Consider the following 42,243-nt stretch of genomic DNA (forward strand, 5'->3'; position numbering starts at 1 on the left):
GCCCAGGGCGCGGAGACGGGGGCCACGGCCCTGAAGGTGGCACAGGGCGGCAAGGGGGTGGTGACGCCGACGGCTGGCGCGAAGGGCGGTTCGGGGGTGGTGACGCCGACGGTCGGGGCGAAGGGCGGTTCGGGGGTGGTGACGCCGACGGCCGGGGCGAAGGGCGGTGGCGGGACGGTGACGCCGACGGTCGCCGGGAAGGCGGGACAGACGGGGGAGGGGACCGAGGCGGGGGTCACGGAAGAGGCCGGGGAGGCGGCGGCCACGGGCCCGGACGCGGACGAGGCCACCGGTGAAGTCACGCGGAGCGACGGCGGGCCGGCCATGGCCGACGGGGGCACTGGGGGCGGGGACGCCGTGGGCGGGGCCGCGGCGGACGACGGTGGTGGGGGCACAGCCGGTGGGGGCGCGGGCAAACTCAAGGGGTGGGGCCGCGGCAAGGACACGGACAAGGGGGGTACGGCCGCCCGGTCGGGGTCGGGGTCGGGGTCGGGCTCTGCGGCCGGGGCGGGGGTCGGTAGGGCCGGAGCGGAGGAGGGGGACCTGTACGAGGTCCTTCCCGCCGACGACGCGTTCCCGACCTCGTACCCGACTCCGTTCCCGGCGCCGGTCGCCGAGCCGTTGCCCAAGGGCTGGCACGACGACGTCGCCCGCGCCTCCCGCTGGGCGGCCCTGAAGCAGGCGGCGGGCACCCCGGAGAACGCCCCCGTGGACGCCGCCCCCGACACGGCGCCCTGGCACCCCACGGAGGCACACCCAGCGGCACACGCCGAGCCACACCCCGGCACACACGCCGAGCCTCACCCGGAGCCCGGCGCCGACCGGCGCGCTGAACCCCGCCCCGACCTCGGCGCCGATTCCCGCCCCGATCCCCGCGCGGGCTCCTCCGAGTGAGAACCCTCAGCCGCTGTCGGTGCCCAGCACGCCCCGCAGCTCACGGGGCAGCAGGGTGTCGCAGGACTGCTTGGCCTCGTGGGTGAGGGCGTCGTTGACGCAGGTGTAGTAGTCGCGGTAGACGAGCTGGACGGTGAAGGTGGAGGCCACCAGGACCAGCGCCAGGGCCGCCGTGACCAGGCCACCGACGGCCGCCGTCGTCTGCGGCCGGCCGGTCTGGGCGGCGGGGGCCGTCGGTGTCGCCGGGGTCGCCGGTGTCGCCGGAGCGTCCGGGGACGGTCGGCGCGGCTTGGCCCGCAGCGCGCTGGTGCCCCAGTACAGGGAGAGCGCGCCCAGCAGCAGGGCTACGTAGGGCCAGCTGAACAGGGCGAAGAAGACCGCCCACATGCCGGAGAGCAGGGCGTAGCGCGCGCGGCGCTGGGCCGGGTCCGTCGGGTCCCAGCGCATGCCGGGGCCGGCCGGTCCGCCGGGGCCCTGCGGGCCACCGCCCGGGCGTTCGCCGAAGCCGCCGGGGGAGCGGCCCGGCTGCCGGTCACTCCACTGACTGCCCCAAGGAGCGTGGCCACCGGGCCCCTGACCGCCACCGGGACCCTGCCCCTGCCCAGGACCGTGTCCATGTCCCTGCCCCTGCTCCGGATCGTGGCCGTGTCCCTGCCCCTGACCGGCGCCGGGCTGACCACCGTGCCCGGACCCCGGACCACCCGAGCCCGGACCCTGACCAGTCCCATGCCCATGCCCGTGACCCGCACCGGACGGACCCCCGTGATGACGAGGCCGCCACGGCTGGTCCGGAGCCCCTTCCGGCGGCGGCGCGAACGGATTGTCGTCCTGCCGCTCACCACCCGCCCCGGAACCACCGTTCCCGGAGCCGCCCTGCCCAGAGCCGCCCTGCCCAGGGCCGCCGTGACCGGAACCACCGTTCCCGGAGCCGCCCCACCCGGAGCCGCCGTGTCCCGAGCCGCCCTGCCCCGTGCCTCCTTGGCCGGAACCGCCCCGAGGTGACTCGGTCGGCGGCGAGGTCGGGCGCTCCCGCAGCAGTGCGGCGCCACCGTCGCCTCCCTGGGCCGGGCGCGACGGGAACGTGAGGAGTCGCAGGCTGCGATCGGGCATCAAAAGAGCGTCTTCCCCTAGGTGACTACGGCAGTCCGAGATGAGCTTCCACCCCGTGAACGCACCGCACGACGACCGCGTTCCCGAGGCTGCTCCTTCGTGACTCCTTGCGAACGCTACCGTCCGGCCGTCCACCCGTCCCGAGGGCCCCTTCCCGAGTGCCGGTATCGTTGCTGACGGTCGGCCGCTTCGTAGACTTCCCCGTATCCGGGGGCGCGAAGCATTCGTACGACCGTACAAACCGGCCGTACGAAACCGTCCGTACACGTCGCAACCCCAGAAAGGGCCCCATCGTGGCCGCCACCTCCGCCGGCCCGGCAGTCAAGCGCCTCGTCGTGCTGGTCTCCGGCTCCGGCACCAATCTCCAGGCGCTGCTGGACGAGATCGCCGCCGTCGGCACCGAGGCGTACGGCGCCCGGGTCGTGGCCGTCGGCGCGGACCGCACCGGCATCGAGGGGCTGGCCCGCGCCGAACGCGCCGGTATCCCCACCTTCGTGTGCAGGGTCAAGGACCACGGCTCCCGCGAGGAGTGGGACGCCGCCCTCGCCGAGGCCGTGGCCGCCCACCGGCCCGACCTCGTCGTCTCCGCCGGCTTCATGAAGATCGTGGGCAAGGAGTTCCTCGCGCGGTTCGGCGGGCGGTTCGTGAACACCCACCCGGCCCTGCTGCCCAGTTTTCCGGGGGCCCACGGAGTCCGTGACGCGCTCGCGTACGGCGCCAAGGTCACCGGCTGCACCGTCCACTTCGTCGACGACGGCGTCGACACCGGCCCGATCATCGCCCAGGGCGCGGTCGAGGTGCGGGACGAGGACGACGAGAGCGCGCTGCACGAGCGCATCAAGGAAGTCGAGCGAAGGCTGCTCGTCGAGGTCGTGGGGCGGCTCGCCCGCAACGGCTATCGCATCGAGGGACGAAAGGTAGTTATCCAGTGACCGCCGAGAGCAACAAGCGGGCCATCCGTCGCGCGCTCGTCAGCGTCTATGACAAGACCGGCCTGGAGGAGCTGGCCCGCGGGCTGCACGAGGCCGGTGTGGAGCTGGTCTCCACCGGGTCGACGGCCGGGCGGATCGCCGCCGCCGGTGTCCCCGTCACCAAGGTCGAGGAGCTGACCGGCTTCCCCGAGTGCCTGGACGGCCGGGTGAAGACCCTGCACCCGAAGGTGCACGCCGGCATCCTCGCCGACCTGCGTCTGGACAGCCACCGCGAGCAGCTCGCCGAGCTGGGCGTGGAGCCGTTCGACCTGGTCGTCGTCAACCTCTACCCGTTCCGCGAGACGGTCGCCTCCGGTGCCTCGCCCGACGAGTGCGTGGAGCAGATCGACATCGGCGGCCCGTCCATGGTCCGCGCCGCCGCCAAGAACCACCCGTCGGTGGCCGTGGTCACCAGCCCGGAGCGGTACGCCGACGTCCTCACCGCGGTGAAGGACGGCGGCTTCGACCTCGCCGCCCGCAAGCGGCTGGCCGCCGAGGCCTTCCGGCACACCGCCGAGTACGACATCGCCGTCTCCACCTGGTTCGCCTCCTCCTACGCCCCGGCGGACGACTCCCGGTTCCCGGACTTCGTCGCCTCCAGCCTGGAGCGCGCGCACACCCTGCGCTACGGCGAGAACCCGCACCAGCCCGCCGCCCTCTACACCTCCGGCGAGGGCGGGCTCGCGGCGGCCGAGCAGCTGCACGGCAAGGAGATGTCGTACAACAACTACACGGACACGGACGCCGCCCGCCGTGCCGCGTACGACCACGCCGAGCCCTGCGTCGCGATCATCAAGCACGCCAACCCGTGCGGCATCGCGATCGGCGTGGACGTCGCCGAGGCGCACCGCAAGGCGCACGCCTGCGACCCGCTGTCCGCGTTCGGCGGGGTCATCGCCGTGAACCGGCCGGTCAGCAAGGAGATGGCCGAGCAGGTCGCGGAGATCTTCACCGAGGTCATCGTGGCGCCGGACTACGAGGAGGGCGCGCTGGAGGCCCTCACCAAGAAGAAGAACATCCGCGTGCTGCGCTGCCCCGACGGCCCGGCCCACCCGGTCGAGGTCAAGCCGATCGACGGCGGCGCCCTGCTCCAGGTCGCCGACCGGCTCCAGGCCGAGGGCGACGACCCGGCGCACTGGACGCTGGCCTCCGGCGAGGCCCTGGACGCGGACGAGCTGGCCCAGCTCGCCTTCGCCTGGAAGGCGTGCCGTGCCGTGAAGTCCAACGCGATCCTGCTGGCGAAGGACGGCGCCTCGGTCGGCGTCGGCATGGGCCAGGTCAACCGCGTCGACTCCTGCAAGCTGGCCGTCGAGCGGGCCGGCGAGGAGCGGGCCCGGGGCGCCTACGCGGCCTCCGACGCCTTCTTCCCCTTCCCGGACGGCCCGCAGATCCTCATCGACGCCGGTGTCCGGGCGATCGTCCAGCCGGGCGGTTCGATCCGGGACGAGCAGGTCGTGGAGGCCGCCAAGAAGGCGGGCGTGACGATGTACTTCACGGGGACGCGCCACTTCTTCCACTGAGCCGCACCCGCGCCCCCCGCTGAGTCCCGCCCGTCCCGACGGGCGGGACTCAGCCGTGTCCGGACGCCACCCCTCCGAAACGACCTCGGCCGACCGCCCGCGACAACGGTCAGCAATGTTTCAGTCCATCGTCAGCGGTGGACGCGAGGGTGGTGGGCATGACGTCGATCGTGGCAGTCTCCAGCTGCCTTCCCGACACCATCCCGATCGCCCGGTTCCACCGCGAACTCGGGCTGACGGACGTCCAGTTGCGGCGCTACCAGCGCTTCTACGGGCTGTCGGACGTGTGCCGCGACCCGGAGGCCGACGAGACGCGGCTGCTGCTGCGCGCCGTGGCCAAACTCGCGGAGCTGCGCGGGCAGGAGGAGCGGGTCAAGTACGTGCTCCAGGCGCGCACCATGCCCGCCCCGCTGCCGTACCCGCTGACCTCGCTCGGCCCGGTCCAGGACGAGCTGGGGCTGCGCCACGCCACCGCGTTCGTCGTCTCCCAGCACGCCTGCGCCTCGGGCCTGCTCGCCGTCGACCTGGCCGGCACCCTGCTCGCCGCCGACCCCGACCCGGACGCCCTCGCCCTCGTCCTGACCGGAGAGAAGGCCGGCACCGGCCACAACCAGTCCATCCCGGACGTCACCGTCATGGGCGAGGGCACCGCCGCGCTGCTGGTGAGCGCCGACCGCACCGGGCGCAACCGGATGCTCGGCTACGCCGCCCGCACCCACAGCCGGTTCGGCACCGAGTTCATCATGGGCGCCGAGGCCGCCGCGGACTTCCAGGACCGGTACGGACCCGGTCTGTGCGAGGTCGTCACCGCGGCCCTGGAGGAGGCCGGCTGCACCCTCGACGAGCTGGCCCTCGTCCTGCCGCACAACGTCAACCGGCTCTCCTGGATCGGCGTGTGCCGCACCCTCGGGCTGCCCCTGGAGCGGGTCTTCCTCGACCTGGTGCCGCACACCGGGCACTGCTTCTGCGCCGATCCCTTCATCAACCTCCAGAAAGCCACCGAGGTGGGCCGGCTGCGCCCCGGCGACCGCTATCTGATGACCAGTGTCGGCCTGGGCGCGACCTTCGCCGCCATGGTCTTCGAGCACTGAGCCCGCGAGCCCGCGCCGAACCCGGTGCGCCCGCGCGGCCCGCCGGCCGGTGCGCACCCGAGAGATCAAGAGGTCGATATGCAATCACCGCCCTCCGGCTTCACCGGCCGGCTCAAGCGCGCCGTCACCGGTGACGCGGGCACGCCGCTGGTGTTCCTCGGCAACTTCGAGGTGGAGAACCAGTGGGCCCTCGGTGAGCCCGCCCTGCCCCGGGTGGCCGCGCACGCGGGCAGCGCCGTCGTCAACCGCATGGACGAGTTCGCGCTGCTGCTCGGCGGCAAGGACGACCACGTGGTGCTGAAGACCGCCGTGGACGACGGCTACCGCGCCTACCTGGAGGGGCTCGGCCTGGCCCTGCCCACCGTGCACGTGGTGGCCGGGCAGGAACCCCGCCGCACGGTCAGCGAGGACGCCCTCGCCGACCCGGACCTGCTGCGCGCCCTCACCGCGCTCGCCGCCGACGGCGCCCGGCTGACCGCCCACGGCGTCTCCACGGTGGAGGAGGAGCTGGCCGAGCGGACCGGGCTGCGGCTCGCGGCCCCGCCCGCCGACCGCTGCAAGCACGTCAACAGCAAGGTCTACAGCCGCCGGCTCGCCGACGAGCTGGGCATCCGGCAGGCACGCGGCTGGGCCTGCGAGACCCTGGAGGAGCTGGCGGCGGCGGTCGCCGCGGCCGGTGAGCTGCTCGCCGCCGGGCACCGGGTCGTCGTCAAGGATGCGTTCGGGGTGTCCGGCAAGGGCATCGTCGTGGTGGACAACGAGCGGACGCTGGCCCGGCTGCACCGCATGGCCGCCGCCCAGGCCGGGCGCACCGCACAGGCCGCCGGGACCGCCGTACGCACCGCGCTGGTCATCGAGGAGTGGGTGGCCAAGCGGGCCGACCTCAACTACCAGTTCACCGTGGGCCGCGACGGCGGCGTGCACTTCGACTTCGTCAAGGAACTGCTCACCGAGGGCGGGGTCCACAAGGGCCACCGCATGCCCGCGCGGCTCACCGAGCGGCAGGTGGCCGAGATCCGCGAGACCGCGCACCGGCTCGGCGAACGCCTCGCCGGGGACGGCTACTTCGGGGTCGTCGGCGTCGACGCGATGGTCGACCCGGACGAGGGCCTCTACCCCGTGGTGGAGATCAACGCCCGGAACAACATGTCCACCTACCAGGCCGTGGTGCACGAGGTCCTGGCCGGGCCGGACGACGTCGCCGTCGCCCGCCACTTCACCGTACGCCCGCGCCGCCCGCTGCCCTTCGCCGACCTGCGCGAGCTGCTCGGACCGACGCTGCTCACCCAGCCCGGCGGGCGCCCGCACGGCCTGTTCGTCAACAACTACGCCACGGTCAACGCCGCCGCCGCCGACGTCGGCGGACACGGCTTCGAGGGACGGCTGTACGGCGTGCTCCTCGCGTCCTCCGACGCCGAGATCGAGGCCCTCGACACGGACATCACCCGCCGCCTCGCGGCCCTGACGGAACGGAGCTGAACATGAGCGACGCCTTCGAGGTGCAGGGCCTGAGCGTCAGCCGGCTCGCCGAGGAGTTCGGCACCCCGCTGTACGTGTACGACGGCGCGGAGATCACCGGCCGCTTCCGGGACCTGCGGACGCGTCTGCACCCCGCCCTGGAGGTCTTCTACTCCCTGAAGGCCAACCCCAACGTCTCCGTGTGCGCCCTGCTGCACCGCGGCGGCGCCCGCGCCGAGGTGTCCTCGCTCACCGAGCTGGTCACCGCCCGGCGCGCCGGGGTCGCCCCGCACGACATCATCTTCCTCGGCCCCGGCAAGAGCGCCGCCGAGCTGGCCGCCTGCCTGGACGCGGACATCCACGCCATCGTCTGCGAGAACCTGGACGAACTCGCCCTCATCGACCGGGCGGCCCGGGAGCGGGGCGTCACCGCGCGGGTGATGCTGCGCGTCAACCCGGCCTTCTCCGTGAAGGGTTCGGGCCTGACGATGGGCGGCAAGCCCCGCCAGTTCGGCATGGACGAGGAACAGCTGCTCGCCGCCGGACCCGGCCTCGCCGCCCGGTACGACGCCGTACGCCTCATGGGCGTCCAGGTGTACCTGGGCACGCGCATCCTCGGCGAGGACATCGTCGTGGACAACACCCGGCGCATCCTCGACCTCGCCGAGCGGCTCGCCGAGCGGATCGGCTTCCCGCTGGAGACCGTCGACGTCGGCGGCGGCCTCGGCATCGCCTACTTCGACAACGAGAAGGACCTGGACGTCGCCGAACTGACCACCCGGCTCAACCCGGTCGTGGAGGCCTTCCACTTCCGGCACCCCGACACCCGCATGATCATGGAGCTGGGCCGGTTCCTGGTCGCAGCGTCCGGCACCTACGTCACCCGGGTCCGCTACACGAAGACCTCGATGGGCGAGAACTTCGCGGTCACCGACGGCGGCACCAACCACCACATGGCGGCGGTCGGCATCGGCTCGTACGTCAAGCGCAACTTCCCGATGGCCGCGCTGGAACGGCTGGACGAGCAGCCCACCGAGCCCTGGAACATCACCGGGCCGCTGTGCACCCCGAACGACGTCATCGGCAAGAAGGTGCCCATGCCGCCGCTGCGCGCCGGCGACCTGATCGGGGTTCAGCGCTCCGGCGCCTACGGCCCGACCGCCTCGCCGGTGCACTTCCTCAGCCACGGCTACCCGGCCGAGGTCCTCGTCCTGGACGGCACCGCCCATCTGATCCGGGAACGCGACGACAGCGAAACGATGCTCGCCCGCCAGCGGCTCTACGACGCCGGTGCCGACGCCCACTGAACTCCCCACCACCACAAGGAGAACGACATGACCGAGAACACCCTCACCGAGCGCGGCCGCTGCCTGGACGCCGTCCGCCAGGGCCTGACCGAGGTGCTGAACAAGGACGTCACCGGCGCCGAGGAGGGCGTCCGGCTCTTCGACGAGCTGGGCCTGGACTCCAGCAGCGCGCTGGAACTGCTCATCACCATCGAGGAGATCCTCGACGTCCAGTTCGACGCCGAGGAACTGGAGATGACGCACTTCGAGACGGTCGGTTCGCTCGCCGACTTCGTGGCGGCGGAAGCGGGCGCCTGAGCATGTTCCGCGCGACCGCGCCGGTACGGCCCACGGCCCCGGCGACCGGCGCCACGGGCGGTGTACCGCGGCTGCTGCGGGCCGGCCGGTACGCGCCGGCCGGGCCCGGCACGCCGTACGTGCCGGCCGCCGACCGGGAGGAGTTCTTCCGGCAGCTCGGCGCCCCGCACGGGGTGCCGTTCGACCGGGCCGGATTCGCCGCCGCGCCCCGCCGCACCTCCGTGGAGCTGGCCCGGGGCGCGCTCGCCGAACTGGGGCCGCTGCCCGCCGAGGAGGCGCCCGAGATCGCCGTGGTGGCCTACGCCGGCCCCGACTTCGAGCACGCCGAGCTGATCGGGTCCTGTGTGCAGGGCATGCTGCCCGGCGACCCCCTGGCGTTCGGCGTGTCCGACCAGGGCGTGCTGGCGCCGTTCAGCGCGCTGCGGGTGGCGCTGGAGTACGCCCGGCGCCGCGCCTTCCGCCAGTTGCTGGTGCTGGCCGTCGACCAGAGCAGCCAGCCGTTCGCCGTGCCGGCGGACCATCCGGGTGCCGTCCGCGCGGACGTGGCGGTGGCGCTGCTGTTCGCGTGGGGCGGCGGCGCGGACCCGCTGCACGGCATGGGACAGCGGCCCTGGCCGGCGCCCGGGCCCGCGGTGCCGTGGGACCCGGAGCTGCCCCTGGTGGCGGGCGCCGGGGTGCGCGCCGCCGTGTCCGGGGTCTGGCCCTGGGCGACCTGGGCCGGGACCGGACAGCCGGCCACGGCGGTGTGGTCGGCGCTGGCCGGCCTCGCGGGCGGCGGACCGGCCCGGGTGGTCGTGGCCGACCACGATCCGGAACGCGCGGTGCTGGCGCACTGCACGCTCGACCTCGGGATGCCGGGGCGGACGACGACGGGGGAGTGAGACGACGATGACGGTTCCGCCCGAGGTACGCGAGCACGGCGAGCAGGCGCGGACGAGCGCGCGCACGGACGGCCTGGTGCCCGCGCTGACCCTGCTGGTCCGCGCCCTGTCCCCGAAAGTGCCGCCCCGGGGCCCGCGCGGCCACGCGGTGCTGCCGAAGGAACTCCTGGACGAGTTCGCGGCGGAGGAGGCGGCCACGCGGGAGGCGGCGCGGCCGAAGGCGCCACGTGCCGCCCACGCGGCGGGCGGCGAGGACACCGGGACGCTCCCGGGGCTCGCCGTGCTGCGCCCGGTGCCGGGAGAGACGGCCGAGCCCGCCCCGCCCGCGTGGGGATGGGCCCTGGCCTGGCTGCGGCTCGGCATGTCCGAGCGGCTCCGGGACGCCTGCCTGGCCCATCTGGCGGCCCGGCAGAGCGAGGGCACCTCGCTGCTGATGCAGCAGATGGTGAAGGGCACGCTCGCCGACGTCCTGCTGGAGCACCTGGAGATCGAGGGCGTCCTCGACGACCTCACCACCGGCCGGACCGGACCCCTCGGCCCGCTGCGGCCCGCCGCCGCCGACCGGCACCTCGCCGGGCTCCAGGAGCAGATCACCCGCGTCGACCGCGCGCTGCTGCGACTGCTCGGCGCCCACGGCTTCACCGCGGAGGGCCCGGGCGCCGCCGCCCACGCCTCCGAACTGCTCGCCGACGCCTACGGCGCGGCCGGCCCCGGCACCGCACGGGAGGACGCGTGATCAGCCTGCCCGCCTCGCTGGCCACGGCACACCGGGAGGTGAGCCGCTGGGCCGACGACCTCCGGCAGGGCGCCCTGGAGCTGGACCGGGACCCGGACGCCATCCACCGCTACCTGGACCTGCCCGCCGTACGGTTCCTCGCCGGCCACCAGGTGCCGGTCGGCTGGGACCGGGAGAGCGCGGCCCCCGGCAGCGGGCCCGCGCACGGGCTGACCACCCTGGAACGGGTGCTGGTGAGCGAGGAACTCGCCCGCGGCGACGCCGGGATGATGCTGGCCTCGCCGGGTGCGTCGATGTGCGGCGTGCTGCTCGGCGTCCTGGGCTCCCCCGAGCAGCGCGCGTGGGTCCACGGCCGGCTCGCCGAGCGGCCCCGCTGGACCTGCTTCGCCCTGACCGAGCCCGAACGGGGTTCGGCCATCGGCGAGATGACGAGCACCCTCACTCCGGTGGGCGACGGCTCGTACGTCCTGGACGGCGAGAAGCGCTACGTCGGCAACGCCGCCCGCGCCGACCTGGGCGCCGTCTTCGCCCGCGTCGCGGGCACCGAGCGGCTGGGCGTGCTCGCGGTGCTGGTCGACACCTCCGACCCCGGCTTCCAGGCCGAGCCGCTGCCCACGGTCGGGCTGCGCGGCGCCCAGCTCACCCGGATCAGGCTCGACGGGGTGCGGGTGCCGGCCGAGCGGGTGCTGGGCACGCATCTGCCACCGACCCGGCGCGGCATGTGGGGCATCGTGAACGTCTTCAACCGGCTCCGGCCGAGCGTCGCCGCCATCGCCCTGGGCATCGCCCGGGCCGCCCACGACTACGTCGGCGAGCACCGGCCGCTGCTCCGCGGTCCGGAGCGGGAGGCGTACGAGGAAATGGGCCGGCGGATCGACGCGGCCCGGTCGCTGACCTACCGGGCGGCCCTCGCGGTGGACCGCAGGCCCTCCGCCGGCCATCTGGCGTCGGCGGCGAAGGCCAGGGCCTGCGAGGTCGCCGAGGAGGTGACGCTGCGCGCCCTGGGCTTCTTCGGCCCCGGTGCCCGCATCGACCATCCGCTGCTCGACAAGTGGGCCCGGGACGCCCGGGGCGTGGAGTTCATGGAAGGCACCCGGAACATCCAGAAACTCAACCTGTTCCAGGGGCTCCACACCGGAAAGGTGGGCCGGAACCGACCATGCCGGAACTGATGCCGGAACTGTCCGGGGCCACGCCCGCACCGGCACGCGCGTCCGATGCCGACGAGGTGGAGATCTGGCGGATTCCGCTGGATTCCCGGCCCGATCCGGAAGGATATCCGCCGGAACTCGAAGACATCCTGGACGACGAGGAGAAGGAACGCGCGCGACGGGGCACGGAACCGGGAATGCGGCGGCGTTTCGTCATCGCGCACGCCGCCGTGCGGATCATCCTCGGGGAACGGCTGGGCCGGGCCCCGGAATCGGTGCGCCTCATCCGGGGAAGCTGGGGAAAACCGCGGCTCGCGCAGGGCGACGGACCGCACTTCAGCCTGTCGCACTCCGGCGAGCTGGCCCTGCTCGCCCTCGCCCCGCGGCCGGTGGGCGTCGACGTGGAACTGCCGCGTGCCGGACTGGACCCGACACGCCTGGCCGAGCGGTTCTTCCCGGCCGAGGAGAGCGCCTGGGTGGCACGCGACGGCCGGCGTGCCTTCGCCCGGTTGTGGACGAGAAAAGAGGCGTGTGTCAAAGCGGCCGGCGGACGGCTCGCCCAGGGAATGGCGCTGCCCGTGGGGCGGTTCTCCGGGCAGGCCGCCGTCCGCGATCCCACGGGAGGTCTTCCCGGGTCCTGGCGCGTGCAGGACGTACCACTTCCCGGCGCGTATGCGGGGGCCGTCGCCCTGCTCGGCGACGGCCCCTTTTCCGTGTCGCTCCGGATGTGGTATCACATCCCGCCAGAACAATCCGGCTCCGTGTGGAACACGTTGGGTGTCAAGTAGAAGAAACTCCCCCCACATCGGAGTACTTGTACCCGTGATCGCGCTCCGGGCCATCACTAGTTTTCTGTTCGCGAGGAGCGCGCCAATGTACCGGCCGGATGCCGAAACCCCGGCCCGTTTCCCGTGATCCGGGTATTTCTTTCCAGGAGGGGAGAGCAGACGTGGCAGGCAGGAACCTGATCACCAGGGCCGCCCGGTGGAGCGCCGTCCACCCGTGGTGGGCGATGACGCTCTGGGTGGTGTTCGTGCTCGGTGCCCTGGTGGTCGGCGGTATGACGGGCACCCGGTCCGCCACCGACTCGGATCTGGCCATCGGGCAGTCCGGGCGGGCCGCTGCCCTGGCCCGCAGCGGCGGCCTGGAGAGCCGCGCGGTGGAGAACATCCTGGTCACGCCCTACCGGGGCGCCCTGGACCGGGCCGCCGCCGAGCGGGCCTCGGGCGAGGCCGTCAGCGCCCTGAAGGGCGTCGAGGGCGTCGCCGCCGTCGGTCGGCCCGTCTTCGCCCCGGACGGGTCGGCGCTGCTCGTGCCCGTGACCCTCGCCGGAGACCCGGAGACCGCGGCCGACCGGGTCGGGCCGCTCCTGGAGAAGGTGGCGAAGGTCCGCGACGCGCACACCGACGTACGCGTCGAACTCGTCGGCGCCGGCTCCATCAAGGCGGGCCTGAACGACATGCTCGACCGGGACCTGGGCAAGGCCACCGTGCTGAGCCTGCCGGTGACGCTGGTCGTGATGGTCTTCGTGTTCGGGGCGATCGTCGCCGCGAGCGTCCCGGTGCTGCTCGGCATCTCCTCGGTGCTCGCCGGGCTCGGCCTGTGGGGGGTGGCCTCGCAGCTGGTGCCCGACCCCGGCCCGGTGACCCACATCATCGTCCTGATGGGCATGGCCATCGGCGTCGACTACTCGCTGTTCTACCTCAAACGGCAGCGCGAGGAACGGGCCCTGGGGGCCGACAACATCGACGCCATCGAGATCGCAGCCGCCACCTCCGGGCACTCGGTCATGATCTCGGGCCTGGTCGTGATGGCGTCCATGGGCGCGCTCTACCTCGCCGGGCACATCGCCTTCGAGTCGATGGCCACCGGCGCGGTGCTGGTGGTCGCCATCGCGATGCTCGCCTCACTGACCGTGCTGCCGGCCATGCTCTCCAAGTTCGGCCGCTACCTGGACAAGCCGCGGGTGCCGCTGGTGTGGCGGCTCACCCAGAAGGGCGGCGTCAAGCCACGGCTGTGGTCGGCGATGCTGAAGCCGGCCCTGCGCCACCCGGCGCTGGCGCTGGTCCTCTCCGTCGGCGCGCTGCTCGCCCTCTCCGTGCCCGCCTTGGACCTGCGGCTGAAGGCCACCGGCATCGACGACCTGCCCCGGTCGATCCCCGCGATGCAGGCCAACGAGCGGCTGACGCGGTCCTTCCCGAGCCAGGCGGACACGCACACGGTCGCGGTCCGGGTGCCCGCGGGCCACGGCGCGGAGCTGGCCGAGGGCATCGACGCGCTCGTCGCCAGGGTCGCGCACGACGGCCTGTTCGTGCACACCCCGGCACCCGAGGTGCGGACCTCGCGGGACGGGCGGGTGGCGACGATCGCGGTCGGCACGCGCTTCGACAGCAGTTCGCGGCAGGCACAGGAGTCCCTGTTCCGGCTGCGCGACGACATCGCCCCGGCCACGGTCGGCCGGATCGAGGGCGCGCGGTACGCCGTGGGCGGCAGTGACGTCGCCTACGACGTGGACTACCGGGCGAACGTCGTCGACAAGATGCCCTGGGTGCTACTGGTGGCGCTGGTGTTCACCTTCCTGGTGATGGCGGCCGCGTTCCGCTCGCTGATGCTCGCCGCGATCACCGTGGTGCTGAACGTGCTGTCCGCGGTGGCCTCCTTCGGGGTGCTCGCGCTGATCTTCCAGCGGACCTGGGCGGAGGGCCTGCTCGGCTTCGAGTCGACCGGACGGGTGGTGGCCTGGCTGCCGTTGCTGCTGTTCGTGATCCTGCTGGGCCTGTCGATGGACTACCACGTGTTCGTGATCAGCCGCATCCGGGAGGCGGCGCGCGGCGGACTCGGCATCCGGGAGGCGGTGGAGCAGGGCATCACCCGCACGGCCGGCGTGGTGACGAGCGCGGCGGTGGTGATGGTCTGTGTGTTCGCCCTGCTGGCCTCGCTCAACTTCATCGAGATGAAGCAGATGGGTGTGGGCATGGCCTGCGCGGTGCTGCTGGACGCCACGCTCATCCGGATCGTCGTCCTGCCGTCGGTGGTGACGCTGCTGGGCTGGAAGACGTGGTGGCCCTCGCGCCTGGCCCACCAGGACGAGACGCGGCCGGTGAGCGTTCCGGCCACGGTGGCCGGGCGGGCCACGGTGTCGTGAGGGCGGGCGCTCGGCGGTGAGCGCCGCGGCCCGGGACGGCCGGGGAGACGGGTGACTCCGTCTCCCCGGCCGTTTCGCGTGGTCAGGGCCGGGCTCGCCGGTGAATTCCGGCGGTGGAGTTCTTTGTCTGCGACTTCGGTTGGGAGAGCGCTACACTCGGTCCCGCGTTCGACGGAAACAAGCCGACCGACTGTTTCCGGCGCACGTTGACGGGGGAAGCGGGGCGATCACGGGGAGTGGCCCTTATGCACGGTGACGACGGCCTGCCGTCGACTCGTTGGCAGTATCAGCTCACCCAGGTGGAGTCGCTCTCGGAGCGCGAGAGGCAGGTCTTCTCGTTGCTCGGAGCGGGGTTATCGAATCGCGCGATCGCGGTCAGGTTGCGCGTGACGGAACGCACGGTGAAGGCCCATGTCGCGAGCATCCTGGCGAAGCTGAAAGTGGAATCCCGTCTTCAGGTGGGCCTCGTAGCCCAGGCCCACCTGCTCATGTACAAAGGTACAGTGCCAAACCGGCCAGATATGACTGATAATTGATCAGTTCTGATTCTCGGACGTTTTCCCTGTGTCGGGCGCCGTCGATTGCGCCCACCCACGGTTCCGTGACCGCCCCGTGGGTCGCGAGGTGGGGGCTTGTGACCGGTTTTTATGAGTAGGGACGGGAAATTGGTGCACATCTCCATATTGGGTCCGCTGCTGATCGGGGATGGTCAAAGAACCATCGGTGTGCGGGCGAAGAAGATTCGCGTGATGCTGACCATGCTCGCGTTGAATCCTGGTCAGGTCGTCGGCTTCGACGAACTGATCGACGAACTCTGGGGCGAGGCCCCGCTGAAGAACACGCGGAACGCCTTGCAGGCGAATGTGCGGCGCATGCGGAAGTCGTTGGCCGAACTCGGCTTCGCGGAAGGGGAGGAGGGACTGATCCGCACCGTCGACAACGGCTACATGCTCGACGTGTCCGAGGACGCCCTGGACGCCTACCGCTTCCTGCGCATGGCCGAGCAGGGCGCCACCCTGGTCGCCCGGGAGCCGCACGAGTCCGTCCGGCTGCTGCGGGAATCCCTCGCCATGTGGCGGGGGCCCGCCCTGCTGGACGTGAGCGACGGGCCGCGCTGCCGGGCTGTCGCCCTGCGGCTGGACGAACAGCGCAAGACCGCACGCGAGGATCTCATCCAGGCGCAACTCCAGGCCGGCGAGGCGGGGGTCGTCGTTGCCGAGCTGAAGCAGCTCCTGGCGCAGTATCCCGAACGCGAGCGGTTCAGCGAGCAGTTGATGATCGCGCTCTACCGGTGCGGACGTCAGTCCGAGGCCGTCGACATCTTCCACCGCACCCGCAAGTGGCTCGACGAGGAACTGGGCCTCAAGCCGAGCCAGCGGCTGCACACCCTGTACCAGGCGATCCTGATGCAGGACCCCTCACTGCTGTGACCGAACCGACGGTGACCGAACCAACAGTTACCGAACCGACGGTGACCGCACCCGAGTTGATCCACTGAACGGACGAACGAAGCGCCGGCGGCCCCCAGACCGCCGGCGCTTTCCCCTGCCCGCGCTCAGGCCTCCCGCAGCGCGCTGTCGGTGAGCGCGCCGATCCGACCTACCGCCGTACCACCGAGCATCTCCTCGTGCCCGCACGCGATCTCGTGCACGGTGAGCGGGCCGTCCAGATACGGCCGCCAGCGCGCCGCGAGGTCGGCGGTGGGCGCCGGCTGCCCGTGCGTCGCCACGAACAGCGTCAGCGGGCCGGCGAACCGTCCCGGCGTGAACGCCCGGGCGATGCCGGTGTGGTGGCGCATCACCGTCATGAGCCGGTCCAGGTCCCCGTCCGCGAGCGTCACGCCGCGCGCGTGATGGGTGAGGAAGGCCGACCGGATCTCCTCGTCGGTGGGGTTCGGGTCGCCGGGCGCCACGGGGAAGGCGTCGAGGGCCGCCAGGAACGCCACCCGCTCGCCCGCCGCCTGGAGCAGGACGGCCATCTCGTGCGCGACGAGCCCGCCGAACGACCAGCCCAGCAGGTGGTAGGGCCCGTGCGGCCGTACCCGCCGCACCCGTTCGACGTACGTCGCCGCCAGCTCCCGTACATCCGCCGGCCGGTCCCAGGCGCCGGGCTCCGCCGCGACACCGTCGGACTGGAGCGCGTACACCGGCCGGTCCGGGTCGAGACGGGCGGCCAGCTCCGCGAACGGCAGCCCGAAGCCGACCCCGCCGTGCACACAGAACAGCGGCGCGGCCGTGCCGTGCGGCCGGATCTCCAGCAGCGGTACGGCAGCCGCCTCCCGGGCCCCGGCCGGGGTCGCGGCCGTCGCCAGGGCCGCCACCGTGCGGTGCGCGAAGACATCGGACAGGGCGAGCGTCAGCCCGGCCTTGGCGGCCCGGCCGACCACCTCCACCGAGCGCAGACTGTCCCCGCCCAGCGCGAAGAAGTCCCCGTCGGCATCGACCTCGTCCAAGCCCAGCACCTCGCAGAACACCTCGGCCAGCGCCTGCTCGGCCGGGGTGCGCGGAGCCCGCCCGGCAGCGGCGGGCGCCGGGGCGCCGGGCGCGGGCAGGGCGCGGACGTCGAGCTTGCCGTTCGGGGTCAGCGGCAGCGCGGGCAGCGACACCAGCGCGGTGGGCACCATGTGCGCGGGCAGCGACTCGGCGAGGTACGCGGTCAGCACGGGCACGTCGACGGCGGCCACGCCGGGGACGGGCACCACGTACCCGGTCAGCCGGTCCCCGCCGTCCGCCGGGGTCAGCACCACGGCGGCCTGGGCGATCACCGGGTGCCGGGTGAGCGCGGACTCGATCTCCCCCGGCTCGATGCGGAAGCCGCGCAGCTTGATCTGCTGGTCGGCGCGGCCCACGTAGTCCAGCTCGCCGTCCGCCCGCCGGCGCACCAGGTCCCCGGTGCGGTACATGCGGGTGCCGGGTGGTCCGTACGGGTCGGCGACGAACCGTTCCGCCGTGGTGGCCGGGCGGCCCCGGTAGCCCTGGGCCAGACCCGCGCCCGCGATGTACAACTCGCCGGTGATCCCGTCCGGCACCGGCGCGAGGGCCGCGTCCAGGACGTGGACCCGGACGTTGGGCAGGGGCCGGCCGATCGGCGGGCGGCCGCTGTCCGGAGCGAGCGGGGCGCTGAGGGTGGCGGCCACCGTGATCTCGGTCGGGCCGTAGGCGTTGCGCAGGGTCACCCGGGCCGCCGTGCGCTCCACGACGGCGGGCGGGCAGGCCTCCCCGCCGACCATCAGGCACAGGTCCGCGGGCAGGGCGGCCGGTTCCGGGAAGCGGCCGACGACGGTCGGCGGCAGCAGGGCGTGGTTGATCCGCTGCTCGGTGAGCAGGTCGGCGAGCAGCGGCGCGGACAGCCGGCTCTCGGCGGTGGCCGGCACCAGGGTGCCGCCGGAGAACAGTGAGGCGGCCAGCTCCCACACGGTCGCGTCGAAACTGAACGAGGCGAACTGGAGCACCCGGGTGTCCGGCCCGGTGCCCAGCTCCTCCCGGTGGTGGGCGACCAGATGGGCCGCGCCCGCGTGCGGCACCGCCACCCCCTTGGGGCGGCCGGTCGACCCGGACGTGTAGATGACGTAGGCGATGTCCCGCGGCGACAGCGGGCGCGTCCGCTCGGCGTCGCTGACATCGGCGCCGGACAGGCCGGCGACGAGGTCCGTGGTGGCCGGATCGTCCAGCACCACCCTGGCCGTGCCGTCCGGCACCCGGCCGGCGGTCTCCCGGATGGCGAGGACGGCGGCGGGGGCCGCGTCGCCGAGCATGTACGCGATGCGCTCGGCCGGGTAGTCCGGGTCGACGGGCAGATAGGCCGCGCCGGTCTTCAGCACCGCCAGCAGGGCCGTCACGGTGAGCGGGGAGCGGGGCAGGACCAGCGCGACCACGGCACCCGGGCCGACCCCGTGGCCGAGCAGCAGCCGGGCGAGCCGGTTGGCGTCCGCGTTCAGCCGCCCGTACGACACCTCCGCGCCGCCGGGCACGGCCAGCGCCGCGTGCTCCGGTGCCGCCGCCGCGTGCGCCTCGAACAGCGTCGGGAGCGTCAGCTCGGGCCGGGGCCGGGCCGGTCCGTGTCCCTCGGCCAGCAGGGTGCGCTGCTCGTCCGGGGTGAGCAGGGCGAGGGCGCCGATCGGCGCGCCGGGGGTGCGGGCCGCGTCGGCCAGCAGCACGGCCAGGGCACCGGCGAGGCGGTCCGCCGTGGCCTCGGTGAACAGGTCCGTGCTGTACTCCAGGCGGAGGTCGAGCCCGGCCGGGCCGCCGTCGGCGCCGAGGTGCTCGGTCACCTCGAAGGCCAGGTCGAACTTGGCCGTGCGGGAGGGCACCGGCTCCACGGTGGCCGTCAGCTCCGGCAGCGTGGGCAGCGGGTCGCCGCCCGGGGTGACGGAGAGGACCACCTGCACCAGCGGGTGCCGGGCCAGCGACCGCTCCGGCTTCAGCTCGTCGACGAGATGCTCGAACGGCAGCTCGGCGTGCGCGTAGGCGGTCAGGTCGGTCTCCCGCACCCGGTCCAGCAGCCCGGCGAACGACGGGTCGCCGGAGGTGTCGGTGCGCAGCACCAGCGTGTTGACGAAGCAGCCGACCAGATCGCGCACCGCCTCGTCGGTCCGCCCGGCGACCGGGCTGCCCAGCGGGATGTCGGTGCCCGCGCCGAGCCGGGTCAGGACGGCCGCCAGACCCGCCTGGACCGCCATGAACAGGCTGGCCCCGGCGTCCCGGGCCAGCTCGGCGAGCCGGGCGTGGGCGTCGGCGGGCAGCGTCCGGGTGACCGCGGCGCCGCGCTGTGAGGAGCGGGCCGGCCGGGGGAAGTCGGCCGGCAGCTCCAGCTCCTGCGGCATGCCCGCCAACACACCGGTCCAGTGGGCGAGTTCGGCGGACAGCAGGCTGTCCGGGTCGTCCTTGGCGCCGAGCAGCGCGCGCTGCCAGCGGGCGTGGTCGGCGTACCGCACGGGCAGCGGCCGCCAGGCCGGCGCGCGACCGGCCCGGCGGGCCACGTAGGCGGTGGTGAGGTCCCGGGCGAGCGGACCGAACGACCACCCGTCGGCCGCTATGTGATGCAGCGTCAGTGCCAGCACGTGCGTCTCGTCGCCGAGCGCGAACAGGCGTGCCCGCACCGGGAGCCGGGCGGCCAGGTCGAACGGCTCGGCCGCCTCGGCGGCCAGCGCCGCCGCCAGGGCGTCCTCGTCCGGCACCGGTACGACCTCCAACCGGGCGTCCGCCTCCTCCGGGGCCAGCACCAGCGGCGCCGCCCCGGCGTCGGCCGCCACGAACAGCGTGCGCAGCGTCTCGTGTCGGGCGACCACATCCGCCACCGCGGCGCCCAGCGCCCCGGTGTCGAGCGGGCCGGACAGCCGTACCGCCAACGGGATGTTGTAGCCGGCCCCGGCGCCCATCCGGTCCAGGAACCACAGGCGCTCCTGCGCGTACGACAGCACGGGCGGCGCCTCGGGATGTGCCGCCGCGCGCAGCGCGGGACGCGACGCCGTGCTCTTCGCGTTCTTGTCGTCCCCGGCGAGGGCGCGCGCCAGCGCCTCGGCCGAGCGGGCGTCGAACAGCGTGCGCAGCGGGACCTCCGTGCCCAGCTCGGCCCGCAGCCGGTTGGCGACCCGGATCGCCGACAGCGAGTGGCCGCCGAGCGCGAAGAAGTCGTCGTCGGCCCCCACCCGGTCGAGACCGAGCACCTCGGCGAAGACCGCGCACAGCAGTTCCTCGCGCGGACCGGACGGCGGCCGGCCCGTGCCCGCCCGCCGCTCGGCGGGGGCGGGCAGCGCCTTGCGGTCGACCTTGCCGTTGGGTGTCAGCGGCAGCTCGTCCAGGAAGACGTACACGGCAGGGACCATGTGCGTGGGCAACACCGCGGACGCGCGCTCCCGCAGCCGGTCGCGGTCGGTCCCTGCCGGTACGACATAGGCGACCAGGCGGGTGTCCCCGCTCTGGTCGGTACGGGCGGTGACCACCGCCCGCTCGACGCCGGGCTGTGCGCCCAGCACGGACTCGATCTCGCCGAGTTCGATCCGGTGCCCGCGGATCTTCACCTGGTGGTCGGTGCGGCCCCCGTACTCCAGGGCCGTGCCGTCCGGCGACCAGCGCACCACGTCACCGGTGCGGTACATCCGGGTGCCGGGCGGCCCGAACGGGTCCGCCACGAACCGCTCCGCGCTCAGGCCGGGGCGGTTGAGATAGCCACGGGCGAGACCGGCACCGGCGAGGTACAGCTCGCCGAAGCGGCCGTCGGGCACCGGGCGCAGCGCCGCGTCCAGGACGTAGGCCCGGGTGTTGGCGATGGGGCGGCCGATGGGCGGCGGGCCGGACGGCGCCGGGGGCAGGGGCGCCGCCGTCGACCAGATCGTCGTCTCCGTCGGGCCGTACACATTGGTGACCGACGCGCAGTGCGCGGCCAGCGACCGGGCCAGCGGCTCCGGCAGCGCCTCACCGCCGACGAGGGCCCGCAGTCCGGCGAGCGCCGGGGCATGACCGCCGACGAGGGCCTGCCACAGGCTCGGCGTGGCCTGGAGCAGGGTGGCACCGGAGTCCGTGATCAGCGTCGCGAGGGCGGCCGGGTCGCGGACCGTCTCCCGGTCGGCGACGACCAGTTCGGCACCCGCCGCGAGCGGCACGAACAGCTCCAGATTGGCGATGTCGAACCCGAACGTCGTCACCGCCAGGAACCGGTCCGCCGCCGTCACCGCACAGCGCCGCCCCATGTCCGCGACGAGGTTCACGAACGCACCGTGCGGAACGACGACACCCTTCGGCCGGCCGGTCGAGCCGGAGGTGTGGATGACGTAGGCCGGGTGGTCGGGGTGGGGAGGGACGGGTGCGGTGACCGGGGAGCCGACGGGAGCGGCCAGGGGGGTGGGGGGTGTCTCGGGGGCCGTCGGGTGCGCGGCCGGTGTCGTGGCGGGCGGCGGCGCGGTGGTCGGCAGGGTGGTGGGGGGTGTCTCGGGGGCCGTCGGGTGCGCGGCCGGTGTCGTGGCGGGCGGCGGCGGCATGGTGGCGGGCGGTGTCTCAGTGGCCGTCGGGTGCGCCGGGAGGGTGGTCGGTGACACGCCCTCGTCCAGCACCCACAAGGGACCCGTCAGGGATGTGCCCATCGTGTCCAGCAAGGGGCGGATGCGGTGGTGGGTGAGAGTGACCACCGGTGTGGCGTCCGTCAGCATGTGACGCAGGCGCTCCGCCGGATGGTCCGGGTCCAGCGGGAGGTAGGCCGCGCCCGACTTCAGCACGGCCAGCGCCGCCACCACCAGGTCCGCCGACCGGTCCAGGGCGAGCCCGACCAGCCGCTCCGGACCCGCGCCCGCCGCCCGCAGCGCCGCCGCCAGCCGGTCCGCCCGCTCGTGCAGCTCCCGGTACGTCAGCCGCTCGGTGCCGCAGCGCAGCGCCGGGGCGTCGGGCGTGCGCGCGGCCCACTGCTCCAGCAGCGGTGCCGGCCACGGCGCCGGCACCGGCTCCTCCGTACGGTTGCGGTCCCTCACGATGCGGGCCGTCTCCCCGGCGTCCAGCAGGTCCAGCCGGCCGCACGGCTCGTCCGGCCGGAGCACCGTCTCCTCCAGCAGCCGGACGAGACACCGCCCGACGCGACGCGCCTCGGCCTTGGGGACGAGCGCCGGCAGATGGTCGACGGCCAGCTCGAACGGCTCCCCGGGGAACACCGTCACGGTCAGCGGGTAGTGGGTGGCGGAGCGGATGTCCACGCCGGTCACCCGGGGGCCCGCCAGGGCCGGTCCCGGCTCCGGCCCGCCCATCGGATAGTTCTGGAACAGCAGCACCGTGTCGAACAGCTCACCGCGCACCGCCGTGCCCTGCTGGATCTCCGCCAGCGGCAGATGCTCGTGCGCGAGCAGCTCCGTCCGCGCCCGCTGCACCCGCGCGAACAGCTCCGCCGGGGTCAGCCCGGCGGTCACGTCGACGCGCACCGGAAGCGTGTTGGCGAACAGGCCCACCATCCGCTCGACATCCGGCAGCCGCGCCGGCCGCCCGGAGGCGACGGTGCCGAACACCACCGTGTCCTGCCCGGTCAGCCGGGACAACAGCAGCGCCCAGCAGCCCTGCACCACCGCGCCGACGGTCAGCCCCCGGGAGCGGGCGAAGCCGTCGAGCGCGGGGGCGAGCCCCGGCGGCACGTCGACGGTGACCCGCCGCGGCAGCCCGGCACCGGTACCCGCGGCCACCTCCCCTGCCGCGCGCCCGGCGGCCCCCGCGGCCGTATCCCCGGTCGTGTCCCCACCCCCCGGCACCAGCCGGGTCGGCTCCGTCACCCCGTCCAGGGCCCGTCGCCACGCCTCTTGCGCCGTCTCCTTGTCCTGGGTGCCCAGCCAGGCGAGATAGGCCTGGTACGGCGGGGCCGCCGGCCGCTCCGGCAGGGTGCCGCCCCTGAACTCGGCGAAGCTATCCGCCAGTTCACGGGTGAGCGTGGCCATCGACCAGCCGTCCACCAGGATGTGGTGGACCGTCCACAGCAGCCGGGCCCGGCCGTCGTCCGCCCGCAGCAGCAGGAAGCGGTGCAGCGGTGGCCGGGCCAGGTCGAAGCGGCGCAGCCGCTCCTCGCCGGTCACCCGGTCGAACCCGGCGGCGGGCAGCCGCCGCTCCGACCACGGCAGCTCGACCGACCGGGGCAGCACCTGGACGGCCTCGCCGCTCTTGCGGTGCCGGAAGCACGCCGCCAGGTTCGGGTACCGGTCGAGCAGCGCGCCCGCCGCGCCCCGCAGCGCCTCCGCGTCCGTGTCGGTCACGTCCGCGAGGTCGAGCACCAGTTGCAGCGCGTAGACGTCCGTGGCGTCCCGGTCGTACGCGGAGAGGAACAGCAGCCCCTGTTGCAGCGGCGACAGCGGGAGGACTTCACTGATGGCGGATTGCCGGTTCAAGCCATGCTCCTCACGGAAGAGCGGGGTGGGCGCGGGAACATTTCCGGCCCGCACGATTCCAACCGGACGACGATTTCACGAGCACGCTGACGAACAACTGACCGTCAGCTGACACCTCGCGATCGCGCCGACATGGCCGGAAGCCGTCAGCAAACCGTCAGTCCACGGTCAGCGCACGTCGACAGGCTTGCCGGCGAGGCCCATTCGCCGCCGTAGGCCAGGAGTGCCAGTGCCGGTCATCACCGCGTCGCATGAATTCGATGTCAGCGACCTATTCGTGAATCTTCAGCCTCTGTTCGGGCGCCGCCTGTTCCTGAAGATCGAGGGATTCAACTTCGCCGGATCCATCAAACTCAAGGCCGCCCGCGAGATGGTCGCCCAGGCGGAGGCCGCGGGCCTGCTCCGTCCGGGTTCCACCCTCGTGGAGTCCTCGTCCGGCAACATGGGCGTCGCGCTCGCCCTGCTCGCGGCGAGCCGTGGCTACCGGTTCGTGTGCGTGACCGACACCCGCTGCAACGCGGTGACCCGGCGCACCATGGAGTCCCTCGGCGCCGAGGTCCATGTCGTCACCGAACCGCACGAGACCGAGGGCTTCCTCGGCGCGCGCATCCGCCATGTCAAGGCGCTGCTCGCCGCCGACGACACCCGGGTGTGGCTGAACCAGTACCTCAGCCCCGGCAACTGGATGGCCCACTACCGCACCACGGCCCCCGCCATCGCCCGCCAGTTCCCCGACCTGAACGTGCTGTTCGTCGGCGCCGGCACCACCGGCACCCTGATGGGCTGCGCCCGCTGGTTCCGGGAACGGCGGCCGTCGGTGCGGGTGGTGGCCGTCGACAGCATCGGCTCGGTCACCTTCGGCGGACCGGCCGGCACCCGGCACATCCCCGGCCTCGGCACCAGCGTGCGGCCGGCGCTGCTCGACGAGAGCCTGGTCGACGCCGTGGTGCACGTGCCCGAGGCGGCCACCGTGGGGACCTGCCGGACGCTGATGCGGCACGGCTTCCCGGTCGGCGGCTCCACCGGGACCGCCGTGACCGGCGCCCTGCGCTGGCTGGAGGAGCACTACGGCGACGGCGCCGGCGGGGTCCGCGAGCAGATCACCGCGGTCACCATCTCGCCGGACCTCGGCGACCGCTACATGGAGACCGTCTACCACGACGAGTGGGTGCGCGGCGCCTTCGGCCCCGACCCGCTGACCGAGCCGCTGACCGAGCCTGCGGCCGACCGGGCGGGCCGGGACGGCAAGGGCGAGCTGACGCCGGCCGCGGCGGCCGCCTCCGCGGACTGAACGAGCTGGGCGGGGGCTGACTTCGAGAATGACGGAGAGCAAAGCGATGACGACAAACCGAGGCGCCGTCCTCCCGCTCACCGCGGCGCAGGCCGAGATCTGGTTCGACGAGCAGTTCGCCACCGGGCCGCTCGGCTACAACATGGCCGACTACATCGACCTGCGCGGCCCGCTCGACACCGGGCTGCTGGAACGGGCGCTGCGCCGCCTGGGGCACGAGGCCGAGGGGCTGCGCGTGCAGTTCGTGGAGGACGCGGGCACCCCGGGCCAGATCATCCGGCCGCTCGCCCAGCTCCCGCTCAAGAGGCTCGACTTCAGCGCCGAGCCCGACCCGCTCGGCGCGGCCGAACGGTGGATGCGCGCCGACCACGCCGACCCGCTCCGGATCACCGACTTCCCGCTGTTCCGTGGCGCGCTGCTCACCCTCGGCCCCGAGCACCACCTGCTCTACCTGTGCATGCACCACATCCTGGCCGACGGCTTCAGCCGCGCCCTGCTCTACCCCAAGCTCGCCGCCCTCTACACACGGCTGGCCGCCGGCGAGGACGACGCGGCCCTGGACGCCGACGCCATCCCCGCCTTCCACCAGCTGCTGGACGGCGAACGCCGCTACCTGGAGTCGAAGCAGGTCGACCGCGACCGCGCCTACTGGACCGGCCGCCTCACCGCCTCCGGTGACGGCCCGGCGCCCGAACTCGTCTCGCTCTCCGACCGCGACCCGGCCCCCGGCCGCAGCGCCCTGCGCCACACCACCCGGCTCAGCCCGCAGGCGACCGAGGCGCTCCGGGACCTCGCCCGGACCGGCAAGGTCACCCTTCCCGTCCTCATGGTGGGCGCCATGGCCGCCTACACCCAGCGGGTCACCGGCGTCGCCGAGCCGCTGCTCACCCTCCCGGTCACCGGCCGCACCGGCGCGGTCGCCCGCGAGATCCCCGGCATGCTCGCCAACTACCTGCCGCTCGCCGTGCGAGTCCGCCCCGACCTGACCGCCCCGCAGCTGCTGCGGCGGGCCTGGACGGAGGTCTCCGGCGCCCTGAAGCACCAGCGGTACCGCGGTGACCGCATCCGCCGCGACATCGGCCTGCGCACCGACGACCGGCGCGTCTTCGGCCCCTTCATCAACGTCCTCAACCAGGACCCGGCGCTGGCCTTCGGCGCCTGCCCGGGCACGGTCGTCAACCTGTCCACCGGCATCGTCAACGACCTCATCGTGACCGTCCTCAACACCGTCGACGGCACGATGGAGATCCACCTCGACGGCAACCCCGAGCTGTACACCGACGCCGAACTCGCCGCGCACCTGGCCCGGTTCGAGGCGTTCCTGGCCGACCTCGCCGCACTCCCCGCCGACCAGCCCCTCGCCCGCATCGGCCTGCGCGCCCCCGGGGAGCCGGTCGGCCTGCTGGGCACCTGGGACCCGGAGGCCGAGCGCGCCGGACACGAGGGCCTGGTGGAGCGGGTGCGCGCGGTGGCCGACCGCACCCCCGACGCCGTCGCCGTCACCGACGGCACGGGCAGCGTCACCTACCGGGAGCTGCTGACCCGGGCCGCCGGTGTCGCCGCCCGCCTGACCGACGCCGGTTTCCGGCCCGGCTCGGTGACGGCGATGCTCGCCGACCCCGGGGTGCCGTTCGTGGCCGGTGTGCTCGGCGTACTCGCCGCCGGCGGGGCGTATCTGCCGCTGGACCCGGCGGCGCCGGCGGCCCGCAACGCGTCCCTGCTCGCCGACAGCGGCGCCCGCCATCTGCTCACCGGTGGCGCGTACGAGCCCCCGGACCACGCAGGCCTGACCGCCCTGCCGCTCGCCGACCTCTCCGACACCACCCGCACCACCGAACTGCCCTGCGTCGGCGGGGGTCTGGACCTGGCGTACGTGATGTTCACGTCCGGGTCGACGGGCCGTCCGAAGGGGGCGATGGTGCAGCGGTCCGGGATGGTGAACCACCTGTGGGCGAAGGTCGGCGATCTGGAGTTGGTGGCGGGGGAGTCGGTGGTGCAGAACGCGCCGCTGACGTTCGACGTGTCGGTGTGGCAGATGCTGGCTCCGCTGCTGGTGGGCGGCACCGTGCGGGTGGCGGGGGAGCTGGCGGCCGATCCGGTGGGGCTGTTCGCGATGGTGGCCGAGGAGCGGGTGGCGGTCCTGGAGGTGGTGCCGTCTCTGTTGCGGGCGGCGCTGGACGCGTGGGACATCGAGGGGGCGGCGCCTGAGCTGCCGGATCTGCGGTGGCTGATGGTGACGGGTGAGGCGTTGCCGGCGGATCTGTGCCGGCGGTGGCACGCGCGGTATCCGCGGGTGCCGCTGATGAACGCGTACGGTCCGACCGAGTGCTCGGACGACGTCACCCACGCCGTCATCCGGGCCGGTGACCCGCTCGGTGCCCGCGTCCCCATCGGCTCGGCCGTCCGCAACACCTGCCTGTACGTGCTGTCGGACGAGTTGCAGCCGGTGCCGGTGGGGGTGCCGGGTGAGTTGTACGTCGGTGGCGCGGGCGTCGGCCGGGGATATCTCGACGACCCCGCGCGCACGGCGGGCACTTTCGTGGCGGATCCGTTCGGCCCGGCCGGGACGCGGATGTACCGCACCGGCGACCGGGTGGTGCAGCGGGCGGACGGTCAGTTGGAGTTCATCGAGCGGCGGGACCACCAGGTCAAGATCCGGGGCCGCCGGGTCGAGACGGGGGAGATCGAGGCGGTCATCCGTTCCCTGGACGGTGTCACGGACGCGGCGGTGGCCGTACTGCCCGACGCCTCCGGCAACCCCCGTCTCGTCGGCTACCTCACCGGACCCGACGTGGACGCGGTCCGAGTCCGGGCCGAGCTGGCCCAGCTGCTCCCCGCGTACATGATCCCGGCGTCCTGGCTCGTCATGGAGGCGTTGCCGCTGACGGCCAACGGCAAGCTGGACCGCAAGGCGCTGCCGCAGCCCGCGCTGGCGGGGCAGGAGGCGAAGCGGGCCGCGAGCAACGACCGCGAGCGCGTTCTGAGCGAGATCTTCGCCGATGTCCTCGGCGTCACCGACGTCGGCGTGGACGAGGACTTCTTCGCGCTCGGCGGCGACAGCATCCGCTCCATCCAGCTGGTCAGCCGGGCCCGGGCCGCCGGGCTCGCCCTGACCACCCGCGACGTCTTCGAGCACAAGTCGGTCACCGCCCTCGCCCGGGCCGCCGGCAGCCTCGACGCGCGCGCCGGGGCGAGCGAGGACGACGGGATCGGGCCGTACGAACTCACCCCGATCATGGCCCAGCTGCACGAGGAGACCGGCACGCTGACCGGGCCGGTGGTCAAGTACAGCCAGCACATCGTCGTCAGCGTCCCCGCCGGACTCGACGCCGCTCTCCTCGACGCCGCCCTGCACGCCGTGGTCGACCACCACGACGCCCTGCGCACCCGGGCCACCGAACCGGCCCCCGGCCTGTGGCACATGGAAGTCCTCGCCCCCGGCACGCCGGCCGGTGTGCCGCTGGTCGCCGTCGCCGAACCGGACGGCAAGGACGACCCGGCCCGCGCCGAACGGCAGGCCGCCGCCGCCCGGGCCCGCCTCGACCCGGCCCGCGCGATCATGATCCAGGCCGTGCTGCTCGCCGCCCCGCCCGGGGCGGAGACCACCCGGCTGGTGCTGTGCGCCCACCACCTCGTCGTGGACGGCGTGTCCTGGCGCGTGCTGCTGCCCGACCTCGAAGCCGCCTACCGCGCCCTCGCCGAGGGTCGCGCCCCGGCGCTCGACCCGGTCGGCACGTCGTACCGCGGCTGGTCCGCGCTGCTCGCCGAGCAGGCCCGCACCCAGGTGCGCGGCGCCGAACTCGCCGTATGGCAGCGGCAGCTGGAGGGTCCCGACCCGCTGGTCGGCACCCGCCGCGCGGACCCCGCCCGGGACGTCCACGGCACGATGCGCACCCTGCGGCTGGAGCTGGGCCCCACGGCCACCACGCCGCTGCTCACCGAGGTGCCGGCGGCCTTCCACGCCGAGATCAACGACGTCCTGCTCACCGGGCTCGCCCTCGCCGTCGCGGACTGGCGCCGCCGGCACGGCCACACCCACCACGCGCAGACCCTGATCGAGCTGGAGGGACACGGCCGGGAGCAACTCGGCGACGACCTGGACCTGTCCCGCACGGTCGGCTGGTTCACCAGCGCCTTCCCGGTCCGCCTGGACGTCGGCGCCGTCGACTGGGCCGAACTGTGGGCGGGCGGCCCCGCGCTGGGCGCCGTCCTCAAGCGGATCAAGGAGCAGCTGCACGCCCTGCCCGACCGGGGCGTCGGCTTCGGCCTGCTGCGCTACCTCAACCCGCACGCCGCCCGCGTCCTCGCCCGCCACCCGCGGCCCCAGATCGGCTTCAACTACATGGGCCGCTTCGACGCCCGCGAGGACCGGCCGTGGCAGCCCGTCGGCGGTGACGGGGTCGTCGGCACCGGCGCCCACCCGGGCATGCCGCTGCCGCACCTGATCGACGTCACCCCGGCGACCGAGGACCGCCCCGACGGGCCCCACCTGATCGCCAACTGGGCGTGGGCCGGGAACGCGGTGGCCGAGGAGGACGTCCGCGACCTCGCCGACACCTGGTTCCGGGCACTGGAGCTGCTCGGCCGGCACGCCCCGGCCACCGGCGGCCGTACCCCCTCCGACCTGCTGCTGGTCGACCTGACCCAGGACGAGATCGAGGCGTACGAGGCCGAACTCGCCGACACCGGAAGCGGGCTGGCCGACGTACTGCCGATCACCCCGCTCCAGCAGGGCATGCTCTTCCACGCCGACTACGACACGGCGACCGCCGACGGCACCGACGTCTACACCCTCCAGATCGTCGCCGAGATCGAGGGCGACCTGGACCCGGCCGCACTGCGCGCCGCCGGCCAGGCCGTCCTGGACCGGCACCCCAACCTGCGCGCGTCCTTCCGGGCCCGGCCCGCCGGCGCCCCCGTGCAGCTGATCCCGGCCCGGGCGGAACTCCCCTGGCAGGAGATCGACCTGCGGGACCTGCCCGAGCCGGAGCGGACCGCCGAGCTGGAGCGGATCACCGCCGCCGAACGCGGCCACCGCTTCGACCTGGAGCGCCCGCCGCTGCTGCGGTTCACGCTCGTCACCCACGGCGAGGGCCGGCACCGCTTCCTGTGGACCAGCCATCACATCCTGGTCGACGGCTGGTCGATGCCGCTGCTGGTCCGGGAGCTGTTCACGCTCGGCCGGCCCGGCACCGACGACACCGCCCTGCCCGCCCCCGTCCCCTACCGCTCCTACCTCCAGTGGCTGACCGGGCAGGACCGCGAGGCCGCCCGCGCCGCCTGGCGCGCGGCGCTCGCCGACCTCGACGGGCCGACCCTCCTCGTGGACGCCGGCGCCGACCGGGCCCCGGTGCTCCCCGCATCCCTGCGGCTCGAACTGCCCCGCGACCTGACCCAGGCCCTCACCGCCTGGGCCCGCTCCCGGGGACTGACCCTCAACACCGTGCTCCAGGGCTGCTGGGCGCTGCTGCTCGGCCGGCTCACCGGCCGCCAGGACGTCGTCTTCGGCGCCGTCACCTCCGGCCGGCCCGCCGAGGTCCCCGACGTCGAGTCGATGATCGGCATGTTCCTCACCACCGTGCCCGTGCGGGCCCGGCTGCACCCCGGCACCCGCCTCGCAGAGCTGCTGCGCACGATCCAGCACCAGCAGACGGCGCTGCTGCCGCACGAGCACCTGGGCCTCGCCGAGATCCACAAGGCGGCGGGCCTGTCCGGGGAGGTCTTCGACACCGTCGTCCTCTTCGAGAACTTCCCGCTCGACGCGCCGGGCCCGGCCACCGGCACCGACGGCCCCCGCGTGGTGCGCACCGAGGCCCTGGACGCCCGCCACCACCCGCTCAGCATGGCGGTGTTCCCCGGCGACACCCTGACCCTGCGCTTCGACTACGCGCCCGACCTGTTCACCGGCGCCGACGTCGACCGCATAGCTGTCATGCTCCGGCACCTGCTGCACACCGTCGTCGACGGCGGCGACCTGCCGCTCGCCCGGATCGACATCACCGCCCCGGCCACGCTCGGCCGCCCCGGGCAGCCCGGCGAACTCGGCGGACTGCTCGGCTCCTGGGACCCCGGCCTGCCCGAGGAGAGCCTCGGCGTCGTGGAGCGCGTCCGTGCCGTCGCGGCCCGCGTGCCCGACAGCGTCGCCGTGGCCGACGGCACGGACAGCGTCACCTACGGCGACCTCGTGGAGCGCGCCGGCGGACTGTCGGCCCGCCTGACCGGGGCAGGCGTCGGCCACGGCTCGGTGGTGGCGATGCTCGCCGACCCCGGGGTGCCGTTCGTGGCCGGTGTGCTCGGCGTCCTGGGCGCGGGCGGGGCGTATCTGCCGCTGGACCCGGCGGCGCCGGCGGCCCGCAACGCGTCGCTGCTCGCCGACAGCGGCGCCCGCCATCTGCTCACCGGTGGCGCGTACGCGGCACAGGCCCGCGAACTCGCCGGTGACGTCACCGTCCTGGTCCTGGAGGACTCCCTCCACGACCACGCCCTGCCGACCCCCCTCGGCGGGGGCCTGGACCTGGCGTACGTGATGTTCACGTCCGGGTCGACGGGCCGTCCGAAGGGGGCGATGGTGCAGCGGTCCGGGATGGTGAACCACCTGTGGGCGAAGGTCGGCGATCTGGAGTTGGTGGCGGGGGAGTCGGTGGTGCAGAACGCGCCGCTGACGTTCGACGTCTCCGTCTGGCAGATGCTGGCTCCGCTGCTGGTGGGCGGCACTGTCCGGGTGGCGGGGGAGCTGGCGGCCGATCCGGTGGGGCTGTTCGCGATGGTGGCCGAGGAGCGGGTGGCGGTCCTGGAGGTGGTGCCGTCGCTGTTGCGGGCGGCGCTGGACGCGTGGGACATCGAGGGAGCGGCGCCTGAGCTGCCGGATCTGCGGTGGCTGATGGTGACGGGTGAGGCGTTGCCGGCGGATCTGTGCCGGCGGTGGCACGCGCGGTATCCGCGGGTGCCGCTGATGAACGCGTACGGTCCGACCGAGTGCTCGGACGACGTCACCCACGCGGTGATCCGGCACGGGGACGAGCTGGGCGCCCGCGTCCCCATCGGTTCCGCGGTCCGCAACACCCGTCTCTACGTGCTGTCGGACGAGTTGCAGCCCGTGCCGGTGGGCGTGCCGGGTGAGTTGTACGTCGGTGGCGCGGGCGTCGGCCGGGGATACCTCGACGACCCCGCGCGCACGGCGGGCACCTTCGTGGCCGACCCCTTCGGCCCGGCCGGGACGCGGATGTACCGCACCGGCGACCGGGTCGTCCAGCGGGCGGACGGTCAGTTGGAGTTCATCGAGCGGCGGGACCACCAGGTCAAGATCCGGGGCCGCCGGGTCGAGACGGGGGAGATCGAGGCGGTCATCCGTTCCCTGGACGGTGTCACGGACGCGGCGGTGGCCGTACTCCCCGACGCCTCCGGCAACCCCCGCCTGGTCGGCTACCTCACCGGACCCGGCGTCGACCCCCACCAGGTGCGCTCGGAACTCGTCCGGCTGCTCCCCGCGTACATGATCCCGGCGTCCTGGCTGGTGCTGGAGGCGTTGCCGCTGACGGCCAACGGCAAGCTGGACCGCAAGGCGCTGCCGCAGCCCGCGCTGGCGGGGCAGGAGGCGAAGCGGGCCGCGAGCAACGACCGCGAGCGCGTCCTGAGCGAGATCTTCGCCGATGTCCTCGGCGTCACCGAGGTGGGCGTGGACGAGGACTTCTTCGCGCTCGGCGGCGACAGCATCCGCTCCATCCAGCTGGTCAGCCGGGCCCGGGCCGCCGGGCTCGCCCTGACCACCCGCGACGTCTTCGAACGGCGCACGGTCACCGACCTCACCCGGGCCGCCACCGAGGCACCCGCCGAAGATGCCGCCGCGCCGGAGCCCGCCGACGCGCTCATCACTCTGTCCGCCGAAGAACTCGCCGACCTCGAACTCGAGTTGAGTGAGGACCTGACGTGACCGAATCCAGCACCGGGTCGAAGATCAGCGCAGTGCTTCCGCTCTCGCCGCTGCAACAGGGGCTGCTCTTCCTGTCCTCGTACGACCGCGCGGCGACCGACCACTACGTCCTCCAGTTCACCGCGGACATCGAGGGCGACGGCACCGACCTGGAACGCAGGCTGCGGGCCGCCTCCGCCGCGCTGCTGCGCCGGCACCCGAACCTGCGGGCCTGCTTCCGACACCGCAAGAACGGCGAGCCGGTGCAGATCGTGCTGCGCGAGGACGACGTGACGCCCGAGTGGACCGTGCACGACCTCACCCGGCTGCCCGCCGGGGAGCGGGCGAGCGCGGCGGACCGGCTGGCGCGGGACGACCGGGGGCGCCGGATCGACCCGGCCCGCCCGCCCCTCATGCGGTTCAGCCTCATCCGGCTCGGCGAGCGCAGCCACCGGCTGGTGTGGTCGGTGCACCACATCCTGGTCGACGGCTGGTCGCTGCCCCTGGCGGTACGCGAACTCACCCTGCTCGCCGGCCGCCCCGGGGAACTGCCGGCGCCCGCGCCGTTCAGCTCCTACCTCGCCTGGCTCGGCACCCGCGACAAGAACGCGGCGCGGGGCGCCTGGGCCGAACTGCTGGGCGGGCTCGACGGCCCCGTCCGGGTCGCGCCCGACGCCACCGGCGCCGGGGAGCCGCCCGTCGAGGCCGAGGCCGTCCTCGCGCGCGAGCACACCGGCGCGCTGCTGGCGTGGAGCCGGGCGCAGCGACTCACCCTCAACTCCGTGGTGCAGGGCTGCTGGGCGCTGCTGCTCGGCCGGCTCACCGGGCGCGACGACGTCGTCTTCGGCGCCGTCACCTCCGGGCGGCCCGCCGAGGTCCCCGACGTCGAGTCGATGATCGGGCTGTTCGCCAACACCCTGCCCGTGCGGGCCGACGTACGGCCCGAGCGGCCGGCCGGTGAACTCTTCCGGGACCTGGCCCGGCAGCAGCTCGCGATGATGCCGCACGAGCACCTGCCGCTGGCCGAGGTGCAGGCCGCCTGCGGTATCCAGGGCGAACTCTTCGACGCCGTCCTCGCCTTCCAGAACTATCCGCTGGACGAGGAGGAACTGCACCGCGACACCGGCGGCACGGTCTCCGCCGCGCGGGTGCACGCGGCCACGCACTACCCCCTCCACCTGACCGTGCTGCCCGGCGAGAGCCTCGGGCTGCGGCTGTCGTACCGTGCGTCGGCGCTGGGGGAGGGTGCCGAGGCCGCGCGGCGGCTCCTGGACCGACTGGTCCGCACCCTCACCGAGGTGGCCGCCACCCCGGACGCCCCTCTGGCCCACCTCGGCGCCCTGGACCCGGCCGAACAACACCGCATCCTCACGGAGTGGAGCACCACGCCACGCCCTACCGGTCCTACGGCAGCCGGCACACCGGCGTCCGACGCGTTTGCCGCCGGCACACCGGCCTCCGCCGCATCCGCCGGTCGTACGTCGGCCTCCGGCGAGTCTGCCGGTCGTACGTCGGCGTCCGGCGCGTCCGTCGGGCGTCCGTCGGCCCCCGGCCCGTCCGCCAGTCGTGCGCCGGCCCCCGGCCCGTCCGTCGCTGGTTCGGCAGCTCCCGGCGCGTCCGGCGCGTCGGTCGAGTCCGTCGCCGGTTCGGCAGTTCCCGGGCCGTCCGTCGAGTCCGTCGCCGGTGCGACCAACCCCGCCGAGCCGGTCGGAATCGGTGCTCTCGGTGTGACCATCCCCGCCCGCTTCGCCGTCCAGGCCGCCCGTACCCCCGACGCCGTAGCCGTCACCGATCAAACCGGTGTACGGCTCACCTACCGGGAGTTGGACGAGCGGTCGAACCGGCTGGCCCACTTGATCGCGGCTCGCGGTGCCGGTCCGGAGGACTTCGTCGCCGTGGCCCTGCCGCGCGGTGCCGAGCTGATCGTCGCGGTGCTCGCCGTGCTCAAGGCGGGTGCCGCCTATCTGCCGCTCGAACCCACGCACCCGGCCGAGCGCGTCGCCCACACCTTGCGGGACGCGTGCCCCACGCTGGTGCTGACCGTCACCGGGATCTCGCTGCCCGGCCCGGCGGACGTGCCCGGCCCGGTCCGCGTCGACCTCGACACGGAAGCCGTCGGCGCCGAGACCGCCGCCTGCCCGGCCACCGCGCCCGAGCCCGCCGGCCTCACCCCGGACCACCCCGCCTACGTCATCTACACCTCCGGCTCCACCGGCCGCCCCAAGGGCGTGGTCGTACCCCACCGGAACGCGATCCGGCTGCTGGACGCCACAGACGGGTGGTTCGGCTTCGGCCCGGACGACGTGTGGACCCTCTTCCACTCCATCGCCTTCGACTTCACCGTCTGGGAGCTGTGGGGCGCGCTGCTGTACGGCGGGCGCCTGGTCGTCGTACCGCACGACGTGGCCCGCGCGCCCGACGCCTTCCTCGACCTGCTCGCGGCCGAGCGGGTCACCGTGCTCAACCAGACGCCGTCCGCCTTCTACCAGCTGATGCGCGCCGACGCCGACCGGCCGCGTCAACTCGCCCTGCGTCACGTGGTGTTCGGCGGCGAGGCGCTGGACCTCGGCCGCCTCACCGACTGGTACGCCCGGCACCCGGACACCCCGCGCCTGGTCAACATGTACGGCATCACGGAGACCACCGTGCACGTGTCGTACCAGGAGCTGGACCGGGACCTCGCGGCGGCCGGCCGGGGCAGCGTCATCGGGCGCGGCATCCCCGACCTGCGGGTGTACGTCCTGGACAGCGCGCTGCGGCCGGTGCCGGCCGGCGTGCCCGGCGAACTGTACGTGGCCGGGCCCGGGCTGGCCCGCGGCTATCTGGGCCGGCCCGCGCTGACCGCCGGACGGTTCGTGGCCTGCCCGTACGACGAGCCCGGCGCGCGCATGTACCGCACCGGCGACCTCGGCCGCTGGCGGTCCGACGGCACCCTCGAATACCTGGGCCGCGCCGACGAACAGGTGCAGCTGCGCGGGTTCCGCATCGAACTCGGTGAGATCGCCACCGTCCTCGGCCGGCACCCCCGGCTGGCCGAGGTGGCCGTCGTGGCCCGCGAGGACCGGCCCGGCGACCCGCGCCTCGTCGCCTACGTCGTCCCGCACGAGCCGGACAGCGACGCCCCCGACCGTGACCTCGCCGCCGAGCTGCGGGCGTTCGCGGCCGAACGGCTGCCCGACCACATGGTGCCCGCGGCCGTCGTACGGCTGTCCGCGCTGCCCCTGACCGCCAACGGCAAGCTCGACCGGCGGGCCCTGCCCGCGCCCGCCTACACCACCTCCGACCGTGCCCCGCGCACCCGCGAGGAGGCCGCCCTCTGCGCGGTCTTCGCCACGGTCCTCGGGCTCGAACGCGTCGGCGTGGACGACGACTTCTTCGCCCTCGGCGGCCACTCGCTGCTCGCCACCCGCATCGTCAACCGGGTCCGCGCCGAACTCGACGCGGAACTGGAGGTCCGGGACCTGTTCGAGGCCCCGAGCCCCGCCGCGCTCGCCGCGCGGTTGCGCGGCGCCGCACCCGGCCGGCCCGCGCTGACCGCCCGGCCCCGGCCGGCGGTCGTCCCCCTGTCCTACGCCCAGCAGCGGCTGTGGTTCATCGAGCGGCTCGGCGCGCCCGGCGGGCTCTACGCCATCCCCCTCGCGGTCCGGCTCACCGGCCCGCTCGACGTCCCCGCGCTCCACGCGGCGCTGCGCGACCTCGTCGCCCGCCACGAGGCGCTGCGGACCGTGTTCCCGGCGCGCACCGCCCCCGCTGCCGCCGCCGACCCCGGTGCCGGGGTCCCCCCCGTTCCCGGCACCGGTCCAGCGGACGACGTCGGCCCGGCCGAGCAGCGGGTGCTCGCGCCGGCCGACGCCTCCCTGCCGCTGCCCACCAGCAGCGTCGACGAGGCCGGGCTGCCCGCCGCGCTGGCCGCGGAGGCCGCCCGTGGCTTCGACCTGGAGACCGAGATCCCGCTGCGCGCTCGGCTGTTCGCGCTCGGCCCCGACGAGCACGTCCTGCTGCTGGTCCTGCACCACATCGCCGGCGACCGCTGGTCCCTCACCCCGCTGGTCCGGGACCTGACCGCCGCCTACGCGGCGCGCAGCGCCGGGCACGCGCCCGGACTGCCGCCGCTGCCGGTGACGTACACCGACTTCACGCTGTGGCAGCGCGACCTGCTCGGCGACGCGGACCGGCCGGACAGCGAACTCGCCCGCCAGCTCGCCCACTGGACGACGGCCCTCGCCGGGCTGCCCGAGGAGCTGCCGCTGCCCCGCGACTTCCCGCGGGGCGCCCGCCCCGGCCACCGGGGCGGCACCGAGCGGGCCGCCCTGCCCGAAGAGGTCGCCGCCCGGCTGCGGGAGCGGGCGGCGGAGTGGAACGTCAGCCCGTTCATGGTGCTCCAGGCGGCCCTCGCCGGCCTGCTCACCCGGCTCGGCGCGGGCACCGACATCCCGCTCGGCACCCCGGTGGCGGGCCGCGCCGACGAACGGCTCGACGACCTGGTCGGCATGTTCGTCAACACCCTGGTGCTGCGCACCGACACCGCCGGCGACCCCGGCCTGCGCGCGCTCGTCGACCGGGTACGCGCGTCCGATCTGGCGGCCTACCAGCACCAGGACGTGCCGTTCGAGAAGCTGGTGGAGGTGCTCAGGCCCGAGCGGTCGATGGCCCGGCACCCGCTGTTCCAGGTGATGTTCGCCTTCCAGCAGGAGGCCTTCCGGCAGCAGGAGACGGTCACCGGCCCCGCTGGATCGGCCGGGCTCGCGGTACGGCCCGAGGAGGTGCCGTCGGCCACCGCCAAGTGGGACCTGTTCTTCCAGTTCACCGAGGCGGGACCCGGCATCGAGCTGGCCCTGGAGTACGGCGCCGACCTGTTCGCACCCGGTACCGCCCGGAGCATCGCCGACGCCTGCGTCCGGCTGCTCGGCGCCGCGCTGGCCGACCCGGACCGCCCGCTGTCCCGGCTGGACCTCCTCGGCGCCGAGGAGCGCGCGGCGCTGCTGGCCCGTGGCACGCGCCGCACCGGCACGCCCGTCACCACCCTCACCGAACTGGTCGCCCGGCAGGCCGCCGCGACCCCGGACGCCGTCGCCCTCGTCCACCGGGACCCGGCCGGCCGGACCGTCCCCACCGGCTACGGCGAGCTGTGGCGCGCCGCCGGCCGCCTGGCCCGGCTGCTGACCGCCCGGGGCATCGGCCGTGGCGACCTGGTCGCGCTGTGCCTGGAACGGGGCCCGGCCGCCGTGACCGCGCTGCTCGGCATCGCCCGGTCCGGCGCCGCCTACCTACCGCTCGACCCCGCCTACCCGCCCGACCGGATACGGGACATGCTCACCGACGCCGGCGCCGCCCTGCTACTCACCCAGCAGTCCCTGACCGACCACTGCACCCGGGCCACCACACTCGACCCCGAGGGGTCCGTCGTCGGCGAGGGCGCGCGGATCGTCGCTCCCGGCACGGAATCGGCCGCCCCGGACGCGCCCGCCGCCGAGGAGCCCGTCGGCGACGAGTACACGCGGGTTCCCGCGCCCGCCGCCCAGGGGTCACGCGCCGACCAGTGCGCGGGAGCCGCCGCCTGCGCCCCCGAGCCGGCCGCCCCGGACGCGCCCGCCGCCGGGGGGTCCGTCGCCGGCGAGTGCGCGCGGGTCGTCGCTCCCGGCACCGAGCCGACCGCCCCGGACGCGCCCGCCGCCGAGGAGCCCGCCCGCGACGAGTACACGCGGGTTCCCGCGCCCGCCGCCCAGGGGTCACACGCCGACCAGTGCGCGGGAGCCGCCGCCTGCGCCCCCGAGCCGGCCGCCCCGGACGCGCCCGCGGAGCCCGCCCGCGACGAGTACACGCGGGTTCCCGCGCCCGCCGCCGAGCGGTCTTTGGCCGACGGCGAGTACACGCGGGTCGCCGGGTCCGCCGCTCAGGGGGCCCGCGCCGACCAGTGTGCGCGGGGCGCCGGGTCCGGCGTCGAGGTCGTCGTCCTGGACGCGCCGGGCACCCGGGAGGCTCTGGCCGCCCTGCCCGACGACGGGCCGGACGTGCCGGGGCCCCACCCCGACGACCTGCTCTACGTCATCTACACCTCCGGCTCCACCGGCCGTCCCAAGGGCGTGGCCGTCTCCCACCGGTCCGCCGCACGCCTCGTGCACGGGCTGCCCGAACTGCGGTTCACCGCCGACGACACGTTCCTGTACTTCGCGCCGGTCGCCTTCGACGCCTCCACGTTCGAGATCTGGGCCCCGCTCGTGCACGGCGCCCGGCTCGCGGTCTGCCCGCCGGGCCCCGCGGACCCCGAGGCGCTCGGCGTGTTCCTGCGGCAGGCCGGGGTGACCGTCGCCTTCCTCACCACCCAGTTCGTCAACGCCGTCGCCGACACCAGGCCGCGCGCCCTCGCCCCGCTGCGCGCCCTGCTCACCGGCGGCGAGGCCCACTCCCGCGACCACCTGGACCGGCTGCGGGCCGCCCTGCCGGACACGGCGGTGTACAACGTGTACGGCCCCACCGAGACCACCACGTTCGCCACCCTCCAGGACACCGCCGACGCGGTGGACGCCCCGGCCGGCGTGCCCATCGGCCTGCCCATCGCCGACACCGGCGCCTACGTCCTGGACGAGGCGCTGCGCCCGGTGCCACGGGGCGTGGTCGGCGAGCTGTACTTGGCCGGGCCCGGGCTGGCCCGTGGCTATCTGGGCCGGCCCGCGCTGACCGCCGGACGGTTCGTGGCCTGCCCGTACGGAGAGCGCGGCGCGCGCATGTACCGCACCGGCGACCTGGTGCGCTGGGACGCCCGTGGCCGGATCGACTACGTGGGCCGCGCCGACCAGCAGGTCAAGATCCGCGGCTACCGCATCGAACCCGGCGAGATCGAACGCCGGCTGACGGCGCATCCGGCCGTCGCCCGGGCCGCCGTCCTCGCCCCCGCCGACCCCCTGGGGCGGCGGCAGCTGGTCGCGTACGTCGTCCCCGCCCCCGGCGGCCCCGCGCCCGAGCCGGACGAACTGCGCCGGCACCTGGCCCGCGCACTGCCCGACTACATGGTGCCGGGCGCCTATGTGCCGCTGCCGGAGCTGCCGATGACCGTCAACGGCAAGCTCGACGTCGCCGCCCTGCCGCCCGCCCCGGCCCGCCCCACCGGCTCCGCCGCCGTACGCCCGCCCCGCACCGAGGCCGAGCGGCGGCTGTGCGCGTCCGTCACCGAGGTGCTCGGCGTGCCGGCCGGCCCCGACGACTCCTTCTTCGCGCTCGGCGGCGACAGCCTGAAGGCGATCCGCCTGGTCAACACCGCCACCGGAGCCGGCCTGCGCCTCACGCCGGCGGCCGTCTTCGAACACCGCACGCTGGAGGCGCTGGCGGCGAGCGCCGTGGCCGAGGGCGGGGCCGCCGACCGGCAACGCACCCCGGAGCCCGCCACCGCCGCCACCGCTGTCACCGGCCACGGCACCGTCGACCTGCTCGGGCCCGTCCTGCCCATCCGTTCCACCGGCACTCTGCCACCGCTGTTCTGCGTGCACGGCGGGCTCGGCTTCGGCATCCCGTTCGCGGCGCTCGCCGAACACCTCGACCCCGAGCGGCCCGTGCACGCCCTCCAGGCCCGCGGTCTCGCGGACGACGGCCCGCTGCCCGGCAGCGTCGCCGAGGTCGCGGCCGACTACCTGGCGCGGATCAGGGCCGTACAGCCGCACGGCCCCTACCACCTGCTCGGCTGGTCCTACGGCGGCATCGTCGCCCACGAGATCGCGGCCCTGCTGCACGCGTCCGGCGAGGAGGTCGCCTACCTCGCCAACCTGGACGCCTACCCGGACGACGGGCGCGGCGTCCACCCCACCGACGCGGAGTTCCTCGCCGACTTCCTCGCCGAGGCCGACGTCGACAGCACCGGCCCGGACCGGCTCGACCCGCCCGCCGTCGCCGCCCATCTGGCCCGCACCGGCGGCCCGCTCGCCGGGCTCGGCCAGGCCACCCTGGAACGGCTGCTCGCGGTCATGCGCAACCACCTCGACCTGGTCCAGCGGCACACCCCGACCCGCTTCGACGGCTGCCCGATGACCCTGTTCCGGGCCGCCGACGGGCTCTCGGCGGAGGAGCGCGCGCTGAAGACCAAGAGCTGGGAGCCGTACCTGGGCCGGCCCGTCGAGGCGTACGACGTGCCCTGCGGCCACCAGCAGATGCTGCGGCCCGCCCCGGCGGCGCTCATCGGCGCCGCCGTGGAGCGCCGGCTGGGTGCCGTCGCCGCCGCCCGCTGACCCGACGTCGTACCACCCACCGACCGTCCACCACTGCCCGAGATCTGGAGACCCGCCATGGCCAATCCCTTCGACAACGAAGACGGCACGTTCCTCGTCCTCGTCAACGACGAGGGCCAGCACTCCCTGTGGCCGTCGTTCGCCGCCGTACCCGACGGCTGGCGCGTGGCCCTGGACGCCACCGACCGCGTCTCCGCCGTCGCCTACGTGGAGAGCAACTGGACCGACCTGCGCCCGCTGAGCCTCCAGCGGCAGGCGGGCTGACCGTGGCCGCGTCCGACACCGACATGGCGATCCTCGCCGAGGGGCTGAGCAAGAGCTACCGCTCCCACACCGCGCTGCACGGCATCGACCTGGCGGTGCCGGCCGGTACCGTCCTCGGGGTCCTCGGCCCCAACGGCGCCGGGAAGACCACCACCGTCCGCATCCTCACCACCCTGGTGCGGCCGACCGGCGGCCGGGCCCGTGTCGCCGGGTACGACGTGGTCCGCGAGGGCCGCGAGGTGCGCCGGCGCATCGGCCTGGCCGGGCAGTACGCCGCCGTGGACGAACTCCTCACCGGGCGCGAGAACCTCGTCCTGCTGGCCCGGCTGCTGCGGTTCGGCCGGCGCGGTGCCGCCCGCCGGGCCGCCGAGCTGCTGGACCGGTTCGAGCTGACCGAGGCCGCCGACCGGCCCGCGGGCACCTACTCCGGAGGGATGCGCCGCCGGCTCGACCTCGCCACGTGTGTCATCGGCGACCCCGAGGTGCTGTTCCTGGACGAGCCCACCACCGGTCTGGACCCGGCCAGCCGCAACGTCCTGTGGGACGTGGTGCGCGACCTGGCCGCCGGCGGCGTGACCATCCTGCTCACCACCCAGTACCTGGAGGAGGCCGACCAGCTCGCCGACCGCGTCGCCGTCATCGACGCCGGCCGGGTCATCGCCGAGGGCACCCCGGACGCCCTCAAACGGCAGGTCGGCACCGACCGGCTGGTGGTGACCGTGGCCGGTTCCGAGAACCTCGCCGACGCGGTCGCCGCGCTGGCCGTGCTCGGTGGCCCGGCCCCGGTCACCGACGAGGCCGCCCGCCGGGTGTCCGTCCAGCTCGGCCCGGACGGCCTGGACGACCTGGCCCGCGCCGCGCAGGCCCTGCGTGACAAGGGCGTACCCACCGTCGACTTCGAACTCCGCAAGCCCACACTCGACGACGTCTTCTTCGACCTCACGGGCACGGGCCCCAAAGAGCCTTCGTCGACGACGCCGGAACACCCCACGACGACCACGAAAAACCGACCCGCGACGGCCACGAGAGCGGAGCCGACGCCGACGACGGAGAAGCGGCCCGCGACGGCCACGAGAGCGGAGCCGACGCCGACGACGGAGAAGCGGCCCGCGACGGCCACGAGAGCGGAGCCGACGCCGACGACGGAGAAGCGG

20 protein-coding genes and 1 pseudogene (1 of these 21 running past the window's edge) are annotated in these 42,243 nt (G+C 74.4%); 19 read left to right on the forward strand and 2 right to left on the reverse strand.

Translation table 11 applies throughout. The features are described 5' to 3' along the window. Nucleotides 1-894, forward strand: partial view of a cell division protein PerM gene (locus tag ACZ4WH_RS01395; RefSeq protein ID WP_468175087.1) — the end only. It extends 1,332 nt beyond the left edge of the window; only the last 894 of its 2,226 coding nucleotides appear in the window; the start codon falls outside the window, past its left edge; it ends in the stop codon at nt 892-894. Nucleotides 895-900: 6 nt separating this feature from the next. On the opposite strand, the gene ACZ4WH_RS01400 is transcribed toward ACZ4WH_RS01395, so the two are convergent. Continuing rightward, nucleotides 901-1,989 (reverse strand): hypothetical protein, encoded by a 1,089-nt coding sequence (locus ACZ4WH_RS01400; RefSeq protein ID WP_468175552.1) that lies wholly within the window; start codon nt 1,987-1,989, stop codon nt 901-903. A gap of 308 nt (nt 1,990-2,297) precedes the next feature. Here ACZ4WH_RS01400 and purN point away from each other — a divergent pair, with 308 nt between their 5' ends. The 13 genes from purN to ACZ4WH_RS01465 all read left to right on the forward strand — a co-directional run bounded on the left by purN (nt 2,298) and on the right by ACZ4WH_RS01465 (nt 15,991). Next, entirely contained in the window at nt 2,298-2,936 is a 639-nt protein-coding gene (purN, locus tag ACZ4WH_RS01405) for a phosphoribosylglycinamide formyltransferase (RefSeq protein WP_468175090.1), read from the forward strand. Beyond that, nucleotides 2,933-4,495 (forward strand): bifunctional phosphoribosylaminoimidazolecarboxamide formyltransferase/IMP cyclohydrolase, encoded by a 1,563-nt coding sequence (gene purH / locus ACZ4WH_RS01410; RefSeq protein ID WP_468175093.1) that lies wholly within the window; start codon nt 2,933-2,935, stop codon nt 4,493-4,495. Before purN ends, purH begins: the two co-directional genes overlap by 4 nt. Before the next feature lie 149 nt (nt 4,496-4,644). Beyond that, on the forward strand, nt 4,645-5,586 hold the full coding sequence (locus ACZ4WH_RS01415; protein ID WP_468175555.1) for a 3-oxoacyl-[acyl-carrier-protein] synthase III C-terminal domain-containing protein: 942 nt from the start codon (nt 4,645-4,647) through the stop codon (nt 5,584-5,586). Nucleotides 5,587-5,664: 78 nt separating this feature from the next. Then, entirely contained in the window at nt 5,665-7,065 is a 1,401-nt protein-coding gene (locus tag ACZ4WH_RS01420) for a preATP grasp domain-containing protein (RefSeq protein ID WP_468175096.1), read from the forward strand. Nucleotides 7,066-7,067: 2 nt separating this feature from the next. Next, on the forward strand, nt 7,068-8,351 hold the full coding sequence (locus ACZ4WH_RS01425) for a type III PLP-dependent enzyme (RefSeq protein WP_468175099.1): 1,284 nt from the start codon (nt 7,068-7,070) through the stop codon (nt 8,349-8,351). Nucleotides 8,352-8,378: 27 nt separating this feature from the next. Further along, a complete protein-coding gene (locus ACZ4WH_RS01430) occupies nt 8,379-8,648 on the forward strand; it encodes an acyl carrier protein (protein WP_468175101.1) in 270 nt (89 codons plus the stop codon). Nucleotides 8,649-8,650: 2 nt separating this feature from the next. Further along, nucleotides 8,651-9,529, forward strand: coding sequence for a hypothetical protein (locus tag ACZ4WH_RS01435; RefSeq protein WP_468175104.1), 879 nt, complete (start codon nt 8,651-8,653; stop codon nt 9,527-9,529). A 7-nt stretch (nt 9,530-9,536) separates the two neighbouring features. After that, the gene (locus ACZ4WH_RS01440) at nt 9,537-10,265 is read left to right on the forward strand and encodes a hypothetical protein (protein WP_468175107.1); all 729 of its coding nucleotides are present in this window, start codon (nt 9,537-9,539) and stop codon (nt 10,263-10,265) included. Further along, nucleotides 10,262-11,437, forward strand: coding sequence for an acyl-CoA dehydrogenase family protein (locus ACZ4WH_RS01445; protein ID WP_468175110.1), 1,176 nt, complete (start codon nt 10,262-10,264; stop codon nt 11,435-11,437). Before ACZ4WH_RS01440 ends, ACZ4WH_RS01445 begins: the two co-directional genes overlap by 4 nt. Continuing rightward, nucleotides 11,425-12,204 (forward strand): 4'-phosphopantetheinyl transferase family protein, encoded by a 780-nt coding sequence (locus tag ACZ4WH_RS01450; protein ID WP_468175113.1) that lies wholly within the window; start codon nt 11,425-11,427, stop codon nt 12,202-12,204. Before ACZ4WH_RS01445 ends, ACZ4WH_RS01450 begins: the two co-directional genes overlap by 13 nt. Nucleotides 12,205-12,365: 161 nt before the next feature. Continuing rightward, the gene (locus ACZ4WH_RS01455) at nt 12,366-14,561 is read left to right on the forward strand and encodes an MMPL family transporter (protein WP_468175116.1); all 2,196 of its coding nucleotides are present in this window, start codon (nt 12,366-12,368) and stop codon (nt 14,559-14,561) included. Nucleotides 14,562-14,806: 245 nt separating this feature from the next. After that, entirely contained in the window at nt 14,807-15,097 is a 291-nt protein-coding gene (locus ACZ4WH_RS01460) for a helix-turn-helix domain-containing protein (protein ID WP_468175119.1), read from the forward strand. A 213-nt stretch (nt 15,098-15,310) separates the two neighbouring features. After that, nucleotides 15,311-15,991, forward strand: coding sequence for an AfsR/SARP family transcriptional regulator (locus ACZ4WH_RS01465; protein ID WP_468175122.1), 681 nt, complete (start codon nt 15,311-15,313; stop codon nt 15,989-15,991). Between the two features lie 125 nt (nt 15,992-16,116). On the opposite strand, the gene ACZ4WH_RS01470 is transcribed toward ACZ4WH_RS01465, so the two are convergent. Further along, on the reverse strand, nt 16,117-23,409 hold the full coding sequence (locus ACZ4WH_RS01470; RefSeq protein ID WP_468175125.1) for an amino acid adenylation domain-containing protein: 7,293 nt from the start codon (nt 23,407-23,409) through the stop codon (nt 16,117-16,119). Between the two features lie 229 nt (nt 23,410-23,638). Here ACZ4WH_RS01470 and sbnA point away from each other — a divergent pair, with 229 nt between their 5' ends. The 5 genes and pseudogenes from sbnA to ACZ4WH_RS01495 all read left to right on the forward strand — a co-directional run. Further along, nucleotides 23,639-24,700, forward strand: coding sequence for a 2,3-diaminopropionate biosynthesis protein SbnA (gene sbnA / locus ACZ4WH_RS01475; RefSeq protein WP_468175128.1), 1,062 nt, complete (start codon nt 23,639-23,641; stop codon nt 24,698-24,700). Nucleotides 24,701-24,746: 46 nt separating this feature from the next. Next, the gene (locus ACZ4WH_RS01480; RefSeq protein ID WP_468175131.1) at nt 24,747-32,630 is read left to right on the forward strand and encodes an amino acid adenylation domain-containing protein; all 7,884 of its coding nucleotides are present in this window, start codon (nt 24,747-24,749) and stop codon (nt 32,628-32,630) included. Continuing rightward, nucleotides 32,627-40,825, forward strand: coding sequence for an amino acid adenylation domain-containing protein (locus ACZ4WH_RS01485; RefSeq protein WP_468175134.1), 8,199 nt, complete (start codon nt 32,627-32,629; stop codon nt 40,823-40,825). The genes ACZ4WH_RS01480 and ACZ4WH_RS01485 overlap by 4 nt, the downstream gene beginning before the upstream one ends. Before the next feature lie 57 nt (nt 40,826-40,882). Continuing rightward, entirely contained in the window at nt 40,883-41,089 is a 207-nt protein-coding gene (locus ACZ4WH_RS01490; RefSeq protein ID WP_468175137.1) for an MbtH family protein, read from the forward strand. Nucleotides 41,090-41,112: 23 nt separating this feature from the next. After that, nucleotides 41,113-42,099 (forward strand): annotated as a pseudogene (locus tag ACZ4WH_RS01495) (ATP-binding cassette domain-containing protein); the annotation flags it as partial. Between the last annotated feature and the right edge of the window lie 144 nt (nt 42,100-42,243).

Source organism: Streptomyces sp. NPDC029138, from assembly GCF_055564375.1.

Bases quoted from the DNA above. Each gene is read 5' to 3' on its own strand.
- ACZ4WH_RS01435 (WP_468175104.1), top strand. From the start codon at position 8,651: ATGTTCCGCGCGACCGCGCCGGTACGGCCCACGGCCCCGGCGACCGGC.
- ACZ4WH_RS01425 (WP_468175099.1), top strand. From the start codon at position 7,068: ATGAGCGACGCCTTCGAGGTGCAGGGCCTGAGCGTCAGCCGGCTCGCC.
- ACZ4WH_RS01480 (WP_468175131.1), top strand. From the start codon at position 24,747: ATGACGACAAACCGAGGCGCCGTCCTCCCGCTCACCGCGGCGCAGGCC.
- ACZ4WH_RS01450 (WP_468175113.1), top strand. From the start codon at position 11,425: ATGCCGGAACTGATGCCGGAACTGTCCGGGGCCACGCCCGCACCGGCA.
- ACZ4WH_RS01430 (WP_468175101.1), top strand. From the start codon at position 8,379: ATGACCGAGAACACCCTCACCGAGCGCGGCCGCTGCCTGGACGCCGTC.
- ACZ4WH_RS01460 (WP_468175119.1), top strand. From the start codon at position 14,807: ATGCACGGTGACGACGGCCTGCCGTCGACTCGTTGGCAGTATCAGCTC.
- ACZ4WH_RS01420 (WP_468175096.1), top strand. From the start codon at position 5,665: ATGCAATCACCGCCCTCCGGCTTCACCGGCCGGCTCAAGCGCGCCGTC.
- ACZ4WH_RS01440 (WP_468175107.1), top strand. From the start codon at position 9,537: ATGACGGTTCCGCCCGAGGTACGCGAGCACGGCGAGCAGGCGCGGACG.
- ACZ4WH_RS01490 (WP_468175137.1), top strand. From the start codon at position 40,883: ATGGCCAATCCCTTCGACAACGAAGACGGCACGTTCCTCGTCCTCGTC.
- ACZ4WH_RS01465 (WP_468175122.1), top strand. From the start codon at position 15,311: ATGCTGACCATGCTCGCGTTGAATCCTGGTCAGGTCGTCGGCTTCGAC.